Here is a 40,625-nt window from a genome sequence, read left to right as displayed (position 1 = left end):
CTGCTAATGACGATCTGTCACCTGTAGAGTTTGAGAATTCTCAAGTAAAAGTGTCCAGTTTGGGTTGACCAGTACAGTCAAAATAGCGCAGGATCAGCTCTTCTTCTGGTGATAAAGCACCGCCTGAAGGCAATAATAAGCGGGAGGAATCAAGCTTAAATGGTGTAAGTAGCGCACTATCAAAATCAATAATATCGTGTAAAGATAAGCTCTTACCAAGCAACTCTAAATAACTTGGCACCACGTGTTTCGCCCGTACAAATTTGACAAATGCCCTGTGTTCTTTCTCTATTCGCAAGGGTAAAAGGACCAGCAGTAACACAACAAATATCAAGGTAGCCAATGAACAAGATTGGCGAACAAGTGACCAACTTAGTTTTGAAACCATCATAATCCCCGATGATGACCTGAGTTAAATCGATTTATTGCAAACCTACTGCGCCGCGCAAAACGCATTCTGTCAAAATTAATCTTATCGTTAACTGTAGAACGAGTCGGCAAAAATGGAATCATAAAAAACAAAAAGGGAGCCTAAGCCCCCTTGTCAAATCGAGATAGCATTTAAGCCATCAGAACATTATTTCGTCCCAAAAATCTTATCGCCCGCATCACCTAAACCAGGCAGGATATAGCCCTTCTCGTTTAAGCATCTGTCGATTGCGGCAGTATACAGCTCAACATCCGGGTGAGCCGCTTCAAGGGCTTTGAGCCCTTCGGGCGCGGCAACTAACACTAAGGCTTTAATTGAGGTACAACCGCGTTTTTTCAGCAGGTCGATAGTCGCAATCATCGAGCCACCAGTTGCCAGCATAGGGTCAACAATCAGCGCGATACGCTCGTTCATGTCGCTGGCCAGCTTTTCAAAATATGGCACAGGTTCTAGGGTTTCTTCGTCGCGGTAGATACCCACAACCGAAATACGCGCACTTGGAATATGCTCAAGTACACCGTCCATCATGCCTAAACCCGCACGCAAGATAGGCACAACAGTCACTTTCTTGCCTTTGATCTGATCCACATCTACCGGACCATTCCAGCCTTCAATCGTAACAGTTTCGGTTTCGAAATCTGCGGTAGCTTCATAGGTTAACAAGCTGCCGACTTCTGCGGCTAGCTCACGGAAACGTTTAGTGCTAATGTCACCTTCACGCATTAAGCCGATTTTGTGACGCACTAACGGGTGTTTAACCTCGACAACTTTCATTTTTCTCTCCTACTATTGTTCGCGAATTATCTTAGGCAAATTTTTCAGATTTTAGATGATTTGTTTATTGGGTAAAACATAAAGTTTTTCCATTCGGACTAATCGTGAGCAATATCGCAAGAATTATTGCTTATCGCTTAAGATACGCCCACTAACACACTATTTTATGACCAATCACTAGATTGAAAATGTGAAATATCCCCCTGTGAAGCTAAAAAAACTTCAGAGATACTGATAAATCCAAATCATGACTTTCGACCCCTAGCACAAGCTGATAGAATACCGCCGCATAAAAATCCAATAACGATGTACCCGAGAGGATCCTCCGTGAGCACTCCTACCCCACTGAGCTATAAAGACGCTGGCGTTGATATTGATGCTGGTAATGCACTGGTAAATAACATTAAAGCGGCTGTTAAACGTACCCGTCGTCCAGAGGTAATGGGCAACTTAGGTGGTTTTGGCGCATTGTGTGAATTACCCACTAAATACAAGCAACCTGTTTTAGTGTCAGGCACCGATGGTGTTGGTACTAAATTGCGTTTAGCTATCGATTACAAAAAACACGACACAGTCGGTATCGACTTAGTGGCCATGTGTGTGAACGATTTGATCGTTCAAGGCGCTGAGCCATTGTTTTTCCTCGATTACTACGCAACAGGCAAGCTCGATGTTGAAACAGCAACTTCTGTTGTTAACGGCATCGGCGAAGGTTGTTTCCAATCTGGTTGTGCGTTAATCGGCGGCGAAACCGCTGAAATGCCAGGCATGTATGAAGGTGAAGATTACGACCTCGCAGGTTTCTGTGTGGGCGTGGTTGAAAAGGCCGACATCATTGACGGGAGTAAAGTGGCCGCGGGTGATGCACTGATCGCCTTAGCTTCAAGCGGTCCACATTCAAATGGCTATTCATTAATTCGTAAAGTATTAGAAGTCAGCCAAGCGGACCCTCAACAGGATCTCAATGGCAAGCCATTGATCCAACATCTGTTAGAACCAACCAAAATTTACGTTAAATCATTGCTCAAGCTGATCGAAGCATCAGACGTGCACGCAATGGCACACATCACTGGCGGTGGTTTTTGGGAGAACATTCCTCGCGTACTGCCTGAAAACTGCAAAGCCGTTATCCAAGGTGATTCATGGCAATGGCCTGCTGTTTTCAATTGGTTAATGGAAAACGGTAACATTGCAGAATATGAAATGTACCGTACCTTTAACTGTGGTGTCGGCATGATCGTTGCGCTGCCAGCCGATAAAGTGGATGCCGCACTTGCGCTGCTTGCAGCGGAAGGCGAACAAGCATGGCTTATCGGTGCTATCGCTGCTCGCGAAGGCAATGAAGAGCAAGTGGAGATCCTGTAATGCCCCAAAGCTGTCGTGTAGTTGTATTAATTTCCGGAAATGGCAGTAATCTTCAAGCCGTTATCGACGGTTGTGACGATAATTTGCAAGCCGAAGTTGTCGGAGTGATCAGTAATAAACCCGATGCCTACGGCCTAGTTCGTGCCCATCATAGTGAAATTGATACCAGCTGCGTGATTGCTCGCACAGGTGAATCTCGCTCTGATTACGATGCACGGTTAATGGCCGCAATTGAACAATACCAACCGGATTTAATCGTGTTGGCTGGATTTATGCGCATTCTAACCGATGAATTCGTGAATCATTATTTAGGTCGCATGATCAATATCCACCCTTCATTGCTGCCCAAATTTACCGGATTACACACCCACCAACGTGCCATTGATGCCAAAGAAACAGAACATGGCGCAAGTGTGCATTTTGTTACCCCAGTGCTAGATGCTGGTCCGGTGATTTTACAGGCGAAAGTCCCAGTTTATGAAGACGATACCGCAGAGATGCTCGCTGCGCGTGTCCACGAGCAAGAGCATGCTATTTACCCCCTAGTGGTGAAATGGTTTAGCCATCAACGCCTAAAAATGCAAGACGGCCAAGCCTATCTTGATGGCACGCTCATCGGACCTAATGGTTACGCACCCGATTAATCTCTGAATATTTGAAGAAGAGACCTTAAAGGTCTCTTTTTTTTGGGCTATGACATACAAAACCATTGTTTTATGCACTAATGTGGCATTAGATAAGCTAACGAAAAGTGATTTTGTTCGGCATAAAAGAGATTATTAGATGAAAAATATTATCTGCGATATCGATGGTGTACTCCTGCACGACAATAAGCTGATCCCCGGCAGTGATAAATTTATCCAGCGCATTCTCCAGCAAGGCAATCCCCTTGTCATTCTCACTAACTATCCGGTACAAACAGGCAAAGATCTGCAAAACCGCCTTAGCGCAGCAGGGATAGACATCCCAGAAGAATGTTTTTATACCTCGGCCATGGCTACCGCCGACTTTTTAAAACATCAAGAGGGTAGTAAAGCCTTTGTGATTGGTGAAGGTGCCCTCACCCATGAACTCTATAAAGCCGGTTTTACTATTACCGACATTAATCCCGATTTTGTGATTGTTGGCGAAACCCGTTCCTACAATTGGGATATGATCCATAAGGCTGCCGGATTCGTCGCCCGTGGCGCCCGTTTTATCGCCACCAATCCCGACACTCACGGCCCCGCTTACAGTCCCGCCTGCGGCGCGCTGTGTTCACCGATTGAGCGTATTACCGGCAAAAAGCCTTTCTACGTCGGTAAACCGAGTTCATGGATTATCCGCTCGGCGCTCAATCATATTGACGGTCATTCCGAAAATACCGTGATCATCGGCGACAATATGCGTACCGATATCTTGGCAGGCTTCCAAGCCGGACTTGAGACCATTCTGGTTACCAGCGGCGTAAGTAAACTTGAAGATATCGATAAAGAACCCTTCCGCCCAAATCATGTATTCGCCTGCGCCGGCGATATTGATGTGGTTTAACTCTTCTCTATTTAATTAAGCTCATTTCCCAATATGTGCCCAATGCTTACGGCGCTGGGCACCATAAACTAAATAGAGGTTGTTCTTAATTCGGTGTTTGGTTATTGATGTAGTTTTCTCAACGCCCCTTAAAATGGTTTGAAATCTGTGACAGTGTCAAATTCCAATTGTGGATCAAGTTGCTAGTAATACCTCTAGAACGGTATCGCAAACCTCATTTTAAAACAGCTAGTTACCTCTCTACTTATTGCCATATCTTGCTAACGCGATAGAATGCTTCTAACAAAATATTTGAACTAAGGAAGGTGCAGTATGACTTTAACAATTGGTGAGCTTAAAGAAATGATAAGGCTCTACGATGATGATACTGAGATTTACTTCGGTGGCTTAGATTTCTATCGTTTGAAAATGAGGGGAGACAAACTTGTTCAGGTTGAGTTTAATCAAACCGTCTATAAAGAACGTGATACAGGAAATGTGATAGTAGAAAATCACAATCAACTTTAATCAAGGGAGTTTAAAATGCAAGAAAAGGAAGCAAGAGAACTAAGGGCGAAATGGGGCAATAAACCATGCAACCATCCTGACCTATCTAAAGAGTATCACTTAGGTGCTGCTACTGGTGATTATGTTTGCACTACTTGTGGTGAGGCTGGTCATGGCCGTGACTGGGTAAAACGCGAAAAAGGTGAAGCTGAAAGCTAGCATAAGCCCTTACTAAACACATCTGTATTTTGTTGTTATAGTAAGGGGTAAGCCTACAAACCATTGCAGTCGTGTAATACGTATTGCACTTATAGTAACGCCCTCTGCACTACTTCACAAACCTCATTTAAAAACAGCTAGTTACCTCCCTACTTCTTGCCATATCTACATAACGCGATAGAATGCTTTTAATAGTATGATGAACAGTAATCGGAGCGCGAAATGGAAGAAATTAATAACATGAACGAAGAAAGCTTTCTAAAAAAGAATAATATCTCAACTGAAGATTGGGACAAATCAAAAATTGACTGGTCAACGTTGCAAAAAATAGGTGCAGACCATCAAGCAAAGCTTGAGGAAAGGAAAGAAAGTGCTGAACTATTTGCACGAATGATCCAGAGGTGCCCAAAGGTTCATTCTGTTAGGTGGCGTGTTAAAGATCCCGAACACTTGATGGAAAAAATTGTCAGAAAAACTATTGAAGGCAGCGACACATACAATGAGATTTACTTAGGGATTAATGTAGATAATTATCACGACATAGTTACCGATTTAGTTGGAGTGAGAGCACTTCATTTATTTAAAGATGATTGTTTTGGAATTGATGAATATCTTCGTAATCTTTGGACAACAAAAGAACAACCAGTCTACTACGTAAGAAGCGGAGACGACGAGACTACTGACCTTGAGAGATTTGAAGTTAAGCAACATCCAGCAGGATATCGTTCTATCCATTATGTTTTTGAATCTACTCCATTAAAACAAAAGATATACACAGAAGTTCAAGTAAGGACAATCTTCGAAGAAGGTTGGAGTGAAATTGATCATAAAGTTAGATACCCTAATTTCTCAGATAATGAACAGGTTTCATATTTCCTAAGAATTTTTAATAGACTTGCTGGTAGCGCAGACGAAATGGGCACTTTCGTTAAGGAATTAGTAACTGAGCTTAAAGCAACCGCAGCACAACTCACTGAATTTGCAAATGAAAACGCTAGAATAAAAGAAGAAAATGAACAAAACATTGGTGAAATTGATCGCTTGTTCAATGAACTTGAAGCTTCAAAAGGAAATGTTCATTCAAAAGACAATCTTGTTAGTCAGTTAAAAGCAGAAGTCGATAAATTAAAATCGCAATCGCGTTTGCATAAGGAGGTTTTTACATCAAATAGTAAGGCTAAAATCAACAAATCTGTGGATCTTATTAATATGATAAATGCCATGCGTTCAAACGTAAAAACAGTTGATGGTGCGACCGTAAAAACTTCTCAACAAAACAGCTCTACGATCAAAGAGCATAATAAACCGCCACGAAAAATAGAATAATTTTGATTCTCAGGTTAAAGCCCTTACTAAACACATCATAAAATTGTTGTTATAGTAAGGGTTAACTCATTTTATCAGGCTTGCTCATTACCGACATTAATCCCGATTTTGTCATTGTCGGCGAACCCCGCTCCTATAATTGGGACATGATCCATAAGGCCGCCGGATTCGTCGCCCGTGGCGCCCGTTTTATCGCCACCAATCCCGACACTCACGGCCCCGCTTACAGCCCCGCCTGCGGCGCTCTGTGCTCCCCTATTGAGCGAATTACTGGCAAAAAGCCTTTCTACGTCGGTAAACCGAGTTCATGGATTATCCGCTCGGCGCTCAATCATATTGACGGTCACTCCGAAAATACCGTGATCATCGGTGACAATATGCGCACCGATATCTTGGCGGGCTTCCAAGCCGGACTTGAGACCATTCTAGTCACTAGCGGCGTAAGTAAACTTGAAGATATCGATAAAGAACCTTTCCGCCCAAATCATGTTTTCGCCTGCACGGGCGATATCGATGTCGTTTAAGCATCAAACTGCCAGCTTCTCAGCACCTTAGCGTGCAGAGAAACACCACTGACCTTAACATTAAGTAACATATTTGCCGTTGGACTTCCCTTGTACCCCATTGTCGCTTGATTCATGATAAGGCACGACATCCCCCTTTGATATTCGCGTTAAACACGCCCTAAAAATAACAGTAGGATCAACCTATGCGACGTTTGTATCCGTTTTGCGCACTAGCCTTACTCAGTGCCTGTAGCCCCAATTCGGCCCAGCCCGATGCCAACAGCAGTGCCGCACTGAAACCCGTGCAAATGAATGAAGCACGTTTTAGAGACGATATTAAAAACCTGTCTTCCGATGAGTTTGAAGGCCGCGCCCCAACCACTCAGGGTGAAAAACTCACCTTGGATTATTTATCCAAGGCCTTTGCAGAGATGGGACTTAAAGGTGCTTACCAAGGTAGTTTTTTACAACCAGTGCCTATGGTGAGCTATACCGCAGATGAAGCACAGCAAGTCACGCTAGCAGGATTACCCTTTAAATACCGTCAAGATCTGGTGCTCAGTAGTCGCCATGATAACGGTGGTATTAACATTGAAAACGCGCCATTGGTATTTGTTGGCTACGGTGTTAATGCACCTGAATATGGCTGGAATGATTACCAAGATGTGGATATGAAAGGTAAAATCGCAGTCATCTTAGTGAACGATCCCGGTTTTGCCCGCCCAGATTCAGGCAAATTTAATGGCAAAGCCATGACCTACTACGGTCGCTGGAATTATAAATTTGAAGAAGCAAGCCGCCAAGGTGCACTTGGTGCACTACTGATCCACGATACTGAGCCTGCTTCTTATCCTTGGTCTGTGGTCGAAAACAGTTGGACTGGCGCGCAGCAAGATTTAGTCCTCAGCAAAGCCGAGCAGGATAGCCGCGTCCAAGTTGAAGGTTGGTTAACCTTAGATACCGCCACAAAACTGTTTGAAAAAGCGGGCGTATCTCTCACCACACTGATGGCTCGCGCCGCCGATAGCCCGATTAATTTTCCCCTAGAGCAAACGGCCAGCATCGCCTTTAAAAACAAAGCGGAATATGCCAATAGCTATAACGTCGTCGCCACCCTTTCAGGCACCAAGCAAGTAGATGAGCACATCCTGTTTACTGGCCATTGGGACCATATTGGCAAAGATGACAGTAAAGAAGGCGATAAAATTTACAACGGTGCCATGGACAATGCATCGGGCATTGCGGGCATTTTAGAAATCGCCAGACAACTGGCCGATAACGCTAAACAGGGCCACGGCTTAGCTCGCTCGGTGACCTTTATCGCCACCACGGGCGAAGAGCAAGGTTTGCTTGGCTCACGTTATTATGCCGCAAATCCCATCTACCCCATCGATAAAACGGTGGCGGTACTCAATCTAGATAGCACCAATATCTATGGAAAAACTAAGGATTTCACCATTGTTGGCAAAGGCAAGTCTGAGCTTGAAAACTACTTAATCGATGCCGCCAAACAGCAAAACCGTATTGCTTTGGGTGAAAAAAATCCTGCATCGGGTGGTTTCTTCCGCTCTGACCACTTCAGCTTCGCCAAACTTGGCGTTCCTGCGGTCTTTGCCGGTGGCGGTAGTGAGCCAATCGATGCGGCAACCGCGGACTATAAAACCCAAATGCAGGCGACCATGAAGGGCTGCTATCACAATGTCTGCGATGAATACCGTGATGACTGGGATTTGAGTGGTGCGATTCAAGATCTGGAAATTTACTATCAAGTGACTCGCAGCTTAGGCAACAGCCAAGATTGGCCAGGCTATTATCAAGGTACTGAGTTTAACAACCTGCGTCCCGCCAAAACAGAACTTACCACGACCGCAAAGTAAGCGGCTTGAGCAAAGGGATTAATCGCTAAAAAATCTAATAAGGCACCTTGAAGGGTGCCTTATTATGTTATGAGTATTTTATGATCCGCCCCACTTTACGCTCACTGTAGACCTTGACTGTAGCAACACGGGCATGACTGCCGACAAGCCGTTCATAAAACCAGCAAAATTTACACTTAGATCACTATCTTGCTCACATTTATCATGATTTTCTCAAAAACGGATTTTCTTGAGTGAACATTATGTATTTGCCAATATCCCGCTTCACAACTCACCATCAAAAACACTTTATTTATAAAAAAGCGAAATTAATTAGACAGTATTCAATCAAAGCCATTAAAAAGATAGATCAAACCCACCTAAAACACTAAAAACCGAATAAATCATCAAAAATAAAATTTGGCAAAATCCCAAATCGCTGGCACATTGATACTCAATTGAGACATCCTCAAATGAAATACAGTGGTTTAGGAGTGGGATTATGTGTTCGATTTTTTCAATTTTAGATATTCAATCCGATGCGAAAGAGCTACGCCAAGTGGCACTGGAAATGTCCAAACTGATGCGCCATCGCGGCCCCGATTGGTCAGGCATTTACGCCAGCGATAAAGCGATTTTGGCCCACGAACGCTTGGCCATTGTCGATATTGAACATGGCGCGCAACCACTGCTAACCGAAGATGGCAGCCTTATCCTCGCGGTCAATGGTGAAATCTATAACCACAAAGAACTCAAAGCCCAACTCGGCGATAAATATAGCTATCAAACCAACTCGGATTGCGAAGTCATTCTGGCGTTGTATCAGGAATATGGCACTGAATTTCTTGATAAATTAAACGGTATTTTCGCCTTCGTACTCTACGACAAAGCCAAAGACGCCTACCTAATTGGCCGCGATCATATGGGTATCATTCCGCTCTACACGGGTCGAGATGCGGCAGGTAACTTCTATGTCGCCTCCGAAATGAAAGCCCTGATGCCAGTGTGTAAAACGGTGGAAGAATTCCAGCCGGGCCAATACTTATTCTCAAGCGATGCTGCGGCAGTGAAATACTACACCCGCGATTGGCAACAGTATGATGCAGTTAAAGATAACGGCGCCAGCCAAGAAGAATTGCGTGAAGCTCTAGAAGCCGCAGTAAAACGTCAATTGATGTCCGATGTACCTTACGGAGTATTACTCTCCGGCGGTTTAGACTCATCGGTGATCTCGGCTATCACCCAGACATTTGCCAAACGCCGTATCGAAGATGACGGTGAAACAAACGCTTGGTGGCCACAGCTACACTCCTTTGCAGTCGGTTTAAAAGGCGCTCCGGATTTAATCGCGGCCAAAAAAGTTGCCGATGCCATTGGAACGATTCACCATGAGATCAACTTTACCTTCCAAGAGGGTTTAGATGCGATTAAAGAAGTCATCTACCACTTAGAAACCTATGATGTGACCACCATTCGTGCTGCCACACCCATGTATCTAATGGCGCGTAAAATCAAGGCGATGGGGATCAAAATGGTGTTATCGGGTGAAGGTGCCGATGAACTCTTTGGCGGTTACTTGTACTTCCATAAGGCGCCAAACGCGCAGGCCTTCCATGAGGAACTCGTGCGTAAACTGGATAAACTACATCTGTTCGATTGCCTACGCGCCAACAAAGCCATGGCGGCGTGGGGATTGGAAGCCCGTGTGCCTTTCCTCGATAAGGAATTTATGGATGTGGCAATGCGCATTAATCCTGAGGCAAAAATGTCTAAGGATGGCCGGATTGAGAAACACATTCTGCGCCAAGCCTTTGAGCATAAATTACCTAAAGAAGTCGCCTGGCGCCAAAAGGAACAATTCAGCGATGGCGTAGGCTACTCTTGGATTGATGGTTTGAAGGCCCATGCCGCAGAACAGGTCGACGATTTGCAACTGGCCAACGCGAAGTTCCGCTTCCCGTATAACACGCCAGAAACCAAAGAGGCTTACTTCTATCGCCGTTTCTTTGAAGAGCATTATCCATTGCCAAGTGCTGCCGAAACGGTTCCTGGTGGTAAGTCGGTCGCCTGCTCTACCCCAGAAGCACTGGCGTGGGATGAAAGTTTACGGGGTATTATCGACCCATCAGGCCGCGCCGTGCGCTCAGTGCATGCCGCCAGTTATTAACCACTGATATTCATCCTAATAATAAAGCCACCTCGGGTGGCTTTATTACCTTTAACGCTTTGCCCAATTCATTTAGCTTTGCCAAGCAAGCTAAAATACGGCCGAGCAATAATACCTTGAGTGATTCAAGAAGAAGCGAACCAATGACCTAGGCCGATATTGCCAATGGTAAAACTGGCGTCACATCTTTAACCTTGGCAATTTGCCCAGAAGACTTAGCAAGAAACGCCTTCCCCGCCTTTATCCCTTGCAGGTAATCAATCCGTAAATCCGTATCTGTGCTACCTAACAGCTTACTCTGTAATGGTGACTTCGCAAAAATCTGCACAATTTCAACATCATCGGGAGGATTGGCAATAAAGTCTAGCTCGGCCTGATAGGCCTCTTCATGCTGCACTAAGTAATCAATGGTCTTAGGGCAAAAACCTGAGACGCAGATCCACGACTTGAGTTTATGTACCCAAGCGGATTGGGCTTGAAAATCCTCATTCACCGTTCTGACCACCACAATTTTACGGGAGCCGCGTCGATACGCCTCACGCACAGGTAGCGGCGCAGCTAAACCGCCATCGAGATAAAAATCCTGCTCTGGCTCAGCCATAACTTCGGCATGATTAGCAGATTCAATCGCTAACCAAGGTGTTAACTTCACCCCTTGTTTATATAAAAAAGGCAATGCGCTAGAGGCTTTAAGTAGTTCACGCCAGTGTTCGTGGTTGGTTGGGCTCAAGAAATACCCTTGGCGATCGCTGACTCGCGTGGTGGTGATAAGAAGTTCTCGCCCACGGAGGGATTGACTCGCCGCGGCTAAATCTAGCTTAAAGCTTCCACGTTGAATCTGGTCAAAATACCAGTCGAGATCGATCACATTGGCGCCAATCAGACCTCGTCCTAATTGATAGAAGCGTTTATGACGCGTTAAGCCACGGATAAGTTTTTTAGCGTATCCCTTTTGCCTAGCTAAGAAACTCGTCAAGTTTTGTGAGCCAGCGGAGGTACCAATCAATAAATCGAAAGGGTCGAACTCCGCATCAAGCCAAGCATCGAGTACGCCTGCGGTAAAAATACCGCGCTGACCACCACCCTCTGCAATTAACGCCACTTTAGGCGCGGTAACAGATTGAGAAGCTGAGGATAAATGGTTAATCGGCGGCATAACTGACCTTATCGCAATGGAGAATAGATAAGCCCAGTCTAAACAAAGAAAGTCATAGTAAAAAACGGATAGAATCTATTGTTGTAATCGATAAATAAATATAAGAAGCGTTTTGCGTGAATTAAAGCACTTTAGCAACGATGCAATACTCGCATACATAGTTAAAAGCTATAGGTAACGTTGCTTGTAGATACAATGCGTTGCATATGCAATCTAAGCCCGCGAATCGTCACGCTGGCTTAGATTGCACTTGGTTTCTTAACGTTAGAACTTATGGCTCAGTTCAAGCGTGACATTGCGCGGCTCACCGGGGAAATGGCCATTGCGCTCACTAAAACCGCTGACAGCATATTCCTTATCGAAGATATTCTTCAGATTTACGCGCACTTGGGTTTGGTCCCACTGGGTCGTCCAGCTCATATCAAACACCGTATGGGGTTTTACCGTTTGACCATTGAGACTAAATTGCTCGCCTACATAGTCCATCCCAAAGGCAATGGCGGAATCAATCGCTTGAATATCGTAGCGCGTCCATAGCCCTGCTTGATGGCGCGGCGCATTGGCAAAGTGTTTGCCGTCGCCAAAGGTGTTGGTTAGGCTGTCGTTGGTCACGCCTTTAATCACTTCGGTATCGTTATAGGCATAGTTAGCCGTTACGGTAAGGTTATCTGTGAGATCGCCCACCAGCGTCCATTCCACCCCTTGGCTACGTACTTCGCCAAAATTAACTAAATTCGGAATACCATCGTCATCCCCAGTATCTAAAGGGTTAGCCTGGGCCACATTTTGTTTTTCAATGCGATAGAGTGCAAGCGTGGTCATAAACTGGCCATCGAGCCACTCGTTTTTCATCCCAAGTTCTATTTGATTACCAGTTTCGGGATCGAGTGCGCCGTCGCTTTTGATGCTCTCTTGATCAGACAATGCTGCCGGATTGAAACTCTCTGAGTAGTTCAAGTAGAAAGACATCGCATCGATTGGACGATAATTCAATCCAGCCCTTGGGGTAATGGCATTATCGCTAAAGGAGAATCCGGTCTTTTTATCGTAATCATCAAACTGGCTGAAGCGTAGACCCGCAATTAAAGACCACTGCTCGTTGAAATGCAGATGCTCTTGCAAATAGAGGCCAAAACGGTTGGCACGGGTACCGTCGGTATCCATGTCTTTCAACTGATAAGCACTTGGGTTTGTTTCGCCGTAATTCAGCTCAAAGATATTCAGATTACCCACGCCTTCCTTACTGGTCGCCAACTTGTAACGGTACTCGGTTTCAACATAGTGATAATCACCACCAAACAGGAACTCATGCTCAAAACCTAAGGCGTTAAAACGATAGACAAAATCATTGGTTAAACTGATTTCGTCATTGGCACGGGATTGGACACGATATTCACGTTTGATCGTACCATCTGCGCTGTTTGCCTTGCCATCACCGTTCACATCGACCCAACCACGGGATTCGTGATATTGCTGATCGGATTCATTATTCAGGTAACGAATTTGAGTTTTTACCGAAAAAACATCACTAAATTGATGATCGAGAATCGCTTGCAGCACCAAGGCATCCATTTTCTGGAAATCGCTTTTCTCGTTGGCATTGTAGGAAGGATCGACAAGGAAATTACCCGCATCATCCACGGGTACGCCACGGAGTCGATTGCCACCCAAATCCTGCCTTATCAGATCGAAGGTGGTGGTGAGCTTGGTATCTTCACTGATTTCATAGAGTAAGCCACCAGCCACTTCGGCATTTAAGCTATCGGCATTGTTACGAAAGCTATCTTCCTGCTGATAGTAGCCCCCCAATCGATAGGCTAAATCCTCAGTTAAACCGCCAGTGAAATCCAGCGAGCCGCCCATCATGTCGTAGCTACCCGTGCTTAGGGTGAGATCTTTACGCTCGATAAAGGTCGGTTTCTTCGTCACATAGTTAATCATTCCGCCGGGTTCACCGCCGCCATAGAGTGCCGATGCAGGGCCTTTTAATACTTCAACCCGCTGTACGTTGAACAGTTGTGGCACCGAAAATCCCGAATACGGGTCGCCACGTACACCATCGTAAAACACGTTGGCATCATCGCGAAAGCCACGAAAGGTCACGCCGGAATAGCTAAATTCACTCACACCGGCAATGGAGCGGTATAAGTCAGTGATGTTACGAGCGGCTTGATCGTCAATCAGTTGCTCGGTCAGTACTTGTACTGACTGCGGCAATTCCATCACATTGATTGCCGTTTTAGTGCCGATTTCAGTCTCTTTATCAACATACATTTGCATGGCGCGACCACGCACGACAATTCGCTCTGGCGCCTTAGTCTCGGCTTGTGTGCTGGCTTGCGTGTTGGTTTGCATAGCAACTTGTGCCGTTGAAGCACTTTCTTGCTCGGGTTTACGCTCTTGAGCGTTAGGCTCAGCTGCAAAGGCCAAATGCGGCATCAGGGCAAGCGTTAGTATTGAATAGGCAAAACGTGTTTTCACAAAGTCCCCCAACCTTGAGCAAACCTGTGGTTTACCCATATCATCAAAATGTGCCGTCATTATAAAGTTTGATTACTAGATGACAATAATTCTCATTTAAATTTACATCGTTCAGGATTTGTAACAATTGTAAAGAGAGTCTACTCGTTATGTGTGGATATAGCGGCATGACTCTTAGCGCATAGCACTTACTGAATGGCGCTTAACGAAAGCCATCTCCAATAAAAAAGCCAGCATCACTTTGCTGGCTTATTGTTGTTTTTTACTGGATATAACACTGCGGATGTAAATACTTAAAAAATAGTTTCATCAAGCGTGGTTAGCATCTCACTCGCCAGCTCCAACTGTTTACGCAGGCTGCGGCTTTGCACGGCCCAATACGCCATATAAAAGTCCGCCGTTTTCAGTTTAGCCTGGTAAAACTCCGCCTCTTGCGTGCCATTTGCGAGCGCAGTTAGTGCAATCTTGGCCATACGCGCCCACATCCATGCCAGAGCCGTAATGCCAAATAACTCCAGATACGCCATCGATGCCGCGCCGATAATGTCGGGATTGCTTGCTGCATGGCTAGCTAAATAACCACTCGCCTTTTGTAAATCGGTGGCGCAATCCATTAGCCCACTCACATAGGGCTGCATTTGCGCATCTTTGCTCTGCGATTGAATAAATTCGGTAACAAGCACAGACCATTGCTGCATAGCCGCACCACGGTCACTCAGCAGTTTACGGCCAACTAAATCGAGCGCCTGAATACCGTTTGTACCTTCATAAATCAGTGCAATACGGCTATCACGCACAAATTGCTCCATCCCCCACTCGTGAATATAACCATGGCCACCAAACACTTGCTGCGCATCCACGCAGGCATTAAAGCCTCGATTAGTGATAAAGCCTTTCACCACAGGCGTAAACAAGGCCGCTAATTGCGAGGCCGCTTTGGCTTTTGCAGGATCGCTATGGCGCTCTGCCTCATCGAGCCACAACGCCTGTTGGCCAACCAGAGCCCGAGCACCTTCATTAAAGGCTTTTTGCGATAACAACATCCGGCGCACATCACCGTGTACCAAAATCGGGTCGGCAGCTTTTTCAGGCGCTTTAGCGCCACTAATGGCGCGGCTCTGCAATCTGTCCTTGGCATAGGCTAAGGCATTTTGATAGGCGATTTCGGACACGCCTAATCCCTGCATTCCAACCCCCAAACGCGCTTGGTTCATCATGGTAAACATGGCGCGCAGCCCTTGGTGGGGTTCTCCCACTAACTCACCGAGTGCATCCTCAAATACCATCACACAGGTTGAGTTGCCGTGGATGCCCATTTTATGCTCAAGCCCACTGGCATAGAGGCTGTTCGCCTCACCTAAACTGCCATCACTGTTCACTAACACTTTGGGCACAGCAAACAGCGAAATGCCCTTAACCCCTTCGGGCGCATCGGGCAAGCGTGCTAACACTAAGTGCACTATGTTATCGGTAAATTGATGGTCGCCCGAGGAGATAAAAATCTTCTCACCTGTTATCGCAAAGTAGCCGTCCGCCGCAGGCACGGCCTTAGTACGCAATAGTGCTAAGTCGGTTCCGGCATGGGATTCGGTTAGGTTCATGGTGCCAGTCCATTCACCACTCACTAATTTGGCTAAGTATTTCTGTTTAAGTGCCTCACTGCCGTGGGCATGAATGGCCGCATAGGCGCCGTGGGTAAGGCCGGGATACATGGCAAAGGCCATGTTAGTCGAGGTTTGCATCTCGGTGGCGAAAATCCCGACTACTTCGGGCAGTCCTTGGCCACCGTATGCAGGATCGCAGGTCAGTGTCGGCCAACCATTGTCGACAAACTGCTGATAGGCGTCGGCAAAACCTTCGGGGGTAACCACTTTGCCATCCACGAGTTTGCAGCCCTGCACATCCCCCACGCTATTTAACGGCAACATCACCTCAGTACTGAAATCCGCCATACCTTGGAGGATGGCATCGACCAAATCGGGGTCGATCTCATCGAAGCCTTTTAGGGCATCTTGCTGATAAATATGCAACATTTCATCGAGGATAAATTGATAGTCACGCAGTGGTGCTTGATAGACTGGCATAATCGCTTCCCTTTCTTGTTTTATGGCAATGGACTAAGTGCTCTGACCACTTTAGCTAAATCTGTTGAAAAAGGAAGCATCTGAGCCTCTGTGCAGTGACTTTTGTTTGCACAATCGAACAGCAAAACCGTAAATTGATCGCAACAAAGGCTTATGCTCAAGTGCAAAAGTTTGTAAGCTAAGTGTCTGTATTGCTGATACGTCATCAGGTTGAGGATATTGTTACTATGGGTTCTGTTACCACCAAAAAACACGCAAACGGGCTCGATTATGTCGAAGTGAACACTGCGTTATGCCAAGCAAGGATTTTTTTACAGGGCGCGCAAATCGATCATTTTCAACCCGTAGGTAAGCCCCCCTTATTATGGGTGTCTTCAGCGGATGACTATCAACCCGGTAATGGGATCCGTGGCGGAGTGCCCGTCTGCTGGCCTTGGTTTGGTATGAGCAATCAAGCTAATTTCCCACAACATGGTTTTGCCCGTACCCGAATTTGGACACTCGAGTCGGTTGAGATGCGTAATCAACTGGTGGATTTACGTTTTAGCTTAACTATCAGCGAAGAAGATAAGGTCTTTTGGCCGCACCATACCCAAGTCAACGTACTCTTTACCTTAGGTGAAACCTTAAGTATCAGCTTAGTTAACACTAACCTTGGCGATGTCCCGGTTACACTCACCCAAGCGCTACACAGCTATTTTCCGATTGAAGATATTCACCAGCTTAAAGCCACTGGTTTTAGCGGTGCTCAATATATTGAGTTTTCCGAAGGGCCTTACCCGCAAACGACGGATGACGTGCTATTTGACCGCGAAACCGACCGCGTTTACACCAACCTAGGTCCAGTACAACACTTACATACGCCCAAAGGTGTGATTGAAGTGAGCCGTGAAAATAGCCACTCGGCCGTGTTGTGGAACCCTTGGATTGAAAAATCGACCCGTCTTGCCCGCTTTAATGACGATGACTATCTCACCATGGTGTGTCTCGAAGCCGCCAATGTGCTTGAAGATAAGTTAACGCTGGCTCCCGGCGAGAGCCACAGTTTAGTTACCCATATTCGCTGGGCAGACTAATCGGTTTTTATCACCTCATCAATGAAAAGCCTAGTGCATGACTGGGCTTTTTTATGCCATCAAATCCACTATGGCCAGCTGTTTGGCAATAACCGCCTACTTAGGGTTTTTCTCAAAACGGGCTAACAAGCTTGAGGTGTCCCAGCGATTACCGCCCATGGCTTGAACTTCTGAGTAAAACTGATCCACAAGCGCGGTTAAGGGTAAGTGCGAGCCATTGCGGCGAGCTTCTTCTAGGGCAATGCCTAAATCCTTACGCATCCAATCGACGGCAAAACCAAAATCATAGCTTTGGCCCCACATGGTCTTGTAGCGATTTTCCATCTGCCAGCTTTGCGCCGCACCTTTACTGATCACTTCCACCACTTTTTCACCGTCAAGACCGGCCTTACGAGCAAATTGCAGCGCTTCGGCAAGGCCTTGAACCACACCTGCGATACAAATTTGGTTGACCATCTTAGTGAGTTGGCCGGCACCTACCTCACCTAAGCGCTCTGCGCAGCGCGCAAACGCTTCGATAACGGGCTTTACACGCTCGAACGCGGCTTGATCGCCCCCGACCATCACAGTCAGTACGCCATTTTCGGCACCAGCTTGGCCACCCGATACAGGCGCATCGAGAAAATCGACGCCTTTTTCGGCCAGCACTTTATGTAATTCACGGGCCACATCGGCTGAAGCCGTCGTATGGTCCACCAATACAGTGCCTTGAGCCATACCATGGAGCAGGCCATCATTGCCTAATACCACTTCACGCAAGTCGTTATCGTTGCCTACGCAGGTAAAAACAATATCTTGGCCGATTGCCGCCTCTTTAGGCGTTGGGCAGCAGCGACCACCGTAGTTCTCGACCCAGGTTTGTGCCTTGGCAAAAGTGCGGTTATACACAGTAACCTCATGGCCCTTGTTGAGTAAGTGTCTTGCCATGGGGTAACCCATTACGCCTAAACCAATAAATGCGACTTTTGCCATGAGGAACTCCTTTAATTGATAAACAAGGTGAAACGTTTTACACCACACATTTGCACTGCGTTCATTTAACCTCACTGAATTAACACAATAGATTAACGACACACAGGATGCGCGCTTATGTTACTCCGAGAAAGACCCGACCCAAACTAAAAAAATGCGAGCAAGTGTTTCAACTTAAAAGGTCAATCTGTAGCTAAAACGGTGGCGGCAGTGTAGCACTCGATTAGGCGAGCGTCAGAGTAAAAATGCCCTTGGTAACAAACGCAGTGTTCGACAGAAACAACAAAGGCGCACAGAGGCGCCTTTGTTTTTATAACTAACCCAAATCACTTTTGTACGTGTGCTTCCATTTCGGCGCCAATTTTCTTGCGCATTTCCATTAAGCGCAGTGCGGAATCACGCAGATGAATATCATACTCAGTCTGCGGTACCCATTCAGGCACGGGTGTAGGTTGACCATTTTCATCCACGGCAACCATGATGACGATACAGTGAGTGGTGAGATGACGCTCAGAGACCTTAGGATCCCCTGCCCGCACATCAATACCGATGTGCATAGAGGTCTTACCGGTATAAATCACCTTAGCGCTGACTTCGACGATATTTCCCACGAGGATAGGCTGAACAAATCGAATTCCACCCGCATAGGCGGTAATACAATATTTACCACTCCAGCCCGCAGCACAGGCATAAGCTGCAAGGTCAATCCATTTCATCACAGCGCCACCGTGAACCTTACCACCAAAATTCACATCTGCGGGTTCTGACAAAAATCTCAGGGTAATTTGTCTATCGATACCAGCCATATAACCTCAACTTATTCAGCCTCTGTGGCTCAATGATTTTGCAATGAGTTGAGTTTACGATAGAAATGCGCAATAGCGTAAAGATAATTACGATTGTCTCAGTGGAGAGAACCGATTTAGCCAAAGTAACTTATCAGCCCACAAGAGAGTAATAATCCCGGCAACGCCAGGCGATACAACCACAGCTGTAATTGACTGCTAACAAAGCGAGTGCCCTTGCCATAAGTGTAAACACCCAACCCAGCCAAAAACAGCCCAATCACTTCAAATCCCGATGACATATGGTTACTACCACCGACACTGATGGCGGTCACCAATAAGGCGAACCACACCAACACATATGCCGCAATCGCAAAGGTGAAGGTCTTCATGCCGATATCCATATTAGGATGCCAAGCTTTGGATTCACCACGAATTAATTCGGTCAAATTTGCGGTTACGGCACCAACGATAGGCACAAGCGGGATCACCAGAGGGTTTAACATGACAGATTTCCTTTTAAATAGAATATGCCTGTCATTATCGGCGGCAAAGGGCATTAAACAAGCTTGATGAACAAAGGTTAACTATTTGGATATCAGCAGGTTAGAAAGTGATATTAGGCACAATTCGAGCATAAAAAAAATGCGCCAGTAGGCGCATTTTTTATCGAGCTAACCGCTGTTTAGACTTTCTTAAACAGCAATGAACCGTTAGTGCCACCAAATCCGAAGGAGTTACACAGAGCATACTCTAACTTTACATCACGGGCAGTGTGCGCCACGAAGTCTAAATCACAGCCTTCATCTGGATTATCGAGGTTGATGGTCGGTGGTACGGCTTGGTCGCGCAGCGCAAGCAGAGTGAAAATCGCTTCAACCGCACCCGCAGCGCCCAGCAAGTGACCCGTCATAGACTTAGTCGAGCTGACAAGCAGGTTGTAGGCATGATCGCCAAACACAGATTTCACCGCGGCCGCTTCCGCTTTATCACCCGCAGGCGTTGAAGTGCCGTGCGCATTGATATAACCAATTTTTTCAAATGGCAGCTTAGCATCATTGACTGCATTGACCATAGCGGCCGCAGCGCCCGCGCCATCACTTGGAGGTGATGTCATATGGAACGCATCACCACTCATACCAAAGCCGACGAGTTCACCATAAATGGTCGCACCGCGCGCCTTCGCGTGCTCGTATTCTTCCATCACCATCACACCCGCACCATCACCGATGACAAAACCATCACGGTCTTTATCCCATGGGCGACTGGCCGCCGTTGGGTCATCGTTACGGGTTGACAGCGCTTTGGCGGCACCAAAACCACCAACACCGAGTGGACAAGTGACATCTTCCGCCCCACCGGCAACCATCACGTCAGCATCGCCATAGGCGATAGTGCGCGCCGCAAAACCGATATTGTGCACACCAGTAGTACAGGCGGTAGTGACGGCAAAGTTAGGGCCCGTCATACCGTACATAATCGATAAATGGCCGGCAATCATATTGATGATGGTGCTAGGCACGAAGAAAGGCGAAATTTTACGAGGGCCACCACTTAATAGCGCACTGTGGTTTTGTTCAATCAACCACATACCGCCCATGCCAGCACCGATTGCGGTACCCACACGGCCAGGGTTTTCTTTAGTCATATCCAGACCTGAGTCTTGGATAGCTTGGATGCCCGCAGCCATACCATACTGAATAAAGAGGTCCATTTTGCGGGCGTCTTTTTTAGTTAAGTACTGCTCAACATCGAAATCTTTTACAGAACCACTGAAACGAGTGGTAAATTCGCTGGCATCAAATTTGGTTATGGGCGCAATCCCACTCTTACCCGAAAGCAGGGCTTTCCAAGTAGTGTCGACAGTATTGCCCACGGGCGTTACTAACCCTAAACCGGTTACCACTACACGACGTTTAGACACGGCAGTCACCTTTTGAATGCTAAATAGATTAAGTTATGACAGACAAATGCGGTTCTATCATTAAAATGTCTTCGCCAATCTGCGGCGAGCATCTCATGGATAAATTCAACACAGCTTCCAGAGACGATTGAATGGCACTATTGCAGAATGAGGCGGGGCTAAAACAAAAACAGGCGGCATATATGCCGCCTGTTCTCTAGAATTCAGAATTACTGATTCTTAGAAACGTAATCGATCGCTGCTTGAACAGTAGTGATCTTTTCAGCTTCTTCATCAGGGATCTCGGTATCAAACTCTTCTTCCAGAGCCATAACCAACTCAACAGTGTCCAGAGAATCTGCACCCAGATCGTCAACGAAAGATGCCGCTGGTTTAACGTCTTCTTCTTTAACGCCCAGTTGCTCTACAATGATTTTCTTTACACGTTCTTCGATGTTGCTCATTAGTTTTCTTTCCTATTCAAATTACGCACTTGCGTAAGATTGCGAGTAGTTTATTAGATTTGGCTGACAATGCAAGCTTAGTTTTCGTGGTCTAACCACGAAATTTAGCGACCAATTGATACAGATCACTACTCAGTTGCGACAGTATCCCTGCCATCCGCCCTTAAACCATGTACATTCCGCCATTCACATGCAAAGTCTCGCCTGTGATATAAGCGGCAGAGTCCGACGCCAAGAAGAGTACGGCATTGGCAATTTCTTGCGCTTGCCCTAATCGTTCCATCGGAACCTGAGACATGATAGCTTTTTGCTGATCTTCGGTCAGCTCATCAGTCATATCGGTCTGGATAAATCCAGGAGCGATAGCATTAACTGTAATTTGACGAGATGCAACCTCTCTTGCAAGAGATTTTGTAAATCCGATCAAACCAGCTTTTGCTGCCGAGTAGTTAACTTGACCTGCATTGCCCATAGTGCCTACCACTGAACCGATATTGATGATCCGGCCGAAACGCTTTTTCATCATGGTACGCATCACAGGTTTTGATAGTCTGAACAATGATGTCAGGTTGGTATCGATGATATCGTTCCATTCATCATCTTTCATTCGCATCAGCAAATTATCACGGGTGATACCCGCGTTGTTGACTAGAATATCAACATCACCCGCTTTTTCTTTGATCGAATCGAATAAATCGGTGACGGATTGACTATCGGTAACATTAAGCACTAAACCAAAACCTTTGTCACCCAGATATTCTTGAATTGCTGCGGCGCCCTTCTCACTTGTGGCAGTTCCAACCACAATCGCACCGGCTTCGACTAAGGTTTCGGCAATCGCACGGCCAATACCACGGCTCGCGCCTGTCACTAAGGCAACTTTGCCCGCTAAACTCAGATTGATACTCATACAAACTCCTTATTCAGTTAACGCGGCAAGGGATACAACGTCATTAACTGCTTGGGCAGAAAGAGATTTATTAATGCGTTTCGCAAGACCTGTCAATACTTTACCAGGACCACACTCAACTAACTGGGTAATACCTTTTTCGGCCATTAATTCAACGGTTTCGCTCCAGCGTACTGGGCAATACAGTTGACGCACCAGCGCATCTTTAATGTCGGCAACCGCAGTGGGTGATGCCACATCTACGTTATTAATAACGGTGATGCTCGGCGCATTAAACTGCACATCGTTTAACGCAAGAGCTAATTTATCAGCAGCAGGTTTCATTAATGCGCAGTGTGATGGCACGCTGACAGGCAAGGCTACCGCCATTTTGGCGCCCGCAGCTTTACAGGCCGCAGCAGCGCGTTCAACCGCATCTTTTTGACCGGCGATAACCACTTGGCCAGGGCTGTTGAAGTTAACTGGGCTTACCACTTCGCCTTGAGCGGCTTCAATACACGCATTAGCAATACCGTCATTATCTAGACCGATAATCGCGTACATAGCGCCAGTACCGGCGGGTACGGCTTGCTGCATCAATTGACCACGTAGCTCAACCAGTTTGATCGCATCTTTAAAGTCGATGACACCAGCACAAACTAATGCAGAATATTCGCCTAGGCTGTGACCCGCTAACATCGCAGGCATAGCTTTACCAGAGGCAACATAGGCACGCCAAATCGCCACACTTGCCGCTAATAAAGCAGGCTGAGTTTTATCGGTTTCATTTAAGGTTTCAACGGGGCCGTCTTGCACTAATGCCCACAAGTCATACCCTAACACCTCACTCGCTTCGGCAAAGGTTTGTCCCACAATCGGCTGTACAGCAGCCAGTTCGGCTAACATGCCTAGGGCCTGTGAACCTTGGCCTGGGAATACAAAAGCTACATTTTCCATATCAAATTACCTATGGCGAACTTAATTTATTGAACACTAAACCGTTATCTTGGACAGCTAACCAAGATAACGATGAGCAGGAATTTATTCGTATACAGATACGGTTAAAAACGGACGAGCGCACTGCCCCACGCAAAACCAGCGCCAAAGGCTTCGAGCAGCAAGAGCTGACCACGTTGGATCCGACCATCACGCACAGCTTCATCCAGAGCAATAGGTACCGAAGCCGCCGAGGTATTACCATGCTTAGCAAGGGTTAACACAACTTTATCTAAGCTCATGTCTAGCTTTTTCGCCGTGGCATTAATAATGCGGAAGTTAGCCTGATGCGGCACCAACCAGTCGATTTCCGACTTATCGATATTATTCAGGCGCAAGGTTTCAGTCACGACATGGGATAACTGGGTCACCGCCACTTTAAAGACGTCATTGCCTTTCATGGTCATAAAACCAACCGCTTCAGAGGTTTCCCCCTGACGTGGTGGGAAAGCGCACTTAAGCAAATCGCCTTGACGACCATCGGCATAAATATGGGTTGAAATAATCCCGGGCTCATCGGAAGCACCGATAACCACCGCCCCAGCACCATCACCAAACAGAATGATGGTGGTACGATCTTCCGGCTCACACAGACGGGATAAAACGTCAGCACCAATCACTAATACTTTTTTCGCGGTACCATTTTTAACGAATTGGTCCGCAACCGATAAGGCATACACAAAACCTGAACAAGCCGCCGCAATATCGAAGGCTGGAATGGTATGCACACCGAGCATGGCTTGGATTTCGCAGGCCGCGGCAGGGAATGCATTTGCCGCACTGGTTGTACCGCAAATGATCATATCTAAATCTGATGCCTCGATACCGGCCATCTCTAACGCATTTAATGCCGCCTGATAGCCCATCGTTGAGACAGTTTCGTCTTGCGCTGCAATGCGGCGCTCTGAAATACCAGTGCGTTCAACAATCCATTGGTCACTGGTTTCCACCATTTTTTCCAAATCTTGATTACTACGCACCTGCACCGGTAGGTAACTACCAGTTCCGAGAATTTTTGTATGCATAAGGAGGAATCAGTTATTTATATCTAAAAGAATCGACTCCAAACGATCTTTTATCATTTCGGGGAGTCGACGTTGCGCTTCAGTCACTGCCAAACTAATTGCTTGTAAATAGGCAGTTTCATCCGCATTTCCATGGCTCTTTACAACTATGCCGCGCAATCCTATCAGACTTGCACCATTATAGTGGTCGGGGTTCATCTGGCTGAGAACCGCCTGAATGCGGGGGGCGATGAGTTTTGCCAAAAAACGCACGAAGAAACCTTGGGTTAGGCCCCGTTTTAACTGATGTACCAATAGCTTGGCAATGCCTTCAGAGGTTTTGAGCGTGATGTTACCCACAAAACCATCACAAACGATCACATCAACATTCCCAGAATAGATTTCATCACCTTCAATAAAGCCGGTGTAATTAATCTGATCAGTGTTTTGCAGTATTTGTGCCGCTTGTTGAACCTGATCGTTGCCTTTGATTTCTTCTGTGCCCACATTAAGGAGTGCGACTTTAGGGCGAGATTTTTTATCCACGGCCTCACACAGTACTGAGCCCATCACGGCAAATTGGAATAGCGTTTCGGAATCGCAGGAAATATTGGCACCTAAATCCAATAAATAAACTGGCTTTTGCGTCACGGAGGGTAAACAACTGACCAATGCAGGTCTGTCCACGCCGGGCAAGGTTTTTAACAGCACCTTGGCCATCGCCATTAACGCGCCGGTATTTCCCGCACTCACACACGCAGCAGCACGTCCATCTCGCACCAGTTCAATTGATAAACGCATCGAACTATTTTTACGAGTGCGCAAAGCGTGCACGGGCCTGTCAGACATACTCACCACTTCATCGGTGTGGATGACTTCAATACGGGAGAGTAACTCTTGTTCTGCTTGGTGCAGATAGACATCTATTTCAGTCTTATCACCGACTAAAATGATTTTAAGGGAAGAATGAGATTTTAGTGCCCGCAAAGCTGCAGGCACTGTGACGTGGGGGCCATGATCGCCACCCATCGCATCTAACGCGAGCGTCAGACTCGTCATTAGGAAACCAACAAATTACTTGTTGATTACCTTTTTACCGCGATAGAAACCATCAGCAGTCACGTTGTGACGCATATGGACTTCACCGCTGGTAGCGTCTACAGACAGCTGAGCAGTGCTCAGTGCGTCATGTGAACGGCGCATACCGCGCTTTGAACGAGATTTTTTATTCTGTTGTACAGCCATTGGCCCTGTCTCCTAGATTACTTGCTCTTCAGTTTTTCTAACACTGCAAACGGATTTGGACGCTCCTCTTGAGCGGGTTCGATCTCGCCTACAACTATATCCATTGACCCGATATTGCAATCAGTTTCTTCATGCATCGGGATGATGGGCATAGCGACTATCAATTCATCTTCGATCAATTGATGCAGACGTACTTCGCCAATCTCATTGCACTCAATTGGGTCATACGCATCCGGGAGCTCATCGATTTCTGCCTTAGTCCGGCATGGACCGAAGCAAAACTCGACCGTAACCTCAGTGGTAAATAGTGTCATGCAACGTTGACAAACCAGAGTGAGCTCCGTCACAGCCTTCCCTTTCAGGTAGACTATCCCCTGCAAATCTACGCCACATTCAAGCGACACTGCCACATCGGAACAGTCGCCGGCACATAACTCATTTAATCTTTTCAATTGCTGCCCGGGCACAATCCCCTCATAGGTAGAACGGCTCGAGGCGGCGCGAATAGGATCAATTGAAACCGGTATCTTTACTGTTTGCATAAGGCGCGCATATTATAGTTTGAAAACGCTAGAGTCAAAGAAAAATTTCTTACTTAAGTCCCAGTTTGCAACTTAAGCGATTCTCTAGCCCCAACATTGAATTAATGGAAGCGAAATTTTACCCAAGCAGGGGGCGGCACACAAGCGTAAGCCGTCTAAAATAGCCGCATTCACCGAAAGAATCCTCAATTACCTTCCTAAAGTGATAGCATCTGTTGCCACGGCTTGCATTCAATCATCCAGATTGGCGACAATAAGTGAAGTTTTCTAATGGATTATTAATGATGACGCCCCAGTTAATCCTCGCCTCCACCTCCGTATATCGGCAAGCACTGCTGAACAAATTAGGCTTACCCTTTGAGTGCTGCGATCCCAAGGTTGATGAAACCTCACTACCTAATGAGTCAGCGCAAGCCTTAGTACAACGATTAGCGCAGGCAAAAGCAGAAGCTGGTGCAAAATATTGTCCTGATGGTCTGATTATTGGCTCCGATCAGGTTGCCGTGATCGATGGCAAGATCATCGGTAAGCCATTAAATCGCGATAATGCGATTAAGCAGCTCAGTCAAGCCTCGGGGAAAGCCATTACCTTTTATACAGGTCTTGCGCTTTATAATGCTCAAACGGGGGAAATGAATGCCCAAGTTGAGCCTTTTACAGTGCATTTTCGGCACCTTACAGCATCACAAATCAGTGCTTATGTGGATAAAGAGCAACCGTTTTACTGTGCAGGCAGTTTTAAAAGTGAAGGTTTAGGCATTGCACTCTTTAATCGTTTAGAAGGACGAGATCCTAATACGCTCGTGGGATTACCTTTAATCTTACTCACGGAAATGCTGCTCAGCCAAGGCATAGATGTATTAGCGTAATGCTTATAAATGCATAAGGAGCTGCTGCGGTGAATCAATCAATGCTATCGGCTTAGCTTGTCGTAATACCGCCTCACTATGGACGCCGTAAGTCACACCGATGCTATCAATACCTGCGTTCGCTGCCATGGTTAAATCCAGTAAAGAGTCACCGACCATCAAAGCACGCTCAGGCTGAATGCCCAGCTCCTGCAATAGGCTGATGATCATCTCAGGATGGGGCTTACTCTGCGCTTCATCGGCGCAGCGGGAGGCAATAAAGTAATGCCCTAATCCAGATTGTTCCCACACGCGCACCAGACCAGCTCTCGCCTTCCCCGTCGCCACGGCTAACTGATAACCCTTTGCAGATAATGATTCGAGCAATTGTGGTGCTTGGTCGAAGATTGGCGTTGGCGTGGTATCAAGATGCAAATACTGCGTCTTAAACTCGGCGCGCATCGTGATGTAACACTCTTCAGTGCCGGTGCTGACAGTAGAAGCAGTAGACATATCCTCTTCAGGAAACGCCGAAAATCGCTGTGATGAAGACAGTAATCCGCAAGGAAACAACACTTGTAACGCCTGCGTCATCGACAAGCCAATCACATTACGAATATCCGCCTCAGCAGGAACAGGCAGCGCCAGTGCCCTAGCCATATTCTCAATGCAAATAATGATCTTGCCGATGGAATCCATCAAAGTGCCATCCCAATCAAAAATCACTAAATCATATTTACGCAGGGTAGAATGGTTGGCAGCCTTCATACTTCAAGGTTATCCACGGGTATATAGAGGAGCGGGAATTAAACCCGCTTTAACTTATTCAACAGTTGCTGCAGATTATCATCCAGTGGTGCAGAAACCCGCATCACTTCATCGTTTTCAGGATGGATAAACATTAATTCTGCAGCGTGTAAAAACAATCTACTCAAGCCAAGCGAGCGCATACTGTCATCGAAAGCTTGCTCACTGTACTTATCATCACAGGCAATGGGATGCCCGGTATATTGACAATGCACGCGAATTTGATGAGTACGTCCCGTGACCGGACTCGCCTGCACCAATGTACAACCTTGATAACGCTGCACAATTTTAAAACGCGTTTCTGATGGTTTGCCTTCTGCATTGACCCGCACAATGCGCTCACCGGATTTAAGTGTCAGCTTTAATAAAGGTTGTTTGACCACTTTATCCTGCGCCGACCACTCCCCCTTAACTAAAGCTAAGTAATCCTTCTGCATTTTTTTATAACGCAGTTGATCGTGCATATGTTTAAGCGCACTGCGTTTTTTAGCGACTAACAGTACGCCAGAGGTATCTTTATCAAGGCGATGAACCAACTCTAAAAACTTCTGTTGCGGACGTAAGGAGCGCAGCGCTTCAATCACACCATAATCAACACCACTGCCGCCATGAACCGCAATACCCGCAGGTTTATTGAGCACAATAAGATGATTATCTTCATGCAAAATACGATCTTCGAGTTGCGACACTTTGCTCAAGTTAGCCGAAGGCGCGGTCCGATTATCAGACTCAGCCATTCTCACGGGTGGCACACGTACCACATCACCAATTTGTAATTTATATTCTGGCTTAATGCGCTTCTTATTCACCCGTACTTCGCCCTTACGGACGATACGATAAATCATGCTCTTAGGTACACCTTTGAGCGCTGTGATTAAAAAATTATCAATTCGTTGGTCGAGGTGGTCTTCGTCAATGGTGATCAACTGCACCTGTTGCTGTGGAGATTCTGTATTCATGATGTGCCATCTACTTATAACGGCGGCCATTGTACAACAACTCACAAGAATTGTGCCTTTCCATTGCTGAATTTTTTGATTATTGCTATATTTCACCAGCGATTAGGGATAAGCCGTGAATAAAGTGTTCACAAACTCCCTGTCCCAAGTGAAAAGTTTTATAGATCAAAAAAGATTTTCTTGATAGCAAATCATTGATTTGCAAATCGTATACTGAGTAAAAATACCACAAATGCGTTTTTTACGATTAAATCGAGAATCTCACCTTACTTTATCAAGGTTTATCTAAAGCTTTTCTCACCGATTTCGAAATATATTTTAACTTGTCGTCAGACAAACCGATTCGACTTGGGCATTACCGGAACGAAATTAAAGAATTTATGGGGTTGGTTGATGTTTTACAACGAATTCCTTGTTTTTGTAATCATTAAAAAATAAGCCATAAATAGGATGCGACACGCAGCGACTGCGTCTAACAGTAATGCGCACCTTGCCTAGCTCACCAGCCGTGAGGCTTTGTTCACCACAGCTAGGCCCGTAATGCAACGAAACGCGATTGTTTGATGACCTCCATTTAAAGAAGAATGACGTCATCATGAAACGTATGTTAATCAATGCAACTCAATCAGAAGAGTTGCGTGTTGCCCTCGTTGACGGGCAACAACTGTACGACCTCGATATTGAAAGTCCTGGTCATGAGCAAAAAAAATCAAATATTTACAAGGGTAAGATCACCCGCGTAGAGCCCTCTTTAGAAGCCGCTTTCGTAGACTATGGTGCTGATCGCCACGGCTTTTTACCATTAAAAGAAATTGCCAGAGAATATTTCCCTAAAGGTTATTCATTCCAAGGTCGCCCAAACATCAAAGAAGTCGTCAGTGAAGGACAAGAAGTTATTGTTCAAATTGACAAAGAAGAACGTGGCAACAAAGGCGCGGCGTTGACCACCTTTATTAGCCTTGCTGGTTCTTACTTAGTGTTAATGCCAAACAACCCACGTGCAGGCGGTATTTCTCGCCGTATCGAAGGGGATGAGCGCACTGAATTAAAAGAAGCTATGGCCGATTTAGAAGTCCCTGCTGGTATGGGCCTTATCGTCCGTACCGCTGGTGTGGGTAAAGAGTCGACAGAGCTGAAGTGGGACTTAAAAGTTCTGCAACACCACTGGGCGGCGATCACTGAAGCGGCGCAAACCAAAGGCGCACCTTTCCTCATTCACCAAGAAAGCAACGTGATTGTTCGCGCCATTCGTGACTATTTACGCCGTGATGTCGGGGAAATTTTAATCGACCATCCACGTATTTTCGAAGAAGCCAAACAGCATATCGCACTTGTGCGCCCTGATTTTGTTGAACGTGTAAAACTCTACGAAGCTGAAGTACCGTTATTCACTCACTTCCAAATCGAGTCGCAAATCGAATCGGCGTTCCAACGTGAAGTGCGTCTGCCATCGGGTGGCTCAATCGTCATTGACCCAACTGAAGCCTTAACCTCTATCGATATCAACTCTGCCCGTGCCACCAAGGGCGGCGATATTGAAGAAACCGCATTAAATACCAACCTTGAAGCCGCCGATGAAATTGCCCGTCAATTACGTCTACGTGACTTAGGTGGCTTAGTGGTTATTGACTTTATTGATATGACGCCAGTGCGCCATCAACGTGAAGTCGAAAACCGCCTACGTGATGCCGTACACCATGACCGCGCTCGCGTTCAATTAGGTCGTATTTCTCGTTTCGGCTTGATGGAAATGTCACGCCAGCGTCTGCGTCCGTCATTAGAAGAATCCGCTGCACATATCTGCCCTCGCTGTCATGGCCAAGGCACTATCCGCAGTACTGAATCTTTAGCGTTGTCGATTCTGCGTTTGATGGAAGAAGAAGCCATCAAAGAAAATACCTCACAAATCGAAGCCATTGTGCCTGTCGATGTGGCTGCATTCCTGCTTAACGAGAAACGTAAAGCGATTCGTATCACCGAACAACGCCATGACGTGGAAGTCTATGTGATCCCAGATCCGCATATGATGACCCCAGATTATCGCGTGATCCGTCACCGCACCGACGATGAAATCGACGAATCCAGCTACAAGCGAATTGAACAGCCTGAAGCAAAATTGTACGAGCCACGTAAACTGGAACGTACTGCGGCGCCAGCTCCAGCCCTAAAAGGCTTTGCTGCTCCACAAAAAGTGGAACAAGACACTGCACCAGTTGCCAAAGTTGAAACCGCACAGCCGGGTTTCTTCAGTAAACTCTTCAGTGCAATTGGTGCTTTCTTTAGCTCAAGTGATAACGCAGTCGCAGAAAAGAGCACCGAGACTAAGAAGCAAGACAGTCAAGCCACGAATGCCAACCGTCGCAATCGTCGTAACGACACTCGCCGTACTCGCAATCCACAAGATACTGAAAAAGCGAAAGAAGGTACTCGCGAGCCACGTACTCGTAATGCCAAAAAAGTCGCCGATGCACCACAAGCTCAAGAGCGCCCAATCCGTGAAAAGGATGAAAGTGCGAAACGTGCTAAGCCTGAGCCTAAACCCCGCAATCAAGCAGTTAAAGAAGTGATTGCGGATGTTCAAGACGAAGCACCAAAGCAAGAGGTCGTCCGTGAACGTCGTCAGCGCCGTAATATGCGCCGTAAAGTTCGTATCGACAACACCACAGATGTTGTAGAAACGTCAATTCAGGAAGAAGCGATTTTAGCTGAGTTGGTTGCAATCAATGCGGATGTCACGGTAGAAGTTCAACCAGAAGTGAAAGCGCCGCGCCGCCGCCAGCCACGTAAAGAGGTTACGGTTGCGAATGAGGTCGGCGACACCACAGTATCAGAAGCTGCTGATGTCGTAGAAACTAAGCCAGCCGATGCTATTGTTGATATGCCTGTTGTTGAAAGCCAAGCAGACACTCAAGTGGATGCTAAGTTAGACACTCAACCAGCGGCCATTGATGAAGATAACGCCGAAGCAAATGTTGATGCAGATGACAAAGCCAAACGTGAATCCCGTGATGGACAACGTCGTAGCCGCCGTAGTCCTCGCCATCTGCGAGCTGCTGGCCAACGCCGTCGCCGCGATGAAGATGAACAAGGCACAACGGCTCCTGCGCAGTTCATTCCTAATGATGCGTTAGGCGAAGATCAAGACTATCCAGCACCAACTGCAGTTGTTGAAACGGCTAACTTAACAGAGCAAACCGTGGCTGAAACGGTTGCAGTTGCAGTTGAAGTTGAAGTGAAGAGTACAGCAACGCAGCCAGCGCCGATTGTGCACACTGCTGATGTGATTTCCTCAACTGAAGCCGCAGTCTCTCAAAGCATAGCGACTGAAAGCACGGTATCAGATACCACAGTAACTGAATCCTCCGCGGAAATTAAGTCTGATGCTGTTGTCGCTGAAGTCACATCTAAACCTGTAGTTAACGATAAGGCCGCTGAAACGGTTAAAGCATCTGATGCCGAGCCACAATCAGCAACAGAACCAGCAGTGCAAGCCACAGAGGCTATGCAAATAGTGACTGATATAACTCCTGAAGCAAAAGCCGAAGAAGTGACACCAGTGACAGAAAAGACTGAGCCGAAAGAAGCGGTAAAATCAGTCGCATCAGCACCGATGGCGAAACCTGCAGCGTTTGTTAAACCTCAGGCAAAACCTGTAATGGCGCAAGCTGCTACGGCTCAACCAACGGAAGTTGTCGTCAGCAAACCGAAAGCGTCTAGCCGTTTTGGTGCTATGGTGTCATCTGAAATGACTAAACCAACGGTAGAAGTCAGAGCGCAGGTTGAAGTGCCTAAAGGCCGTGAGTATGAAAATACCGCCACCGCTGAAGCCACTGAACCTAAGCTGAAACACAGCAATAGTGCTGAATCGGATATGGCTCGTCCATAGGACCCTTCCACAATCTAAAAAGCCATGCATCTGCATGGCTTTTTTATTTTCAGCTAATTAAGGCATATTTCAAGTTTAGCTCAATCAGTTTATTTGATAGTATGCGCGGCTTATTTTGTCTACACACCAGTAACAGAGGTTTCATGTTCGATCTCTTCCGCCACAAAACATCTAGCTACAAAGCCGATATACTCTCAGGGCTAACCGTCGCACTCGCACTGATCCCTGAGGCCGTTGCCTTTGCTTTTGTTGCCAATGTCGAACCTATGGTGGGCCTCTATGCGGCTTTTATTATGGGATTGGTCACCGCACTGATTGGTGGTCGACCTGGGATGATTTCTGGTGCAACAGGAGCGATGGCCGTGGTCATGGTGTCCTTAGTGGTTGAACATGGCGTGCAATACTTATTTGCGGCTGTCGTGCTGGCAGGATTAATCCAAATCAGCGCTGGCATCTTTAAACTGGGGAAATTTATTCGCATCGTACCCTATCCGGTGATGATAGGTTTTGTAAACGGCCTCGCCATTGTGATTTTTTTGGCACAACTTGGCCAGTTTAAAGTAAAAGACACTGCTGGAAACTTAGTCTGGTTACCACCAGAGCCGTTGTTGCTGATGTTTGCTCTCGTAGCATTAACCATGGCAATTATTTATTTCTTGCCTAAGCTGACCACTGCAATACCGTCCTCGTTGGTCGCAATTCTTAGCGTCACGGCTATTGTCGTCAGCTTTGATCTTGATACTCGTAACGTATTGGATTTTCTCAAGACTATGAGTGGTGACGAGAATGCGACAATTGCAGGCTCACTCCCAAGCTTTGCAATCCCACAGGTACCTTTTAACCTTGAGACGCTCTATATCATTCTGCCCTATTCCTTTATTTTAGCCGCAGTCGGATTAATCGAATCCCTGTTAACCTTGACGGTTATCGATGAGATGACCCATACCCGAGGACGCAGCAATAAAGAATGTATTGGCCAAGGTGTAGGTAACATCACCAGCGGCTTTTTTGGGGCTATGGGTGGTTGTGCCATGATCGGTCAATCGATGATTAATATTAATTCTGGTGGCCGCGGCAGGTTATCAGGGATTACCGCGGCCATTGGCCTACTGGCATTTATTCTCTTTGGTGCAGCCTTTATCGAAATTATTCCGTTAGCAGCCCTCGTTGGGGTGATGTTTATCGTTGTACTCGGCACATTCGAATGGGCAAGTTTTAAGTTTATGGGCAAAGTGCCCAAACATGATGCCTTTGTGATCGTTCTTGTAACCACAGTAACTGTGTTTACTGATCTCGCCTTTGCTGTATTTGTGGGAGTGGTGGTATCCGCGCTGGTATTTGCTTGGCAGCATGCGAAACACATTAGCGTCAAAGTGACTCAAAACTCTCAAGGCTGGAAAGTCTATGAGCTTAATGGACCACTGTTTTTCGGTTCTGTCGCGAGTTTCCTCGAGTTATTTGATGCTTCACAGGATCCACAGGATGTCGTCATCGATTTTAAGTTTTCTCGCGTAGCCGATCACTCTGCCTTAGAAGCGATTGATACGCTTGCAGAGCGTTATGTGTCCATAGGCAAAAGACTACATTTGGTGCATTTAAGTGCTGATTGTAAAGCCTTACTTCATAAGGCAGGTGATCTTGTTGAAGTGAATCTGTTGGATGACCCACATTATAAAGTCGCGGATGATAAACTCGACTCCTAATGAAGTCACTATCCATCCTTAAGCAACGGTCCACGGCACTGCAATATGGCTGTGGGCTGACAGTTATCGCCCTGAATGTTCGCGTACGTAAATAGTCAGTTTTCAAGCCAAGTTTATGTATTTATTAATATCGTTAACAGCGAAATAAACAAAATTCACGGGAAAAATGATAACAGCTAACAGCAGATTAATCTGAACGAGGTCTTAAAAGTGAGAGAAATGATAGAAATGAGAGATGTAAGTATTAAGATAAAACAGCACAAATAAAAAGAGCTATGGTAAAAACCACAGCTCTTAAATCCATTGCTATTAGCGTCTAGGCTAACAGCACTGAAAATTAACCGATTACGGTTACGTTTTCAGCTTGAGGACCTTTTTGACCTTGGGTCACAGTGAAAGACACTTTTTGACCTTCATCAAGAGTTTTGAAACCGTCAGAGTTGATTGCACGGAAGTGAACGAATACGTCTGGACCAGATTCTTGCTCGATGAAACCAAAACCTTTGTCAGAGTTGAACCACTTAACTACACCAGTTACTTGAGACATGATATAAATCCTGTAAATAAAAAATTAAAGCCTTAACGGCGGTGGAGCTGGAAAATGCCGGTATTACTTATGTTTACAGGACGAACGGGTCGTATTGAACACATAAATATAAGCCCAACCTTCAAGCTAGTAAAACTATAAACCATTCTAAAGATAAGTCAACATACTGCGACACTTTGAAAAATTTATTTAAACAAAGCCTTTTAAGGTTTTGCTACCGGCTCGCAGAACAATATGTTCTTACGGCTTAAGCGTTGACAGTAAAGCATTTTAAATAATTTATTTCAATAGGTTAAAATCAGCCCCTAGACTGAAATGCGATGTACTTCAATCTGGAAATCTAACTCACAGCTTAATCCGCTCTGAGAAAATGCTTGTTTCTGCTCTGCGGTAAACTTCCACGCATAGGGAGTCATTTCGAGAAAATTGCCGATATCTTTACTGTCATTAAGATCGAGTTGCGCGCTAAGCCGCTCTTGATGTAGGCATTCAAATCCATCAACTCTGGCCTCAGACTCAGGATGCAATCTTGGCTGGTCATAAATCTGTTGTTTTAGCGCAAAATGATGCAAAGGCCCAGGCGATACCGTGATAAGAATGCCGCTAGGTGCCATGATCCGCTGAAGTTCTTCTACTTTTGATGGTGCATAAATTCGAATCGCTAAATCAATGCTATTAGATGGGATCGGCATTTCATAGGCACTCGCTACACAAAAGCTTAAGTTAGGATAGCGCTTGGCTGCATATTTTATTGCCGACTTAGAGATATCAACGCCCTGTAAATAACAAAAATGATGAGCAACAAGGGCATTATATAAACGATGACTGTAGTAACCCTCACCACAACCTATATCAAGGATCTGCTGTGCACTACTGGCATATTGGAGTGCCAGTTGATTAACTCTATCACTTAAGATTTGATAATAACCCGCATTTAAGAACTCCCGACGAGCAAACATCATTTGCTGATTATCACCTGGATCTTTCGAGTTTTTTTTCTGAACGGGAAGCAAATTGACATAACCTTCTTTCGCCATGTCAAACTTGTGTGCCTGCGGGCATCCCCAAGTTCGTTGTGTTAGGGTGAGGGGTAACGCGCACAAAGGACATATATATTGCATTGATTAACTCTATTTAAAATGGGGGATGTCAAGCTTATATCTCATCTTCCATTAATCGCTCGACCATTTGCAGTAATTCAGGAGAAGCGAGCAGCTCAAAACACTCAAGTTTCCTTAAGGCTTTGTCGATATTCTGACTATCATTTGCGGCGCGACTAAAGCTCGGGCGCTCAAACATGTGGGTATAAGTTCGAAAAAGCCATTGGCGCTTCTGTTGTAGTAATGGATCTAATCGTACGGCCTCTTCAGCTAAGCCAGTATGGTATTGACCAAGTTCACCCCGTAAAAATGCTTGTAACTCCAATCTTATCTGCTCAATTTCGGTGAGGTAAACCGCAAGAGATTCCGATGTCGCACCGTAATCGTACTCCCTAGCAAGAATAGCCTTAGCCATCATCAGTACTCTCGGCTCATGTAAGCCTCTGACGTCGGATTCAAGTGTTACAAACTCGAACTTTGATGCCGATTGCAAAGAGAATGTTACACTTTCTCTCACATCAACTTTAATTAAAATTCCTGCCCGAAGCTCTTGGGCAACAAATTTAGGGGCAGTCCCCATTCGATGATAAAGCCGTACGCCTTGACCCAAGCACCTTGATACAGGAGCACTTAGCCCTGCGTCTACAACAGAAGTTGTGTTTAGTGTTAGCCCTAAAATCGGTTGAAGGCGCACTGCAATCTGTGGTGGCGTTTGTGAAACTACAATCAGCTCAAGTAGGGGAGCTCCCATCGTTTCAAGCACAATAAAATCACTCATGTTGCTTGGTAACGTTATGATCAATGACGACGTCTGTACGACATCGAGTATCATAGGTTGATTGAGATATTGATGATGCATAAGACTGATCCCCTGTTCAATGGGAATTGTAACTGCCAATCGTGGTAAAGATCACCTGTTAAGCGCTTCTCTTTTCAATATAATTTATCCATCAAGGTTTTTGCTGATCAATATTGGGGTGAGTTTAACGGCTAAGATGCTATCATTCGACAAAACCGTCATTTGATTGAAATTATGTATACAGCATCTCAGCCAAGTATTTTTTGGCACGACTATGAAACATTCGGTGCCAACCCAGCCCAAGATAGACCCGCCCAATTTGCCGGGGTCCGTACCGATTTAGATCTTAACATTATCGGTGAGCCAGAGACTTTTTACTGCAAACAATCAACGGATTACCTGCCCTCACCCGAAGCGATTTTAATTACAGGGATCACGCCACAATTAGCCAATTTAAAAGGTTTACCTGAAACCGAGTTTATGGGGCGTATCCATACTCTCTTCAGCCAACCTAATACCTGTGTCGCTGGCTATAACTCGTTACGATTTGACGATGAAGTCACCCGCTATGGCTTTTACCGTAACTTTATCGATCCCTATGCCCGCGAATGGCAAAATGGCAATACGCGTTGGGATATCATTGATTTAGTGAGGGCTTGTTATGCCTTTAGACCCGACGGTATCCATTGGCCATTAAAAGAAGACGGTTCACCCAGTTTTAAACTGGAACATCTGACCCAAGCTAATGGTTTAAGCCATGAAAAAGCACACGATGCCATGTCAGATGTTTACGCCACCATCGCAATGGCAAAACTGATAAAAGAAAAGCAACCTAAGTTATACCAGTACTATTTTGAATTGCGCCGTAAACAAGCCGTCAGCGCGCAATTTGACGTATTAAATATGCTACCGCTTGCCCATGTCAGTTCGAAGATAAGTGCAATGCAAGGTTGTACAACCCTTATCGCCCCCGTTGCACACCACCCAAGTAACAAAAATGCCATTATTTGCGTGAATTTAGCGATGGATTTAAGCCCACTGTTTGAGCTGGATGTCGAGCAGATAAAAACGCGCATGTACACGCCCAGAGCGGAGCTTGCCGAGGATGAGTTACCCATCCCAGTTAAACAGGTGCATCTTAACAAATGCCCTTTTATTACTTCGGCCAAAATTTTAGATGATGTGCAGGCAGAAAGACTCAACATTGATAAAGCCTTTGCCAGAGAACAATACAAACTCTTAAAGTCTCACCCGGAATTACGGGAGAAGCTGGCGCAACTGTTTGAGCATGATGGCGAAGTAACCACCACGGATCCTGACTTAATGTTGTATTCGGGTGGATTTTTCAGCCCTGCCGATAAAGCCAAGATGGAGATCATTCGCCATACCTTACCTCAAAATTTAGCCGCACTTGATTTGCAATTTGATGATGGACGCATCCCAGAAATGCTATTCCGTTATCGGGCGCGCAATTATCCCGAATTACTTGATGATCAAGAGTCCCATCGCTGGCGCACCTTCTGTCAGCAGCGTTTGGCCGATCAGGATTATCTGCTCAAACTTGAAAATTTGTTGCAAGATACCGAAGGCGATGAGCATAAACAAAAACTACTCGCCGCCCTGTGCCACTATTTGCGTGGATTGTAGACCACAAAATAGCCCATGTTTTTTGTTGATGTAGCGTCTATGATTGATAACTTCTTTCAGATGTTAACTAACAGGCGCTTAATTGAACCATAAACGCGAACTAACTCGCATTTATACTGTAACAAAATTACTAGAATGTTCTTCCATGAACTTAACAAACAAGGAGTCGGGAAATGCAAGATAGATTTATCCGAAGCATAACCCAGCTGCCAACCCCATTGGCTGACGCATTAATTCCCTTATTACATCAAGGTTTTGCGGGACATATCGATGCACAGCAACTGGCAGAGTTAGTCAAAAGCAGCAATATGACCGAATCAGAGGTGTTACTGGCTTTGTTACCTATTGCCGCCGCCTTGGCCAAACCACCGATTAGTGAGTTTTATGTTGGTGCAATTGCCAAAGGAAAAAGTGGCGACATTTATATGGGTGCCAACTTAGAACTGCCTGGCGAAGCCCTCTTCCACTCAGTACACGCTGAGCAAAGCGCTATTAGTCACGCGTGGCTTAGCGGCGAAAGCCAGATTGTGGATATGATAGTGAACGCCAGTCCCTGCGGTCATTGCCGTCAGTTTATGAATGAATTAGTCGAAGGCGGCCAAATCAAGATCCATTTGCCATCACAGGATAGCCATTTACTATCCTATTATCTGCCCTATGCGTTTGGACCAAAAGACTTAAATGTTCAGTCACCGCTATTAGTCAAGCAGGAAACTGAATTTGCACTCGATAGCAGTGATCCTATGGTAATTGAAGCCTTAGATCATGCGGGCTTAAGCTATGCACCTTATACCCAAAGCTATGCGGCGGTTGTATTAGAAACCGCGGATGGCGCAACCTACTGTGGTCGCTACGCTGAAAACGCCGCGTTTAACCCATCGATGCTCCCAATGCAAATGGCGCTATCGAATCTGACTCGGCATAATCGTGATTTTGGTGAGATCCGCCGCGCGGTATTGGTGGAATCCTCCCAAGGTAAAATCAGCTTAGTGGGCGCAGCGATGGATGCATTGCATGCTGTTGCCGCGATAGAACTCGAACATATTGTGGTTGATCCTATCTAGCCAGTTAACGCGGCGCTTCTGTTTTTATACTTCGGTATTGACTTAAGTTGCGCCGCGATGCTTTGGCCTATTTTAGCTACTAGGGCGTTTTGACATAAAAACGACTTTGCGCTCAGCCATTTTAAGATAACATGCGCTTCGCTGCTCCTCTGTCATGTTTCGCCACGCCAAAATCTCCTCAAGATGCCTAAAACACCCCATGCAGATATCCTGCTGATCGAGACAGCAATTTCGTACACAGGGCTGATAAATACTGTTATTCTGACCAGACCGCATATTCATTGCCCGCAGGCTCGATAAAATGGAAACGTCGACCACCTGGGAAGCTAAAAATCTCAGTGCTAATGGCGCCGCCAGCCGCGATCACGGCGGCTAAAGTTTCTTCCAAGGTCTTACTGTATAGCACAATCAGGGGACAGCCCTTTTCTAGGGTAAAACAAACCTCAGCTTGATAAAAACCGCCCGTCATTCCCGCATCGATAAAGCAACTGTACTGTGGGCCATAATCCTCAAAATGCCAACCAAATACGGTATTGAAAAACGCTTTAGAACAATCAATATCAGATGTTGGAATCTCTAAATAATTGATAGTGTGATGACGATTCATAATCTTCCCTGCCCAATGAATAACTTAATCAATAAAAAAGGGAGCCATTGCTCCCTTCGCGATAGTGGCTAATCTCAGATTAGCCCTGTACTAAGGCGGCGACAAGTCCGATGGCACCACCAAACACACCGCCCCACACCACGAGCCAACCTAAATGCGTTTGGATCATCTCCTGAACTATCTGCTTAACCATTTGCGGGGTTAATTCATTTAAGCGTTGCTCAACGATATTAGCAATCTTCTGTTGTAAATCGGCCATCACATTTGGCTGTTCAAGCTCTTGCTTCAATAGGCCGCGGAATTGTTCACTCTCGGCCATATCGACCAATGAAGCTTTCATCTTCTCAATAAAGGGTTCTTTTAGCGGCATTAGCGCCTCAGTCCCCCCAAACATGGCTAACA

The 40,625-nt window shown here is 46.0% G+C and carries 37 protein-coding genes and 2 pseudogenes; 15 read left to right on the top strand and 24 right to left on the bottom strand.

Annotation, left to right across the window (positions count from 1 at the left end; genetic code table 11):
• Positions 1–40 precede the first annotated feature (40 nt).
• On the bottom strand, positions 41–388 hold the full coding sequence (locus L976_RS11070) for a hypothetical protein (protein ID WP_047536740.1): 348 nt from the start codon (positions 386–388) through the stop codon (positions 41–43).
• 189 nt (positions 389–577) lie between these two features.
• The gene (gene upp / locus L976_RS11065) at positions 578–1,204 is read right to left on the bottom strand and encodes a uracil phosphoribosyltransferase (protein WP_023267861.1); all 627 of its coding nucleotides are present in this window, start codon (positions 1,202–1,204) and stop codon (positions 578–580) included.
• Positions 1,205–1,531: 327 nt separating this feature from the next.
• Between upp and purM the strand changes: the two genes are divergently transcribed.
• The 9 genes and pseudogenes from purM to asnB all read left to right on the top strand — a co-directional run bounded on the left by purM (position 1,532) and on the right by asnB (position 10,659).
• The gene (purM, locus tag L976_RS11060) at positions 1,532–2,569 is read left to right on the top strand and encodes a phosphoribosylformylglycinamidine cyclo-ligase (RefSeq protein WP_023267860.1); all 1,038 of its coding nucleotides are present in this window, start codon (positions 1,532–1,534) and stop codon (positions 2,567–2,569) included.
• Positions 2,569–3,213 carry a phosphoribosylglycinamide formyltransferase gene (gene purN, locus L976_RS11055; RefSeq protein WP_047536737.1) on the top strand — a complete coding sequence of 215 codons (645 nt, stop codon included), beginning with the start codon at positions 2,569–2,571 and terminating at the stop codon, positions 3,211–3,213. Before purM ends, purN begins: the two co-directional genes overlap by 1 nt.
• Before the next feature lie 139 nt (positions 3,214–3,352).
• Positions 3,353–4,099 (top strand): HAD-IIA family hydrolase, encoded by a 747-nt coding sequence (locus L976_RS11050; RefSeq protein WP_037419391.1) that lies wholly within the window; start codon positions 3,353–3,355, stop codon positions 4,097–4,099.
• Between the two features lie 312 nt (positions 4,100–4,411).
• Positions 4,412–4,606 (top strand): hypothetical protein, encoded by a 195-nt coding sequence (locus L976_RS11045; RefSeq protein WP_047536734.1) that lies wholly within the window; start codon positions 4,412–4,414, stop codon positions 4,604–4,606.
• 15 nt (positions 4,607–4,621) lie between these two features.
• The gene (locus L976_RS11040) at positions 4,622–4,804 is read left to right on the top strand and encodes a hypothetical protein (RefSeq protein WP_047536731.1); all 183 of its coding nucleotides are present in this window, start codon (positions 4,622–4,624) and stop codon (positions 4,802–4,804) included.
• A 222-nt stretch (positions 4,805–5,026) separates the two neighbouring features.
• The gene (locus L976_RS11035) at positions 5,027–6,130 is read left to right on the top strand and encodes a RelA/SpoT domain-containing protein (RefSeq protein WP_197062275.1); all 1,104 of its coding nucleotides are present in this window, start codon (positions 5,027–5,029) and stop codon (positions 6,128–6,130) included.
• A 77-nt stretch (positions 6,131–6,207) separates the two neighbouring features.
• Positions 6,208–6,654: pseudogene (locus tag L976_RS11030) on the top strand (HAD hydrolase-like protein); the annotation flags it as partial.
• Between the two features lie 185 nt (positions 6,655–6,839).
• Positions 6,840–8,513: a M28 family metallopeptidase gene (locus L976_RS11025; protein WP_047536728.1), complete on the top strand. Its 1,674-nt coding sequence runs from the start codon at positions 6,840–6,842 to the stop codon at positions 8,511–8,513.
• A 481-nt stretch (positions 8,514–8,994) separates the two neighbouring features.
• Positions 8,995–10,659 (top strand): asparagine synthase B, encoded by a 1,665-nt coding sequence (gene asnB, locus L976_RS11020; protein ID WP_047536725.1) that lies wholly within the window; start codon positions 8,995–8,997, stop codon positions 10,657–10,659.
• A 148-nt stretch (positions 10,660–10,807) separates the two neighbouring features.
• On the opposite strand, the gene L976_RS11015 is transcribed toward asnB, so the two are convergent.
• From L976_RS11015 to L976_RS11005, 3 genes are all read right to left on the bottom strand, one after another.
• Positions 10,808–11,815, bottom strand: coding sequence for a patatin-like phospholipase family protein (locus L976_RS11015; protein ID WP_047536724.1), 1,008 nt, complete (start codon positions 11,813–11,815; stop codon positions 10,808–10,810).
• A gap of 264 nt (positions 11,816–12,079) precedes the next feature.
• Entirely contained in the window at positions 12,080–14,296 is a 2,217-nt protein-coding gene (locus L976_RS11010) for a TonB-dependent siderophore receptor (protein ID WP_047540396.1), read from the bottom strand.
• 293 nt (positions 14,297–14,589) lie between these two features.
• Entirely contained in the window at positions 14,590–16,380 is a 1,791-nt protein-coding gene (locus tag L976_RS11005) for an acyl-CoA dehydrogenase C-terminal domain-containing protein (RefSeq protein ID WP_047536722.1), read from the bottom strand.
• A 227-nt stretch (positions 16,381–16,607) separates the two neighbouring features.
• Here L976_RS11005 and L976_RS11000 point away from each other — a divergent pair, with 227 nt between their 5' ends.
• The gene (locus L976_RS11000) at positions 16,608–17,456 is read left to right on the top strand and encodes a D-hexose-6-phosphate mutarotase (RefSeq protein WP_047536720.1); all 849 of its coding nucleotides are present in this window, start codon (positions 16,608–16,610) and stop codon (positions 17,454–17,456) included.
• 96 nt (positions 17,457–17,552) lie between these two features.
• Here the strand turns inward: L976_RS11000 and L976_RS10995 are convergent, their stop codons facing one another.
• From L976_RS10995 to yceD, 11 genes are all read right to left on the bottom strand, one after another.
• Entirely contained in the window at positions 17,553–18,428 is an 876-nt protein-coding gene (locus tag L976_RS10995; RefSeq protein ID WP_047536717.1) for an NAD(P)-dependent oxidoreductase, read from the bottom strand.
• Positions 18,429–18,754: 326 nt separating this feature from the next.
• The gene (locus L976_RS10990) at positions 18,755–19,234 is read right to left on the bottom strand and encodes an acyl-CoA thioesterase (RefSeq protein WP_037419717.1); all 480 of its coding nucleotides are present in this window, start codon (positions 19,232–19,234) and stop codon (positions 18,755–18,757) included.
• A gap of 116 nt (positions 19,235–19,350) precedes the next feature.
• On the bottom strand, positions 19,351–19,719 hold the full coding sequence (locus L976_RS10985) for a hypothetical protein (RefSeq protein ID WP_037419714.1): 369 nt from the start codon (positions 19,717–19,719) through the stop codon (positions 19,351–19,353).
• A gap of 179 nt (positions 19,720–19,898) precedes the next feature.
• A complete protein-coding gene (gene fabF / locus L976_RS10980) occupies positions 19,899–21,137 on the bottom strand; it encodes a beta-ketoacyl-ACP synthase II (protein WP_037419711.1) in 1,239 nt (412 codons plus the stop codon).
• Positions 21,138–21,346: 209 nt separating this feature from the next.
• Positions 21,347–21,580 (bottom strand): acyl carrier protein, encoded by a 234-nt coding sequence (gene acpP / locus L976_RS10975; protein ID WP_006081231.1) that lies wholly within the window; start codon positions 21,578–21,580, stop codon positions 21,347–21,349.
• 163 nt (positions 21,581–21,743) lie between these two features.
• On the bottom strand, positions 21,744–22,490 hold the full coding sequence (fabG, locus tag L976_RS10970) for a 3-oxoacyl-ACP reductase FabG (protein ID WP_011623152.1): 747 nt from the start codon (positions 22,488–22,490) through the stop codon (positions 21,744–21,746).
• 9 nt (positions 22,491–22,499) lie between these two features.
• Positions 22,500–23,426 (bottom strand): ACP S-malonyltransferase, encoded by a 927-nt coding sequence (gene fabD, locus L976_RS10965; protein WP_047536711.1) that lies wholly within the window; start codon positions 23,424–23,426, stop codon positions 22,500–22,502.
• 104 nt (positions 23,427–23,530) lie between these two features.
• Positions 23,531–24,490, bottom strand: coding sequence for a beta-ketoacyl-ACP synthase III (locus L976_RS10960; RefSeq protein WP_037419694.1), 960 nt, complete (start codon positions 24,488–24,490; stop codon positions 23,531–23,533).
• Positions 24,491–24,499: 9 nt separating this feature from the next.
• Positions 24,500–25,528, bottom strand: coding sequence for a phosphate acyltransferase PlsX (gene plsX / locus L976_RS10955; protein ID WP_037419691.1), 1,029 nt, complete (start codon positions 25,526–25,528; stop codon positions 24,500–24,502).
• Positions 25,529–25,543: 15 nt separating this feature from the next.
• On the bottom strand, positions 25,544–25,714 hold the full coding sequence (rpmF, locus tag L976_RS10950) for a 50S ribosomal protein L32 (RefSeq protein WP_011072715.1): 171 nt from the start codon (positions 25,712–25,714) through the stop codon (positions 25,544–25,546).
• Between the two features lie 17 nt (positions 25,715–25,731).
• Positions 25,732–26,256, bottom strand: a complete 525-nt coding sequence (yceD, locus tag L976_RS10945; protein WP_011072716.1) for a 23S rRNA accumulation protein YceD — start codon at positions 26,254–26,256, stop codon at positions 25,732–25,734.
• A gap of 284 nt (positions 26,257–26,540) precedes the next feature.
• Between yceD and L976_RS10940 the strand changes: the two genes are divergently transcribed.
• Positions 26,541–27,125: a Maf family protein gene (locus L976_RS10940; protein WP_081990957.1), complete on the top strand. Its 585-nt coding sequence runs from the start codon at positions 26,541–26,543 to the stop codon at positions 27,123–27,125.
• A gap of 3 nt (positions 27,126–27,128) precedes the next feature.
• Here the strand turns inward: L976_RS10940 and L976_RS10935 are convergent, their stop codons facing one another.
• Positions 27,129–27,872, bottom strand: a complete 744-nt coding sequence (locus tag L976_RS10935; RefSeq protein WP_047536704.1) for an HAD-IA family hydrolase — start codon at positions 27,870–27,872, stop codon at positions 27,129–27,131.
• A 38-nt stretch (positions 27,873–27,910) separates the two neighbouring features.
• Positions 27,911–28,870, bottom strand: a complete 960-nt coding sequence (rluC, locus tag L976_RS10930) for a 23S rRNA pseudouridine(955/2504/2580) synthase RluC (RefSeq protein WP_047536701.1) — start codon at positions 28,868–28,870, stop codon at positions 27,911–27,913.
• A gap of 595 nt (positions 28,871–29,465) precedes the next feature.
• Between rluC and rne the strand changes: the two genes are divergently transcribed.
• Both rne and L976_RS10920 read left to right on the top strand, forming a co-directional pair.
• The gene (rne, locus tag L976_RS10925; RefSeq protein WP_052183995.1) at positions 29,466–32,756 is read left to right on the top strand and encodes a ribonuclease E; all 3,291 of its coding nucleotides are present in this window, start codon (positions 29,466–29,468) and stop codon (positions 32,754–32,756) included.
• A 143-nt stretch (positions 32,757–32,899) separates the two neighbouring features.
• Positions 32,900–34,459 (top strand): SulP family inorganic anion transporter, encoded by a 1,560-nt coding sequence (locus L976_RS10920; RefSeq protein ID WP_037427309.1) that lies wholly within the window; start codon positions 32,900–32,902, stop codon positions 34,457–34,459.
• 337 nt (positions 34,460–34,796) lie between these two features.
• Here L976_RS10920 and L976_RS10915 read toward each other — a convergent pair whose 3' ends face one another.
• The 3 genes from L976_RS10915 to L976_RS10905 all read right to left on the bottom strand — a co-directional run bounded on the left by L976_RS10915 (position 34,797) and on the right by L976_RS10905 (position 36,965).
• Positions 34,797–35,006, bottom strand: a complete 210-nt coding sequence (locus L976_RS10915) for a cold-shock protein (protein WP_011072720.1) — start codon at positions 35,004–35,006, stop codon at positions 34,797–34,799.
• A 305-nt stretch (positions 35,007–35,311) separates the two neighbouring features.
• On the bottom strand, positions 35,312–36,127 hold the full coding sequence (gene rlmA, locus L976_RS10910; RefSeq protein ID WP_047536693.1) for a 23S rRNA (guanine(745)-N(1))-methyltransferase: 816 nt from the start codon (positions 36,125–36,127) through the stop codon (positions 35,312–35,314).
• Between the two features lie 34 nt (positions 36,128–36,161).
• Positions 36,162–36,965, bottom strand: a complete 804-nt coding sequence (locus L976_RS10905) for a hypothetical protein (RefSeq protein ID WP_037419670.1) — start codon at positions 36,963–36,965, stop codon at positions 36,162–36,164.
• Positions 36,966–37,139: 174 nt separating this feature from the next.
• On the opposite strand from L976_RS10905, the gene sbcB reads away from it, so the two are divergent.
• A complete protein-coding gene (gene sbcB, locus L976_RS10900) occupies positions 37,140–38,552 on the top strand; it encodes an exodeoxyribonuclease I (protein ID WP_047536689.1) in 1,413 nt (470 codons plus the stop codon).
• A 173-nt stretch (positions 38,553–38,725) separates the two neighbouring features.
• Positions 38,726–39,616 carry a cytidine deaminase gene (gene cdd / locus L976_RS10895; RefSeq protein ID WP_037419666.1) on the top strand — a complete coding sequence of 297 codons (891 nt, stop codon included), beginning with the start codon at positions 38,726–38,728 and terminating at the stop codon, positions 39,614–39,616.
• A gap of 72 nt (positions 39,617–39,688) precedes the next feature.
• On the opposite strand, the gene L976_RS22350 is transcribed toward cdd, so the two are convergent.
• From L976_RS22350 to L976_RS10885, 3 genes and pseudogenes are all read right to left on the bottom strand, one after another.
• The gene (locus tag L976_RS22350; protein WP_037427261.1) at positions 39,689–39,898 is read right to left on the bottom strand and encodes a DUF1289 domain-containing protein; all 210 of its coding nucleotides are present in this window, start codon (positions 39,896–39,898) and stop codon (positions 39,689–39,691) included.
• Positions 39,873–40,223: a VOC family protein gene (locus L976_RS10890; protein ID WP_037427263.1), complete on the bottom strand. Its 351-nt coding sequence runs from the start codon at positions 40,221–40,223 to the stop codon at positions 39,873–39,875. The genes L976_RS22350 and L976_RS10890 overlap by 26 nt, the downstream gene beginning before the upstream one ends.
• A gap of 79 nt (positions 40,224–40,302) precedes the next feature.
• Positions 40,303–40,625 (bottom strand): annotated as a pseudogene (locus tag L976_RS10885) (DUF445 family protein); the annotation flags it as partial.

Source organism: Shewanella sp. ZOR0012 (genome assembly GCF_000798835.1).
GTDB classification, from domain to species: domain Bacteria; phylum Pseudomonadota; class Gammaproteobacteria; order Enterobacterales; family Shewanellaceae; genus Shewanella; species Shewanella xiamenensis.
This window is presented reverse-complemented; position numbering and strand designations above follow the sequence as displayed.

Excerpts from the sequence above, each read along its gene's own strand:
- L976_RS11070 (WP_047536740.1), bottom strand. The coding sequence starts at position 388 with ATGGTTTCAAAACTAAGTTGGTCACTTGTTCGCCAATCTTGTTCATTG.
- upp (WP_023267861.1), bottom strand. The coding sequence starts at position 1,204 with ATGAAAGTTGTCGAGGTTAAACACCCGTTAGTGCGTCACAAAATCGGC.
- purN (WP_047536737.1), top strand. The coding sequence starts at position 2,569 with ATGCCCCAAAGCTGTCGTGTAGTTGTATTAATTTCCGGAAATGGCAGT.
- L976_RS11050 (WP_037419391.1), top strand. The coding sequence starts at position 3,353 with ATGAAAAATATTATCTGCGATATCGATGGTGTACTCCTGCACGACAAT.
- L976_RS11045 (WP_047536734.1), top strand. The coding sequence starts at position 4,412 with ATGACTTTAACAATTGGTGAGCTTAAAGAAATGATAAGGCTCTACGAT.
- L976_RS11040 (WP_047536731.1), top strand. The coding sequence starts at position 4,622 with ATGCAAGAAAAGGAAGCAAGAGAACTAAGGGCGAAATGGGGCAATAAA.
- L976_RS11035 (WP_197062275.1), top strand. The coding sequence starts at position 5,027 with ATGGAAGAAATTAATAACATGAACGAAGAAAGCTTTCTAAAAAAGAAT.
- L976_RS11025 (WP_047536728.1), top strand. The coding sequence starts at position 6,840 with ATGCGACGTTTGTATCCGTTTTGCGCACTAGCCTTACTCAGTGCCTGT.
- asnB (WP_047536725.1), top strand. The coding sequence starts at position 8,995 with ATGTGTTCGATTTTTTCAATTTTAGATATTCAATCCGATGCGAAAGAG.
- L976_RS11015 (WP_047536724.1), bottom strand. The coding sequence starts at position 11,815 with ATGCCGCCGATTAACCATTTATCCTCAGCTTCTCAATCTGTTACCGCG.
- L976_RS11005 (WP_047536722.1), bottom strand. The coding sequence starts at position 16,380 with ATGCCAGTCTATCAAGCACCACTGCGTGACTATCAATTTATCCTCGAT.
- L976_RS11000 (WP_047536720.1), top strand. The coding sequence starts at position 16,608 with ATGGGTTCTGTTACCACCAAAAAACACGCAAACGGGCTCGATTATGTC.
- L976_RS10995 (WP_047536717.1), bottom strand. The coding sequence starts at position 18,428 with ATGGCAAAAGTCGCATTTATTGGTTTAGGCGTAATGGGTTACCCCATG.
- L976_RS10990 (WP_037419717.1), bottom strand. The coding sequence starts at position 19,234 with ATGGCTGGTATCGATAGACAAATTACCCTGAGATTTTTGTCAGAACCC.
- L976_RS10985 (WP_037419714.1), bottom strand. The coding sequence starts at position 19,719 with ATGTTAAACCCTCTGGTGATCCCGCTTGTGCCTATCGTTGGTGCCGTA.
- acpP (WP_006081231.1), bottom strand. The coding sequence starts at position 21,580 with ATGAGCAACATCGAAGAACGTGTAAAGAAAATCATTGTAGAGCAACTG.
- fabG (WP_011623152.1), bottom strand. The coding sequence starts at position 22,490 with ATGAGTATCAATCTGAGTTTAGCGGGCAAAGTTGCCTTAGTGACAGGC.
- fabD (WP_047536711.1), bottom strand. The coding sequence starts at position 23,426 with ATGGAAAATGTAGCTTTTGTATTCCCAGGCCAAGGTTCACAGGCCCTA.
- L976_RS10960 (WP_037419694.1), bottom strand. The coding sequence starts at position 24,490 with ATGCATACAAAAATTCTCGGAACTGGTAGTTACCTACCGGTGCAGGTG.
- plsX (WP_037419691.1), bottom strand. The coding sequence starts at position 25,528 with ATGACGAGTCTGACGCTCGCGTTAGATGCGATGGGTGGCGATCATGGC.
- rpmF (WP_011072715.1), bottom strand. The coding sequence starts at position 25,714 with ATGGCTGTACAACAGAATAAAAAATCTCGTTCAAAGCGCGGTATGCGC.
- yceD (WP_011072716.1), bottom strand. The coding sequence starts at position 26,256 with ATGCAAACAGTAAAGATACCGGTTTCAATTGATCCTATTCGCGCCGCC.
- L976_RS10940 (WP_081990957.1), top strand. The coding sequence starts at position 26,541 with ATGACGCCCCAGTTAATCCTCGCCTCCACCTCCGTATATCGGCAAGCA.
- L976_RS10935 (WP_047536704.1), bottom strand. The coding sequence starts at position 27,872 with ATGAAGGCTGCCAACCATTCTACCCTGCGTAAATATGATTTAGTGATT.
- rluC (WP_047536701.1), bottom strand. The coding sequence starts at position 28,870 with ATGAATACAGAATCTCCACAGCAACAGGTGCAGTTGATCACCATTGAC.
- rne (WP_052183995.1), top strand. The coding sequence starts at position 29,466 with ATGAAACGTATGTTAATCAATGCAACTCAATCAGAAGAGTTGCGTGTT.
- L976_RS10920 (WP_037427309.1), top strand. The coding sequence starts at position 32,900 with ATGTTCGATCTCTTCCGCCACAAAACATCTAGCTACAAAGCCGATATA.
- L976_RS10915 (WP_011072720.1), bottom strand. The coding sequence starts at position 35,006 with ATGTCTCAAGTAACTGGTGTAGTTAAGTGGTTCAACTCTGACAAAGGT.
- rlmA (WP_047536693.1), bottom strand. The coding sequence starts at position 36,127 with ATGCAATATATATGTCCTTTGTGCGCGTTACCCCTCACCCTAACACAA.
- L976_RS10905 (WP_037419670.1), bottom strand. The coding sequence starts at position 36,965 with ATGCATCATCAATATCTCAATCAACCTATGATACTCGATGTCGTACAG.
- sbcB (WP_047536689.1), top strand. The coding sequence starts at position 37,140 with ATGTATACAGCATCTCAGCCAAGTATTTTTTGGCACGACTATGAAACA.
- cdd (WP_037419666.1), top strand. The coding sequence starts at position 38,726 with ATGCAAGATAGATTTATCCGAAGCATAACCCAGCTGCCAACCCCATTG.
- L976_RS22350 (WP_037427261.1), bottom strand. The coding sequence starts at position 39,898 with ATGAATATGCGGTCTGGTCAGAATAACAGTATTTATCAGCCCTGTGTA.
- L976_RS10890 (WP_037427263.1), bottom strand. The coding sequence starts at position 40,223 with ATGAATCGTCATCACACTATCAATTATTTAGAGATTCCAACATCTGAT.